This window comes from Burkholderia sp. SRS-W-2-2016 (assembly GCF_001931485.1).
In the GTDB taxonomy this organism is placed as follows: domain Bacteria; phylum Pseudomonadota; class Gammaproteobacteria; order Burkholderiales; family Burkholderiaceae; genus Paraburkholderia.
In genome coordinates this window covers 1-57,671 of record NZ_MSDV01000064.1, presented here as the reverse complement: position 1 = coordinate 57,671, position 57,671 = coordinate 1, and the positions used below count along the sequence as shown (strand labels likewise).

At 63.8% G+C, this 57,671-nt stretch carries 48 protein-coding genes (1 of these 48 running past the window's edge); 29 read left to right on the top strand and 19 right to left on the bottom strand.

Annotated elements, in window-relative coordinates; genetic code table 11:
• Nucleotides 1-251: the final stretch of an alpha/beta fold hydrolase gene (locus BTH42_RS27950; protein ID WP_075304419.1), read on the top strand. The gene continues 538 nt to the left of window position 1, outside the view; the window shows 251 of its 789 coding nt (coding positions 539-789); its start codon lies off the left edge, out of view; the stop codon is at nt 249-251.
• Nucleotides 252-261: 10 nt separating this feature from the next.
• On the opposite strand, the gene BTH42_RS27945 is transcribed toward BTH42_RS27950, so the two are convergent.
• Entirely contained in the window at nt 262-663 is a 402-nt protein-coding gene (locus tag BTH42_RS27945) for a hypothetical protein (RefSeq protein WP_075304418.1), read from the bottom strand.
• A 441-nt stretch (nt 664-1,104) separates the two neighbouring features.
• On the opposite strand from BTH42_RS27945, the gene gltA reads away from it, so the two are divergent.
• The 5 genes from gltA to BTH42_RS27920 all read left to right on the top strand — a co-directional run bounded on the left by gltA (nt 1,105) and on the right by BTH42_RS27920 (nt 15,420).
• On the top strand, nt 1,105-2,403 hold the full coding sequence (gene gltA, locus BTH42_RS27940) for a citrate synthase (protein WP_075304417.1): 1,299 nt from the start codon (nt 1,105-1,107) through the stop codon (nt 2,401-2,403).
• 361 nt (nt 2,404-2,764) lie between these two features.
• Entirely contained in the window at nt 2,765-5,050 is a 2,286-nt protein-coding gene (locus tag BTH42_RS27935) for an amylo-alpha-1,6-glucosidase (protein WP_075304416.1), read from the top strand.
• Nucleotides 5,051-5,157: 107 nt separating this feature from the next.
• On the top strand, nt 5,158-5,856 hold the full coding sequence (locus tag BTH42_RS27930) for a hypothetical protein (protein WP_075304415.1): 699 nt from the start codon (nt 5,158-5,160) through the stop codon (nt 5,854-5,856).
• 134 nt (nt 5,857-5,990) lie between these two features.
• Nucleotides 5,991-7,934 (top strand): sensor domain-containing diguanylate cyclase, encoded by a 1,944-nt coding sequence (locus BTH42_RS27925; RefSeq protein ID WP_075304414.1) that lies wholly within the window; start codon nt 5,991-5,993, stop codon nt 7,932-7,934.
• 892 nt (nt 7,935-8,826) lie between these two features.
• Entirely contained in the window at nt 8,827-15,420 is a 6,594-nt protein-coding gene (locus tag BTH42_RS27920) for a DUF3320 domain-containing protein (RefSeq protein WP_075304413.1), read from the top strand.
• 86 nt (nt 15,421-15,506) lie between these two features.
• Here BTH42_RS27920 and BTH42_RS27915 read toward each other — a convergent pair whose 3' ends face one another.
• The 4 genes from BTH42_RS27915 to lhpI form a co-directional block, all read right to left on the bottom strand.
• Nucleotides 15,507-15,728 (bottom strand): DUF2945 domain-containing protein, encoded by a 222-nt coding sequence (locus tag BTH42_RS27915; protein WP_075304412.1) that lies wholly within the window; start codon nt 15,726-15,728, stop codon nt 15,507-15,509.
• A gap of 153 nt (nt 15,729-15,881) precedes the next feature.
• The gene (gene lhpH / locus BTH42_RS27910) at nt 15,882-16,889 is read right to left on the bottom strand and encodes a trans-3-hydroxy-L-proline dehydratase (protein ID WP_075304411.1); all 1,008 of its coding nucleotides are present in this window, start codon (nt 16,887-16,889) and stop codon (nt 15,882-15,884) included.
• Nucleotides 16,890-16,916: 27 nt separating this feature from the next.
• Nucleotides 16,917-18,038 carry a branched-chain amino acid ABC transporter substrate-binding protein gene (locus BTH42_RS27905; protein ID WP_075304410.1) on the bottom strand — a complete coding sequence of 374 codons (1,122 nt, stop codon included), beginning with the start codon at nt 18,036-18,038 and terminating at the stop codon, nt 16,917-16,919.
• Between the two features lie 110 nt (nt 18,039-18,148).
• On the bottom strand, nt 18,149-19,066 hold the full coding sequence (lhpI, locus tag BTH42_RS27900; RefSeq protein ID WP_075304409.1) for a bifunctional Delta(1)-pyrroline-2-carboxylate/Delta(1)-piperideine-2-carboxylate reductase: 918 nt from the start codon (nt 19,064-19,066) through the stop codon (nt 18,149-18,151).
• A gap of 338 nt (nt 19,067-19,404) precedes the next feature.
• Between lhpI and BTH42_RS27895 the strand changes: the two genes are divergently transcribed.
• From BTH42_RS27895 to BTH42_RS27870, 6 genes are all read left to right on the top strand, one after another.
• Nucleotides 19,405-20,148, top strand: a complete 744-nt coding sequence (locus tag BTH42_RS27895) for a FadR/GntR family transcriptional regulator (RefSeq protein ID WP_075304454.1) — start codon at nt 19,405-19,407, stop codon at nt 20,146-20,148.
• Between the two features lie 32 nt (nt 20,149-20,180).
• Complete coding sequence (locus BTH42_RS27890; protein WP_075304408.1) at nt 20,181-20,915, top strand: haloacid dehalogenase type II; 735 nt, start codon at nt 20,181-20,183, stop codon at nt 20,913-20,915.
• A gap of 85 nt (nt 20,916-21,000) precedes the next feature.
• Nucleotides 21,001-21,855: a MurR/RpiR family transcriptional regulator gene (locus tag BTH42_RS27885; protein WP_075304407.1), complete on the top strand. Its 855-nt coding sequence runs from the start codon at nt 21,001-21,003 to the stop codon at nt 21,853-21,855.
• 217 nt (nt 21,856-22,072) lie between these two features.
• Complete coding sequence (locus tag BTH42_RS27880; protein ID WP_256702340.1) at nt 22,073-23,167, top strand: C45 family peptidase; 1,095 nt, start codon at nt 22,073-22,075, stop codon at nt 23,165-23,167.
• Between the two features lie 5 nt (nt 23,168-23,172).
• Nucleotides 23,173-24,501 (top strand): aspartate aminotransferase family protein, encoded by a 1,329-nt coding sequence (locus BTH42_RS27875; RefSeq protein ID WP_075304405.1) that lies wholly within the window; start codon nt 23,173-23,175, stop codon nt 24,499-24,501.
• 34 nt (nt 24,502-24,535) lie between these two features.
• Entirely contained in the window at nt 24,536-25,090 is a 555-nt protein-coding gene (locus BTH42_RS27870) for a carboxymuconolactone decarboxylase family protein (protein WP_075304404.1), read from the top strand.
• A 189-nt stretch (nt 25,091-25,279) separates the two neighbouring features.
• Here the strand turns inward: BTH42_RS27870 and BTH42_RS27865 are convergent, their stop codons facing one another.
• Nucleotides 25,280-25,582 carry a DUF4148 domain-containing protein gene (locus BTH42_RS27865; protein ID WP_075304403.1) on the bottom strand — a complete coding sequence of 101 codons (303 nt, stop codon included), beginning with the start codon at nt 25,580-25,582 and terminating at the stop codon, nt 25,280-25,282.
• 358 nt (nt 25,583-25,940) lie between these two features.
• Here BTH42_RS27865 and BTH42_RS27860 point away from each other — a divergent pair, with 358 nt between their 5' ends.
• The 4 genes from BTH42_RS27860 (at nt 25,941) to BTH42_RS27845 (ending at nt 29,630) form a co-directional block, all read left to right on the top strand.
• On the top strand, nt 25,941-26,366 hold the full coding sequence (locus BTH42_RS27860) for an OsmC family protein (protein WP_075304402.1): 426 nt from the start codon (nt 25,941-25,943) through the stop codon (nt 26,364-26,366).
• A gap of 191 nt (nt 26,367-26,557) precedes the next feature.
• Nucleotides 26,558-27,187 carry a TetR/AcrR family transcriptional regulator gene (locus BTH42_RS27855; protein ID WP_075304401.1) on the top strand — a complete coding sequence of 210 codons (630 nt, stop codon included), beginning with the start codon at nt 26,558-26,560 and terminating at the stop codon, nt 27,185-27,187.
• Between the two features lie 78 nt (nt 27,188-27,265).
• Complete coding sequence (locus BTH42_RS27850; protein ID WP_075304400.1) at nt 27,266-28,876, top strand: MFS transporter; 1,611 nt, start codon at nt 27,266-27,268, stop codon at nt 28,874-28,876.
• A 484-nt stretch (nt 28,877-29,360) separates the two neighbouring features.
• Nucleotides 29,361-29,630, top strand: a complete 270-nt coding sequence (locus BTH42_RS27845) for a YodC family protein (protein ID WP_075304399.1) — start codon at nt 29,361-29,363, stop codon at nt 29,628-29,630.
• Nucleotides 29,631-29,836: 206 nt separating this feature from the next.
• Here BTH42_RS27845 and BTH42_RS27840 read toward each other — a convergent pair whose 3' ends face one another.
• Nucleotides 29,837-30,148 (bottom strand): superinfection immunity protein, encoded by a 312-nt coding sequence (locus tag BTH42_RS27840; RefSeq protein ID WP_075304398.1) that lies wholly within the window; start codon nt 30,146-30,148, stop codon nt 29,837-29,839.
• Between the two features lie 187 nt (nt 30,149-30,335).
• Between BTH42_RS27840 and BTH42_RS27835 the strand changes: the two genes are divergently transcribed.
• Both BTH42_RS27835 and BTH42_RS27830 read left to right on the top strand, forming a co-directional pair.
• On the top strand, nt 30,336-31,799 hold the full coding sequence (locus BTH42_RS27835; protein ID WP_075304397.1) for a M20 family metallopeptidase: 1,464 nt from the start codon (nt 30,336-30,338) through the stop codon (nt 31,797-31,799).
• A gap of 131 nt (nt 31,800-31,930) precedes the next feature.
• Nucleotides 31,931-33,034, top strand: a complete 1,104-nt coding sequence (locus BTH42_RS27830) for a malate/lactate/ureidoglycolate dehydrogenase (RefSeq protein WP_075304396.1) — start codon at nt 31,931-31,933, stop codon at nt 33,032-33,034.
• A gap of 37 nt (nt 33,035-33,071) precedes the next feature.
• Here BTH42_RS27830 and pdeR read toward each other — a convergent pair whose 3' ends face one another.
• Nucleotides 33,072-35,072, bottom strand: coding sequence for a cyclic di-GMP phosphodiesterase (gene pdeR / locus BTH42_RS27825; protein WP_075304395.1), 2,001 nt, complete (start codon nt 35,070-35,072; stop codon nt 33,072-33,074).
• Nucleotides 35,073-35,328: 256 nt separating this feature from the next.
• Nucleotides 35,329-40,083: a DEAD/DEAH box helicase gene (locus tag BTH42_RS27820; protein WP_075304394.1), complete on the bottom strand. Its 4,755-nt coding sequence runs from the start codon at nt 40,081-40,083 to the stop codon at nt 35,329-35,331.
• Nucleotides 40,084-40,422: 339 nt separating this feature from the next.
• Between BTH42_RS27820 and BTH42_RS27815 the strand changes: the two genes are divergently transcribed.
• A complete protein-coding gene (locus BTH42_RS27815) occupies nt 40,423-41,463 on the top strand; it encodes an aldo/keto reductase (protein WP_075304393.1) in 1,041 nt (346 codons plus the stop codon).
• A gap of 371 nt (nt 41,464-41,834) precedes the next feature.
• Here BTH42_RS27815 and BTH42_RS27810 read toward each other — a convergent pair whose 3' ends face one another.
• Entirely contained in the window at nt 41,835-42,182 is a 348-nt protein-coding gene (locus tag BTH42_RS27810) for a carboxymuconolactone decarboxylase family protein (RefSeq protein ID WP_075304392.1), read from the bottom strand.
• A 116-nt stretch (nt 42,183-42,298) separates the two neighbouring features.
• On the opposite strand from BTH42_RS27810, the gene BTH42_RS27805 reads away from it, so the two are divergent.
• Entirely contained in the window at nt 42,299-43,267 is a 969-nt protein-coding gene (locus tag BTH42_RS27805; RefSeq protein WP_075304391.1) for an AraC family transcriptional regulator, read from the top strand.
• 55 nt (nt 43,268-43,322) lie between these two features.
• Here the strand turns inward: BTH42_RS27805 and BTH42_RS27800 are convergent, their stop codons facing one another.
• The 3 genes from BTH42_RS27800 to BTH42_RS27790 form a co-directional block, all read right to left on the bottom strand.
• Nucleotides 43,323-43,895, bottom strand: coding sequence for an aromatic acid exporter family protein (locus BTH42_RS27800; RefSeq protein WP_075304390.1), 573 nt, complete (start codon nt 43,893-43,895; stop codon nt 43,323-43,325).
• A 155-nt stretch (nt 43,896-44,050) separates the two neighbouring features.
• Nucleotides 44,051-44,464: a DUF3175 domain-containing protein gene (locus BTH42_RS27795; RefSeq protein ID WP_075304389.1), complete on the bottom strand. Its 414-nt coding sequence runs from the start codon at nt 44,462-44,464 to the stop codon at nt 44,051-44,053.
• 27 nt (nt 44,465-44,491) lie between these two features.
• Nucleotides 44,492-44,992 (bottom strand): PRC-barrel domain-containing protein, encoded by a 501-nt coding sequence (locus tag BTH42_RS27790; RefSeq protein ID WP_075304388.1) that lies wholly within the window; start codon nt 44,990-44,992, stop codon nt 44,492-44,494.
• Between the two features lie 351 nt (nt 44,993-45,343).
• On the opposite strand from BTH42_RS27790, the gene BTH42_RS27785 reads away from it, so the two are divergent.
• Together BTH42_RS27785 and BTH42_RS27780 are read left to right on the top strand one after the other, a co-directional pair.
• Nucleotides 45,344-45,676 carry a hypothetical protein gene (locus BTH42_RS27785; protein ID WP_075304387.1) on the top strand — a complete coding sequence of 111 codons (333 nt, stop codon included), beginning with the start codon at nt 45,344-45,346 and terminating at the stop codon, nt 45,674-45,676.
• A 75-nt stretch (nt 45,677-45,751) separates the two neighbouring features.
• Nucleotides 45,752-46,048, top strand: coding sequence for a hypothetical protein (locus BTH42_RS27780; protein WP_075304453.1), 297 nt, complete (start codon nt 45,752-45,754; stop codon nt 46,046-46,048).
• A gap of 90 nt (nt 46,049-46,138) precedes the next feature.
• On the opposite strand, the gene BTH42_RS27775 is transcribed toward BTH42_RS27780, so the two are convergent.
• A complete protein-coding gene (locus BTH42_RS27775) occupies nt 46,139-47,422 on the bottom strand; it encodes a DNA topoisomerase IB (RefSeq protein WP_075304386.1) in 1,284 nt (427 codons plus the stop codon).
• 244 nt (nt 47,423-47,666) lie between these two features.
• On the opposite strand from BTH42_RS27775, the gene BTH42_RS27770 reads away from it, so the two are divergent.
• From BTH42_RS27770 to BTH42_RS27750, 5 genes are all read left to right on the top strand, one after another.
• Entirely contained in the window at nt 47,667-48,014 is a 348-nt protein-coding gene (locus tag BTH42_RS27770; RefSeq protein ID WP_075304385.1) for a chemotaxis protein, read from the top strand.
• Between the two features lie 252 nt (nt 48,015-48,266).
• Nucleotides 48,267-48,818 carry a type 1 glutamine amidotransferase domain-containing protein gene (locus tag BTH42_RS27765; protein WP_075304384.1) on the top strand — a complete coding sequence of 184 codons (552 nt, stop codon included), beginning with the start codon at nt 48,267-48,269 and terminating at the stop codon, nt 48,816-48,818.
• Nucleotides 48,819-48,902: 84 nt separating this feature from the next.
• Nucleotides 48,903-49,475, top strand: a complete 573-nt coding sequence (locus tag BTH42_RS27760) for a DUF4142 domain-containing protein (protein ID WP_075304383.1) — start codon at nt 48,903-48,905, stop codon at nt 49,473-49,475.
• On the top strand, nt 49,472-49,816 hold the full coding sequence (locus tag BTH42_RS27755; protein WP_075304382.1) for a DUF1488 domain-containing protein: 345 nt from the start codon (nt 49,472-49,474) through the stop codon (nt 49,814-49,816). Before BTH42_RS27760 ends, BTH42_RS27755 begins: the two co-directional genes overlap by 4 nt.
• Nucleotides 49,817-49,921: 105 nt before the next feature.
• On the top strand, nt 49,922-50,503 hold the full coding sequence (locus BTH42_RS27750; RefSeq protein ID WP_075304381.1) for a hypothetical protein: 582 nt from the start codon (nt 49,922-49,924) through the stop codon (nt 50,501-50,503).
• A gap of 135 nt (nt 50,504-50,638) precedes the next feature.
• Here the strand turns inward: BTH42_RS27750 and BTH42_RS27745 are convergent, their stop codons facing one another.
• Nucleotides 50,639-50,884 carry a hypothetical protein gene (locus BTH42_RS27745; protein WP_075304380.1) on the bottom strand — a complete coding sequence of 82 codons (246 nt, stop codon included), beginning with the start codon at nt 50,882-50,884 and terminating at the stop codon, nt 50,639-50,641.
• Nucleotides 50,885-51,291: 407 nt separating this feature from the next.
• Between BTH42_RS27745 and BTH42_RS27740 the strand changes: the two genes are divergently transcribed.
• Nucleotides 51,292-51,744, top strand: a complete 453-nt coding sequence (locus tag BTH42_RS27740; protein ID WP_075304379.1) for a PA2169 family four-helix-bundle protein — start codon at nt 51,292-51,294, stop codon at nt 51,742-51,744.
• 163 nt (nt 51,745-51,907) lie between these two features.
• On the opposite strand, the gene BTH42_RS27735 is transcribed toward BTH42_RS27740, so the two are convergent.
• The gene (locus BTH42_RS27735; protein WP_075304378.1) at nt 51,908-52,246 is read right to left on the bottom strand and encodes a BON domain-containing protein; all 339 of its coding nucleotides are present in this window, start codon (nt 52,244-52,246) and stop codon (nt 51,908-51,910) included.
• A gap of 521 nt (nt 52,247-52,767) precedes the next feature.
• On the opposite strand from BTH42_RS27735, the gene BTH42_RS27730 reads away from it, so the two are divergent.
• Entirely contained in the window at nt 52,768-54,249 is a 1,482-nt protein-coding gene (locus BTH42_RS27730; protein ID WP_075304377.1) for an RNA polymerase factor sigma-54, read from the top strand.
• Between the two features lie 130 nt (nt 54,250-54,379).
• Here the strand turns inward: BTH42_RS27730 and BTH42_RS27725 are convergent, their stop codons facing one another.
• From BTH42_RS27725 to BTH42_RS27715, 3 genes are all read right to left on the bottom strand, one after another.
• Complete coding sequence (locus BTH42_RS27725) at nt 54,380-55,240, bottom strand: PoNe immunity protein domain-containing protein (RefSeq protein WP_075304376.1); 861 nt, start codon at nt 55,238-55,240, stop codon at nt 54,380-54,382.
• 235 nt (nt 55,241-55,475) lie between these two features.
• Nucleotides 55,476-56,501 (bottom strand): PoNe immunity protein domain-containing protein, encoded by a 1,026-nt coding sequence (locus BTH42_RS27720; RefSeq protein ID WP_075304375.1) that lies wholly within the window; start codon nt 56,499-56,501, stop codon nt 55,476-55,478.
• Between the two features lie 9 nt (nt 56,502-56,510).
• A partial coding sequence (locus BTH42_RS27715; RefSeq protein WP_305954808.1) for a hypothetical protein occupies nt 56,511-57,671 on the bottom strand: 1,161 nt, incomplete at its 5' end.

Here is a 57,671-nt window from a genome sequence, read left to right as displayed (position 1 = left end):
CGCGGCAACTCCGCGATCCGTTGCCGGCCTACGTCCCGGAGGACGCGGCCGCTTTACGTTGCCCGGTGCTGTTGATCGACGGCGAGAAAAGCCCCGACATGTTCCGGCGCACGGTGACCGCGTTGCAGTCGTGGCTGCCGGATGCGCGCCGCGAAACGGTACGCGGCGCGTCGCACGGGATGAACCTCGCGCATCCGTCGGCGTTCAATCGCTACGTGGACGAATTCATTCAGGCGACGAACGCGCGTTAAAGCCGTAGCTTCAGGCCTTGCGATGCGCGTCCGCGTCGAGCGCACGCTCGGCCGCTTCGCCGACGAGTCCGTGATAGTACAGATGCACGCCGATCGCGAGCGAGTCGTTGCGGATCTCATGGAAAACCTTCCATGCCTTCACCGGATCCTTGAACAGCAGATAGTGCGCTTCCTGCGCGATCAGATCCGCGACTTCATGCAGCCCATGTCCGTGCAACACGTCCACGAGCGTATCGAGACTGCGATGCGTGCGCGCGTCGGTACGCGGATACAGCATGTGCAGCACCGCGACGTCCTGCGTCTTCAGCGCCGCCGACAACGCGACCACGATGTCCTGATGGTTGAGCGCGGTAACGGTAGTGTCTTCGCTGTGAAGATGATCCGGAAACAGCGTTTCGAGAGAGGCATTCATTTGTGTCGTTCCTGTTGTTCTGTTTGATCAAAAAGGCCCGCTTCGGGAAGCGGGCCACAAGCATCGATGCACGGAACCAGTATCGCAGATGCATAGCGGCTGGCTCAGTGTGCTGATCGCAAAACATTGTTGCGGCAACTGTCCCCGCTTTCAGGCGACTTTCAACGCGCAGAAGAGGGCGGCGCACGGGTTGGATAAATCGCTGAAACGCCGCGTAAATGCCCGGCAAACGCGCGAATGACAACAGGATTGCAACGAATGTTGCGCACGTCGAGATGGATTGTTGCAATCAATCGATCCAATCAGGCACACGTCGCGCCGTAGAATGCGCAGCGGAGCCGGCGCATGCCGTACCCGCTCGAGCGCGCCGCTAGCGCGCCTCGCGGTACGAGCCGCGTGCCTGCCGGCACAGGTGCGGTACCAAGCAAAAGGAAGATGTAGATGAACTCGAAGTCACATGCCACGCTGAGCTTCTCCGACAGCGACCAGACCATCGATCTGCCGATCTATCAGGGCACGCTGGGCCCCGACGTCATCGACATTCGCAAGCTTTACGGCCAGACCGGCAAATTCACGTACGACCCGGGCTTCATGTCGACGGCGTCGTGCAACTCGGAAATCACGTATATCGACGGCGACAAGGGCGAACTGCTGTACCGCGGTTATCCGATCGACAACCTCGCGCAGAACGCCGACTTCCTCGAGACCTGCTATCTGCTGCTAAAGGGCGAGCTGCCGAACGCGCAGCAAAAGGCCGAGTTCGAACACACGGTCACGCAGCACACGATGGTGCACGAGCAGATGCACTTCTTCTTCCGGGGCTTTCGCCGCGACGCGCATCCGATGGCGATTCTGGTCGCCGCGGTCGGCGCATTGTCGGCGTTCTATCACGACTCGCTCGACATCACGAACCAGCAGCATCGCGACGTGTCCGCAGTGCGGATGATCGCCAAGCTGCCGACACTCGTTGCGATGGCGTACAAGTACACGGTCGGCCAGCCGTTCGTGTATCCGAAGAACGACCTGTCGTACAGCGCGAACTTCATGCACATGATGTTCTCGAACCCGGCCGAAGAGTACAAGGTCAACGACGTGCTGGTGCGCGCGCTCGACCGTATTCTCATCCTGCACGCGGACCACGAGCAGAACGCGTCGACCTCGACCGTGCGTCTGGCCGGTTCGTCGGGTGCCAATCCGTTCGCGTGTATCGCTGCCGGTATCGCATGTCTGTGGGGCCCGGCGCACGGCGGTGCGAACGAAGCCGCGCTGAACATGCTGGAAGAAATCGGCTCGGTCGACAACATTCCTGAGTTCATCAAGCAGGTGAAGGACAAGAACTCGGGCGTGAAGCTGATGGGCTTCGGTCATCGCGTGTACAAGAACTACGACCCGCGTGCGAAGCTGATGCGCGAAACCTGCCACGAAGTACTCGAAGAGCTGGGTCTGCACGACGACCCGCTGTTCAAGCTCGCAATGGCACTCGAAAAGATCGCGCTAGAAGACGAGTACTTCGTGTCGCGCAAGCTGTACCCGAACGTCGACTTCTACTCGGGTATCGTGCAGCGCGCACTGGGCATTCCGACCGCGATGTTCACGTGTATCTTCGCGATGGCACGTACGGTCGGCTGGATTGCGCAGTGGAACGAAATGATCGCTGATCCCGAACAGAAGATTGGCCGTCCGCGTCAGCTGTTCATCGGCGAAACGGCGCGCGAAGCGAAGCCGCTCGCCAAGCGTTAAAGCGTTAAAGCACTAACGCGTCAATGCGTTAGCGTGTTTCAACTCACGGCCGCTTCGCGGCCGTGAGTGTCGTCTCTCCGCGCTGTTCACGCGGTACTTCTTCCGGCCGGCGGCAACAAAGCTCGACCCCTCCACAGCCAGCCACGAAGTACCGCGCCAAACCCTGCACGTCCTGTGCCACCGTAAATCACCGTCGTGTCACAGTAACAATCGCTCGCAAAAAAAGCCGAAACTCCACGGCGATAAGTTCGTCTCACGCGCACAGAGCCTCTACAATCGGAAGCGACCGCCAGCCGGCCGCGAGCCCGAGGCGAGAGCCGACCGTGCAACCGAACGCAGCAGCGAATCCATAGGAGCGACCTTGACACAGCAGCAGCCAGAAGCCCTCGGCGGACTGAGCCATTCGGGCGGCGTCGATCATCGCGAAGCCGACCAGGACGGCGTGTTCATCCCGACGGAAAATCTCAACGTCGCGAGCGCTACACAACACGTGCTCAAATCGGGCGACACGTTCATCGTCAACGATCCCCTCGGCGATATCACCGGTCACGACGACGGCCTGTTCGTCAACGATACCCGCGTGCTGTCGCAACTGCGTCTGACCTTCGGCGGCCGCGCGCCGTCGCTGCTGTCGGGCAGTGTCAGCAGCGACAACACGTCGTTTACCGCGCATCTGACCAACCGGCCGTTGCCGCCGCTCGGCGGCAGCAGCACGCCCGAAGGCGTGATCCACGTCGAGCGCGTGCGGGTGCTGTCGGGCACCGTACTGAACGAGGCGATCGAGCTAACCAACTATGGCACCAGCGACGCCACCGTGCCGCTGTCCATTTCGTTTGCCAGCGACTTCCGCGACATGTTCGAAGTGCGCGGTCTGAAGCGCGACAAGCAGGGCCGCGTCGAACCGGCGCGGATCGAAAATCAGGAAGTGCTGCTCGGCTATCTCGGCCTCGACGATGTCGCGCGCAACGTGCAGATCGCGTTCTCGCCGCAGCCGGACAAGCTGTTCGCCGACCGCGCCGATTACACGGTCAAGCTGCCGGCGCAGGCATGCGTGTCGATCTATCTGTCGGTCGCGGTGCACGTGGTGCCGATGGCCGGCAAACCCGGTGCCGACGTCTCGCAGCCGGTGCATGCGATGAGCGAAGCGCATCTGTCGCAGATCGACGCGGAGCGTCCGCGTGTCGGCCGCACCGCGGTGCGAGCCGCGCTCGTCGATGCGCACCTCGTGATGCGCGAGCGGCGCCGCGCGAGCGCGCGGATGCGCACCAGCAATCCGCTGTTCAACGCATGGATCGACCGCTCGTTCGCGGACCTGAGCCTGCTGACCACCGACCTCGCGACCGGCCCGTATCCGTACGCCGGCATCCCGTGGTTCTCGACGCCGTTCGGCCGCGATGCGGTGATCACGTCGCTGCAGACGCTGTGGCTGCAACCGCATCTGGCGGCCGGCGTGCTGCGTTTTCTGGCCGACCATCAGGCGCGCGAGAATTCGCCGTTCCGCGACGCCGCGCCCGGCAAGATCATGCACGAGATGCGCAAGGGCGAAATGGCGGCGGCCGGCGAAGTGCCGTTCGCGCTGTATTACGGCGGGGTCGACACGACGCCGCTCTTCATCGTGCTGGCCGGCGCGTACGTGAATCGCACCGGCGACATCGCGCTGATCGACGAACTGTGGCCGGCGCTCGAACGCGCCGCGCAATGGGTCGCCGGCGTGTGCGACAAGAACCGCTACGGCCTGCTCGACTATCAGCGCGAGTCGGACGGCGGTCTCGCGAACCAGGGCTGGAAAGATAGTCACGACTCGGTGTTCCACGCCGACGGCCGTTTCCCCGATGGCCCGATCGCGCTCGTCGAAGTGCAGGCGTATGCGAGCGCGGCGTTCGACACGATGGCGCATTTCGCGCGACTGCGAGGCTTGCGCGACGCCGCCGCGCAATACGGCGAGCGCGCGAAGAAAATCCGCCGCTGCGTCGAAGAGAAGTACTGGATGGAAGAGGCCGGCTTCTACGGGATCGCGCTCGACGGGCACGGCGAACTGTGTCGCGTGATGGCCTCGAACGCGGGCCATCTGCTGGCCTTTGGACTGCCGACCCGCGAGCGCGGCGAAGCGGTGGTGCGCGCGCTCGACTCGACGCTGTTCCACACCGGCTGGGGCGTGCGTACGCTGGCCGCGAGCCAGGCGCGCTTCAATCCGATGGCCTATCACAACGGTTCGGTCTGGCCGCACGACAACGCGCTGTGCGCGCGCGGGCTGTCGCGCTACGGCGGCAAGGCGTCGGCGGTGCGGCTGTTGCAGGCGCTGTTTCAGGCCGCGGTCAATTTCGACATGCGGCTGCCCGAGCTGTTCTGCGGCTTCCCGCGGCGGCGCGGCGAACCGCCGACCGCGTATCCGGTCGCGTGTCTGCCGCAGGCGTGGGCGGCCGGCTCGCCGTTCATGATGCTCGAAGCGTGTCTGGGCATCATGATCGATGCGGAGCGGCGCGAGGTGCTGATCGAGCAGCCGATGCTGCCCGAAGGTATCGACTGGCTCGAGATCAGCGATCTGCGGGTCGGCGATGCGTCGGTGTCCATTACATTCCGGCGGATCGGCGACAAGGTGGTCGCGTCGGCCGAGCAGGGCGATGTGAGGGTGGTGGCGCTGCTGTGATCGTATGAGCGGGCACGATCGATGCTACGCAAATGCTCAAGGTCCGCGAGTTCGATAGCCGGTGACGGCCGCTCGCGGATCACTCAAATCATCTTTTAGGAGGACGAGTGCATCCAGCACGAATTGCCGGGGTCTTTCTGCTCGCAACGGCAGCATGGGCGTCCGGCGATGCATGGGCGAACGACATTCAGTGCGCGACCACGCGCCAGCCCGCCGAGCGTGTCATCTGCGACCACGCGATTCTGAACAATCAGTACGACGACATTTTTGCGCAGCAACAGGCGCTCGTGAGCAGCGGACGGCTGGCGCCCGCGCAGTTGGCGGCGTGGCGGCAGGCGCGCAACGCGTGCGTCGACGTGCACTGCGTGGATGGCGTGTTCGCGCAATGGAAGTCGATTGCCGGCTCGCTCGAAGGCGTTGCGCAGGCGATCCCCCCGGTGGCTGCCGCGTCGGGCACCGCGCTCGCGCCGGTCGGTCCCAATCCGGATGCGCCGCCGCAGATCGCGGCGTCCGAGCCGGCCGCGGCGGTGGCCGTGCCGACGTCGGAAGCGTCGCTGGTCCGGCAGGGCAGCGCGGCCGGCGTCGCGCTGCCGCAACCGGTCGTGCAGGACGCGTCGGCGCCGCTCGCGGCGTCCGCCGCGTCCGCGCCATCCGCCGCCGATGATTCCCGCCGCACGACCGGCATGAGCGTGGGCCTGATGCTCGCACTGGCGGTCGCCGTCTTCGGGACGGCCTTTGCGCGCCGCAGAAAGAGCGCGGCCCGCAGCGGCAACGCGTCGACGAACACCCGCAAGGATCCGCGCTAACCGCGCTGCCGCACGCCGCTCGACCAGCATTCCCACCTCTTCTTTCAGAACCGGACTCAAGTTCCGCGATCCCAGGCCGTTATCCCGAACATCTGCAAGACCCGCAATCAGAAAGAAAATGCAAGGTGGCTCGGATGGGGGATGTAGGCGCAGGTGTGTTCGCCAGAAAGTCCTGTAAGACTCGACTGGCGTTTGCAATCGGCAGCGTGCGGCGCGTGTTCGCGCACGCCGGATGGTGGCGGAACACGCGCTTCGGGCTCGTGGGACTGGTCGCGGCGTTCCTGCTGCTGGTCGTCAGCGGCCAGCTGAAGACGATGGCCGGCGAACTCGTCGCGATCTGGATCACCGACGGCTATCTGCTCGGGCACATGATGCTGCTCAGGCGGCGCGACAAGCCCAGCTTTCTGGCCGGCGCGTTCGCCGGCCTGCTGCTCGCGAACCTGATAGGCGACGAGTCCTTTTACGTGGCGTTCTCGTTCACGCTGGCGGGCATCGTCGAAATCTGCGCGGCGGCGCTGATGCTGCCGGCGGTCAAGTCGGCCAGAGAACTCGTGCAGCCGAAGGTGTTCGTGCGCTTCGTCGTGGGCGCCTGCGTGATCGCGCCGATGCTCTCGGGGATGGTCGCGGTACTGCTGCTGCAAGGCATCTTCACCAGTCACCCGTTTTCGTCGCTGTCGAACTGGGTGATTTCGGATGCGCTCGGCTTTCTGATCTTCACGCCGGTGACCCTCGTGATTCTTTCGGGCGAGTGGCGCACGCTGCTCGAGCGGGGCAACCGCGTCAAGTCCGCGTTGATCCTCGCGCTGATCGGCGTCGCGGCCGCGATCGTCTTTTCGCAGACCTCGTACGGCGACCTCTACTGGATGCTGCCGCCGCTCGCGTTGCTGGCGTTTCACGCGGAGTTGTCGACCGTGCTGCTGGGGATTTTGCTGTTCATCTGCATCGCGGTGCCGCTGACGATTCATGGCACGGGCCCGCTATGGCTTTCGCCGTTTGCGACGATGCAGGACCGGATTCTCGCGCTGCAACTGTTCACGGTGGCGGCGCTGTCGATCGTGCTGCCGATTACCGTGTTGCAGACGCAGCGTAATGCGCTGCTGTCCGCGCTGTCGGACGGCCAGCGGCGCTTCCGTAATCTGGCCGAGCGGTCGGAAGAGGTGGTGATGGAGCTGTCCGCCGATGGCCGGTTCCAGTACGTGTCGCCGCGCGCCAACGCGGTGCTCGGTTATGAGCCGGAGCTGCTGGTGGGCACCTCGGTGCTGGGTCTCGCGCATCAGGACGACCGCGGCGAGTTGCAGCGGCTGCTCGTGCACGCGGGCTCGACGAGCGCCGAGCAGTCTTTCCAGTACCGGGTTCGTCGCGCGGACGGCACGCATATCTGGGTGCGCAGCTTTATCGCGGCGATGCCGTCCGGCGTGCCGGGAGAGCGCGCCGCGCTCGCGTTCACGATGCGCGACGTGGACGTGCTGGTCGTGGCCGAGCAGAAACGGCTGGCCGACGAACAGCATCTGCGGGACATCGCGTTCGTCGATAGTCTCACTGGTCTTCACAACCGTCGTTATCTGGACGACAAGGTGCAGGAGCTGCTGCGCGCGCCCGCGCGGGGCACGGCGCCGCGGCCAGTCGCGATCCTGTTCGCCGACGTCGACTACTTCAAGAATTACAACGACGAGTACGGGCATCAGGCCGGCGACGAGTGTCTGAAGACTGTCGGCCAGTGCATCGCGACGACGATCCGCAGCCGCGATTCGCTGGCGCGTTACGGCGGCGAGGAGTTTGTGGTGCTGCTCGAAGACTGCGATCACGCGGAGGCGGTTGCGACTGCCGAGTTGATCAGAGGCGCTGTCGAGGCGTTGGGACTGGACCACCAGGGCAGCCCGCTTGGCGTGGTGACGCTTAGCATCGGCGTCGCGCAGGCGGAGATTTGCCGCGCGGTCGATGCCGCGCAGCTGTTCGAACTGGCGGATTCGGGGTTGTATGCGGCGAAGCGGCTGGGCAAGAACCGGGTGGGGCGGGTGCAGGATGGGGTGGTGGCCGAAAACCGAAGCACGTCCCATACGCACGGCCTAAATATTTGATTAAAAATAGATTTATATTGGGCCGGGCGAGGGGAATTCGATCGACTCGAAGCTTCAGCAATACGAATTCGAAAATGCGAACGACCTTGGTAAAGCGAGTCACTCGAAAGCTGGCTAGCCTTCAAATGCGTGATGAGACGCGATTGCTATATATTCTTATAGGCGTTTTTAAAAATATTCGATACGTAAAAGGTATCGAAAACTGACGGCGCGGGTCTTGTGTCATCGCCAAAACGGAGATTTGATACCGTAGTAGTGGCCGATAAGAGGTTATCCTCTAAATTCAGTTTATTTTCCGCTGCATGGCCAGCTGAGTGCAAATATCAATCCCAGGAATTTGCGGCGGTAATCGCGCTTCCTGAGCGCGCGGTTTCCCGAACATTATTTGGTTTTGTTCTGTATCGTCGGATAAGTCGCTGCGCAACATTGCGTGAATACACTATCGAAATTCTTTATGGAGCCATCGCCAGGCGTTGGCCAGGAGCGTCCTTCGGCCTGACACGCCTGCTCCATGGACATTCTGTGCTTGCGCCTTATACGAGAATGCTGATCGCATATTTTTAGTTAAGTTGCTGAACGGTCAAGATTGCGCAAACGTTGCCATGACGACGGTGCCTATACTCGAAGTATTAACCGTAAGCGTCAGCGCCGAACGTTCGCGGATTTTTCGTTGTATTTTGAGCGCAAGGTTTGCCGAATGCGTGATACGATTTTCCGCGATCAGGAGCGTGGCTTAGGATTTTCGCCGGTCGGTCCGGATTTATTTAGGTGATTGCGTGCAACGCAAGTCGCCGAAAAGCCAATATTCCCACTGTCGTTCGCCCGTGACGGCGGAGCGGCAGCGGCACAATGAAATTAACAGAACACTCAAAATAGAAGGTCTGGGGGCCAGATGGATGAAACTATTGTAGAACCGGCAACACTGCCGGAGGAACCGCGTTGCGTGCGAATTCAGTCCACGCTTGCCGGCAAAGTTAATCTGGCCGACTTCCAGAACGCGATACCGGTCATTCGTGAATTATCTATTACGAATGATACTCACGCCGACATCAAGGACCTGAGACTAACCGTCTCGTCAGAACCGTCCTTTTTCAAGATAAAGAGCTGGCACATCGACGACGTCGGCGCCGGAAGGGACGCACGCATCACGGACCTCGACCTTGCGCTTGACGGACCACTGCTTGGCCGTCTGACCGAAGCAGAGAAAGCGGGCATCACTTTCAGGCTCACTGCCGGGCTCAAGACGCCGACGGAACTTGCTTCTTTCGAGTCGACCATCGAGTTGTTGCCGAGGAACCAGTGGGGAGGTCTGGCCGCGGTGCCGGACATGGTCGCGGCGTTTGTGCAGCCGAACGAGCCATCGATTGAGCGCGTTCTGAAGAAGGCCGCCGAAGTACTTCACAAGGCGGGCAAATCCGGGGCCATCAACGGCTATCAGGAAGGCTCGCGTCGGGCGTGGGAGCTTGCCTCCGCGATCTGGAGCGCGATTGGCTCGATGGGCATCGACTACGCGCTACCGCCCGCGAGCTTCGAACTGTCTGGCCAGAAGGTTCGCAGTCCGGGGCAGATTGCCGATTCGGGACTCGGGACCTGTCTGGACCTTGCGCTCTTCGTATGCGCGGCAATGGAGCAGGCCGGCCTCAATCCGTTGCTGGTGTTTACAGAAGGGCATGCGTTTCCGGGTGTCTGGTTGAAACCTGAGGAATTTTCGACGTCGGTCGTCGATGACGTCACCGCCCTGCGCAAACGTGTGAAATTGAAAGAGATGGTGCTGCTCGAGTCGACGCTGCTCACTCAGCGGCCGTGTCCCGCATTCAGTTTTGCCATCGCCAATGGCGAGGAGCAAATCTCGGAAGAAGGGGATAAGGCCTTTCTGCTGGCAGTGGACATCCGTCGTTCGCGCCTTCAGCGAATCAAGCCCCTCGCGAGCGAGCAGGCAATCGCGCTTGGCAGCGTCGGGACCGAATCTGTCAACAACGAATCCGCGTTCGAAGTCGCTCCGGACCTGCCGGAGGAACTGGACCACAATGAAGCGGAACGGCCAGTCGAGCGTCCGGAGGATCGGCTTACACGCTGGCAGCGCAAACTGTTAGATCTGTCGTTGCGCAACAATCTGCTCAGCTTCAAGGGTGGCAAGAAGTCTCTGAAACTGGATGCACCCGACCCCGGCCAGCTCGAGGACATTCTCGCCGAAGGTCATGCGGTCAAGCTGCTGACCCGTCCGGACCTGATGGACGGCAACGACCCGCGCAATCAGGCAATCCATGAGAGTCGCGAGCGCGAGAATATCCGCCGCGCTCATGCGCTGGATGCGCTGAAGCGAAAAGAGGTTTTCGTCGGTCTGTCGGAAGACGAGATGGATACGCGGCTCGTCGAACTGTTCCGGTCGTCGCGGACTTCGCTACAGGAGGGCGGCTCCAATACGTTGTTCCTTGCGCTCGGTTTCCTTTCGTGGACGCGCGAATCGAAAGACGACAAAAAGTATCGGGCGCCGCTCATCCTGGTGCCTGTCTCGCTTGAACGCCGTAGCGCGCGGTCCGGGTTCAGCCTGAAACTTCACGACGACGAGCCTCGATTCAATCCGACGCTAATCGAGATGCTGCGTCAGGACTTCGAGCTCGAGCTGGGCGTACAGGACACGGAGCTGCCGAAAGACGAGTCGGGTCTCGATGTCGCCGGAATCTGGAACACCGTGTCCAGCGCGATCAAGGACATCAAAGGTTGGGAAGTCGTCGAGGAGGTTGTCCTCTCGACGTTCTCGTTCGCCAAATATCTGATGTGGAAGGACCTGACCGAACGTACCGAGCAGCTCAAGCAGAACGCTGTGGTTCGCCACCTCATCGACAAGCCTCGCGATTCCTACGAGAGTACCGTCGAGTTTCCCGATGCAAGGAAGCTCGATGCCGAACTCGAGGTCAAGAATACGTTCTGTCCGTTGCCGGCGGATTCGTCGCAGCTTTCAGCCGTGGTCGCCGGAAGCAAAGGCAAGGATTTCGTCCTGATCGGCCCGCCGGGGACCGGCAAGAGCCAAACCATCTCGAACCTCATCGCGCAGTGCCTGGCCGAACGCAAGCGTGTGCTTTTCGTGTCGGAAAAGATGGCGGCGCTGGATGTCGTGTACCGGCGCCTTGCGGACGTGGGGCTCGGCAACTTCTGCCTCGAGTTGCATTCAAGCAAGGCTCGCAAGACGGAAGTCCTTCAACAGCTCCGTGCATCGTGGGACGCGTCGACGGCAATGGCGCCGGACGAATGGCACGCGCAGGCCGCTCGCCTCGAGGCAATCCGCTCTCAACTTAACGGCTATGTCGAACGCCTGCACGTTCGATACCCCAACGGCCTGAGCGTGTACGAGGCGATCGGCAAGGTGGTCGCAGGGAGCGACCTCCCGGTGTTGCAACTCGCGTGGCCTACTGCACGACAGCACGATTCGATCGCAATGCGTCAACTGCGCGAGACAGCCGACCTGCTCGACGTGCATGCCAAAGTCATGGGCGAGGGGCAGCTCACATCGAATCCTCTCGCACACATCGCTCAGACCGAATGGTCACCGCTTTGGCAAGCGGAGCTCCTTGAGGCGGCGCGTGCAATGGGCGCGGTAGTGAGCGGGTTCGAGTCGGCAGCCCAGGCGCTTATCGCGGCGATAGGTCTGCCCACGCTTGCACTTGATTCAAGAGTCCGGGACGGGCTCAGGCTCCTTGCCGCGACGCTGCCCGCGGCGTCTGGTCACGACTGGCGTTTCGTCTTGCGTCCCGATGCCAAGACCATCGCAGAAGGTTTGCGTCTGGCCAAACCCAAGGTGGAGCGCCGGCGCGGCGTCCACGCTTCGCTATCCACGCCGCGCGGCCACCAGGTGCAGGAGGACCTTCGCGTTGGCATCGCGCAGCTCACCCGCTATCACGAACTGCAGTCGCAGCTGGGACAGCCGTGGAATGAGACGCTGCGCGCGCGGCTGGCCTCGGGCATCGAGCTTCTGCGGCAGCGCCAGGATCTGCTCGGTCAGCTAACGCTTCAATATCGAGAGGGCATCCCTTCGACAACCGTCCAGCAGTTGCAGCAGGAGTGCCGGGAACTCGAGGCTTCGTCCTGGCCGATGAGCATGCTGCGTCGGCGCAGCCTTGCCAAAAAGCTCAACGAGTTGGCATCTGGCGGGGGCGAACCCGACATCGCCGGCGATATTGACCGGCTTGCCAGGATCGACGGACTGTTGACTGAACTCAAGACGCTCGATGATCTGTCATTGCCCACTTCGAATGCGTGGGCGGGGCTGAAGACAGATCTGGACGTCGCACGCGCGTCGCTCGGCTTTCAAAATGCGCTGGAACAGGCTCGGGTGAGGGCTGCGTGGGAAGACGTCGGTTTGGACCCGGTCGGTCGTGGTCAGTGTGGCGATGCTGCGCGAGACGACCTGCTTCGCATGCGGGAGCTACGCCAGATTGACCAGGTGCTCAGCCGGCTTTCGTCGCTTGGGGCGGAAACGGATGGCGTCTGGGCTGCTTATCAAACCGATCTTGCTGTCGCGAAGGCGTATGTGATCTTCCAGTCCGCGCTCGCCGCGTCCGCGTCCGAACGTAGTTGGGACGATGAGGGGTTGGGCGCCATCGAGCGTGGTCAGGCGGGGGCGACTGCCGCGCAGGATCTGAAAAAAATGCGCGAGATGGTCGAACTCGACGCTCAGCTCAAGGAATTCGACGACCTGTCCGCCAAAACGAACGGCCTCTGGTCTGGTTTGCAGACCAAGATTGACGCCATCGACCCTGCACTCGGTTTCTTCGAGGCACTGTCCGCGGCTCTGGCAATCATTGCCAATTCGCCGGAAACACTGGCGGCCGTGAAGACGCCGATCGGGCTTTTGCTTGGCGACAGCAACGTTCTGCTGGAGCCGAGCGGCACGATTGCCGGCGCGGGCCGTCTGTATGCGCAGGCATTGCAGGGACTCGACGAGGCGATTGCGCGGTTTATCGCGGCGAGCGGGCTTGAGGCGTCGGACAATGCCACGCTAGGTGCGCTACTGCCGGTCGAGTTGGTCGAGCGTGCAAATGCCGTCCTCAATACGTCGAACCGGCTAAACGCGTGGTGTGCGTGGCGTAAATCCCGGGCACAGGCGCTCGATCTGGGCCTCGCACCCGTGGTTCAGGGGCTTGAGCAAGGAGCGATCAGGGTTGGCAGGGTCAAGGAGACGTTCGAGACCGACTACTGCCGCTGGTGGTTGAATGCAGTCGTCGATACCGACGAAGTACTGCGCACGTTCGTTTCGGCTGAACACGAAAAGCGCATCAGGGATTTCCGCGAGCTCGACGAGCGCTTTATTCGCCTGACTCAAGCGTGGGTGCGCTCCCAGTTGTCGGCGGAACATCCGTCGCCCGATCGCGTCGCGCGTGGCTCCGAATGGGGCTTGCTGCGTTTCGAGATGCAGAAGAAAACGCGTCATTTGCCGCTCAGAGAGCTGATGTCGCAGGCGTCGGGCGCGGTGATGCGGCTCACGCCATGTCTGCTGATGAGCCCGCTCTCAATTGCGCAGTACCTTCCCGCGGAGACCGCGAATTTCGACGTGGTCATCTTCGATGAGGCGTCGCAGATTCCGGTATGGGATGCGATTGGGGCGATGGCTCGCGCGAAACAGGTCATCATGGTGGGCGACCCGAAGCAGTTGCCGCCGACGAGTTTCTTCGACCGCGCGGAATCGGATATCGACGACATCGATGTCGAAACGGAACTCGAAAGCATTCTGGAAGAGTGCATCGGTGCCAACCTGCCGACAATGAAATTGTCCTGGCACTATCGCAGCCGGCACGAAAGCCTGATTGCATTTTCGAATCACCGCTACTACGACGGGGATCTGGTCACGTTCCCCAGTCCCGTCACCAACGACCGCGCTGTGAGTTTCAAACACGTTGCGGACGGCCAGTACGAACGTGGCGGCGCGCGGAGCAACAAGCCCGAGGCGAAAGCGCTCGTCGCGGATCTGGTTGCGCGCCTGAAGTCGCCCGGTTTCAAAGATAGCGGTCTGACGATTGGCGTCGTTACGTTCAACTCCGAGCAGCAGTCACTCATTGAAGATCTGTTGGACGAGGAGCGTCGCAAAGACCCATCGATTGAACCGTTCTTCCTGGAGACCCAGCTCGAACCTGTGTTCGTGAAGAATCTCGAGAGTGTGCAAGGTGACGAACGCGACATCATGTACTTCTCCATTACGTACGGACCGGGTGTCGATGGCACGATGCCGATGAACTTCGGCCCGATGAACCAGCAGGGCGGCGAGCGTCGCCTGAACGTCGCGATTACGCGCGCCCGGCAGGAACTTCGTGTGTTCTGCAGCTTCCGGCCGGAACAGATGGATCTGGCGAGAACGCAAGCGCTGGGTGTGCGTGACCTGAAGCACTTCCTGGAGTTTGCTGACCGGGGCGCTCGCGCACTCGGAGAAGCCGTGTCCGGAAGCATCGGTGACTTCGAAAGCCCATTCGAGAAATCCGTGTCGAGAGCGCTTACCGAAAAGGGCTGGACTTTGCATCCTCAGGTGGGCGTCTCGGCATTCCGGATCGACCTCGGCGTCGTTGACCCCGACGCGCCGGGGCGCTATCTGGCCGGCATCGAATGCGACGGCGCGACTTACCATCGTTCAGCCACGGCGCGTGACCGGGACAAACTTCGCGAGCAGGTGCTCCGGGGCCTGGGTTGGGAAATCGTCCGTATCTGGTCGACCGACTGGTGGATCGATATGCCGGGAACGGTTGAAAAAATCCATCTGCAACTTGAGGCACTCGTGTCGGCACAGCGAGCACAGCTCACGGCAGCGCAGGACGAGGCAGCCTCGCTCGCGCGTGCAGCTATCGCTGAGCCCAGTGAAGGAGCGCCGGCCGGTGTCCCGCGTCCCGCACCGGAACCCGCGGATCACGAGTCAATTACCGCAACGGCAACATTTACGAGTAATGCGGCGGCCGTTTCCGAGCCGGCAGCGACAGACGGGCGCTTCATGGAAGTCGACCTGGCTGTTGCGGGTTACGAGGTCGATAACAATGTGTTCTTCGACGATGCGTACAACCCGACCCTGTTGCGCATGATTGACCACGTCGTGAAGGTCGAGGGGCCAGTGCGCGATGAGGTACTCTCCCGCCGCATCGCTCGCGTGCACGGCTGGGGCAGGACTGGATCGAAAATTCAGGACCGCGTCACGCGTCTTGCATCGCAGCATTACCGAAGCGTCGCGGAGGATGTTGGCATCTTCTTTTGGCCGCAGAACGAGGTTGCCGATGAACCTGTACTGTTCCGACGACCTTCGGACGGCAGCGCCCGTTCCGTCGACGAGATCTCGCTGACGGAGCTGAAAGCGCTCGCGATAGAAATGTTCCGGGCGGGACATGACAAGGAGTCCGGTCTTACCGCAATGGCTCGTGAGATCGGCCTTCGCAAGCTCAGTTCAGCGAGCAGGACGCGCCTGGAACTGGCATGGCCAAAGCCGGTCGACGAGTCGAGTTCTGACCACGCTTGAGTTCGATGCGTCGTCCCCGTGGTTGGCACGGGGACGATAAGCGAGAGGCACGAACATCGCGACGTGCCTCGGACATTCCGCGCCGGTCAGTGCTTATGCACCTTCTCCAACCCCTCCGCGCGATGCACCGCGTGCTGACCGCTTTTCTCGCTTTCGACCTCATAACGCGGGTCGTCCTTCGACGCGGCGATCGTCTGCCCGTCGTCCAGCTCCGTATCCCTGACGATCCTGCGAACGACCGTCCCCGTCGTCATCCCTTGCGGCGTGTTCCACGTCACGCGATCGCCGATTTTCAGTCGATGGGACATGGTGGTGTGCTCCAGTGGTTGCAACCCTATCTGTGCAGCACGGTCCGTTCCCGCGACAGCAGGCTGCCGCTGATTTCGACCTGTAAACGTACGAAAAAAAACGCGGAGGCTGGGTCACAGCTTTCCGCGCCAACCGGTACTGCAAGGAGCCGTTTAGCGAACGAGGAACCCGTACGTTAGCGGGTCGCGCTCATCGATAATCCATTGTCCGAAGCCGCAGATATACGCATTGCCTTCCACCTCGGGAATCACCGCGTCGAATTCGCCAACTGTCGTTTCGCTGAGCACGCGTCCCTTGAACACGGTCCCGATGATGGACTCGTTCACGAGCGTCTCGTCCTTGCCCAGTTCGCCGCGCAGATACAGTTGAGCGACACGGCCGCCGGTGCCCGAACCGGTAGGAGAACGATCCACTTCGCGGTCGGCAAACACGCAGCAGTTCGCTTGCGTCGAACCTGCATGCCGCGGCTTGTTGGCGATGATGGTGCCGTAGATGTGATTGATCTCCGGAATGTCCGGATGCTCGACCGGGAAAGCCTTGTTTGCCGCCTGCTTGACCTCGGCGCCGAAGCGGATCAGCTCTTCGACCGAAGACTCGCGAACTTCCAGGTGGTGAGGCGCGCCGTCGGTATAGAAATAGAACGCGCCGCCAAACGCGATATCGCCCGTGACCGTTCCGAATGATGGCGTCTCGACCGAGACATCACGCTTCCAGATAAACGACGGAACGTTCACGAAACGAACGTTACCCGCATGTTCGCCATCCCACTGCACGAACGCTTCGATGAAGCCGCACGGCGCGTCGATACCGACCCGTGTTTCCGGAACCTGTCGCTGAACCCAGCCCAGTTCGACCGCCGCGGTGGACAGCGCGATAACGCCGTGTCCGCAATGGTCGCTATAGCCTTCGTTGTGCAGAAAGATGATGCCGAAGTCGGCGCCCGGCGTGACCGGCTCCGTCAGATAGCCGCCGTACATGTCCGCATGCCCGCGCGGCTCGAACATCAGTGCTTTGCGGATATCGTCGGCGTTCTCTTTCAACCACGCGCGGCGTTTGACGATGGTGTCGCCGGGCAGGCGAGGTAGTCCGCTCGTCACGATACGGAATGCCTCGCCGCCGGTATGAACTTCGATGGTCGAAATGGTGCGAGTGATTTTCATGTGTGCTTCGTGGTTGGGAGGTAGACGTCACTGACCGTACGGCACCGGCAAACCGTTCTTGATGATGTAGACGGTGGTCGGCGCGCCCTTCAGGTCGCCGTTTTCATCGAAGGAGTAGGTGCCTGCCACGCCTTTATAGTTGGTCTTCGCCAACTGGGCAGTGAGCTTGGCTTTATCGGTCGTGGTGCCGGCTTTCACCATCGCATCCGCGAGCAGTTTCACGCCGTCGTAATAGCTGACGCCATAGACCTGGGTGTCGGTGTTGTAGGCGGCTTTGTACTTCTGCAGGAACTCTCGACCCGCGGGTGTTTTGTCGAGCGAAATACCGCCTTGTGCGCAGTACACGATCGATGCGGCATCACCCGCAACCTTACCCATGTCGGCCGAGCAGATCCCGTCGCCGCCGAGCAGTTTCGCGCGCAGCCCGCGTGCGCGCATCTGCTTGGCCATTGGAGCGCCTTGAGCGGCATAGCCGCCGAAGAAAATGACGTCCGGATTTTTCGACTTGATGCTGGTGAGAATGCCCAGGAAGTCAGTCGCCGACGAGGTCGTGAATTGCTGGTCGACGATCTGGATGCCGTTCGCTTTGGCCTCCTTGATGAACTGCTCGGCCACGCCTTGTCCGTATGCCGTGCGGTCATCGATCACCGCGGCGGTTTTTGCCTTCAGCGTCTTCGCGGCGAATTGGCCCATCGTCCCGCCCAACTGCTCGTCGCTCGCGCCGATCCGGAAGATGTTCTTGAAGCCTTGTTTGGTCAGCGCCGGGTTCGACGCGACCGGCAACATCGGAACGCCGCCCGTGTTGTACACGCGCGAGGCCGGAATCGCGACGCCCGAGTTGTACGGGCCCATCACTGCGACGACACCGCTATCGACCAGTTTCTGCGCGACCTGAACGCCGACCTTCGGGTCAGCCTGGTCGTCTTCCGAATCCAGTTTGAAGGTCACCTTTTTGCCATCGACCGTCACGCCGCTCTTGTTCAGCTCGTCGATGGCGAGGCGCGCGCCATTCTCGTTGTCTTTGCCGTTCGGTGCCTGTGGGCCCGTCAGCGGCGCCGAGTGGCCGATGATGACGACCGTCTGGGCATGGGCTGCCAGGGCGAAGCCGGCGGCCGTCAGGGCGGCCAGGGTGGTGACGATGCGGCGCATGATGTCTCCAGAGAATTGGATTGTTGAGCAACCACGATATCCGTATTTTGGTCTGAATTCAACCTATTAAACCGATGAAAACCCTTATATTGGTTCATATTAAACCAATGTCATGGCAGAGCATCGCGAGCGACCCGGCATGCCGCGAGGTCCCATGCCGCGCAGCCGACGCTCTTGAAAAGAATAGGCTTCGTCGCGTGGAAATTCCCGGCGATGGCCTGCGCTAGCGGCGCCACGGCGTTCCAGTCCACCCCGGCCTGAATCAGGTCGCCCGCTTCGTGCTTTGCGCCGAGCGGGTCGTCGACCACCAGAGAGCTGCCGTCGACGGTTTGCCTGGAAATTTCCGCCGCGTCGGCGGTAAACGCGCCCACGCCCACCACAAGGCGACCGGGGCGAGCAGCTTCCGAATACACAGGCGTTTTGCTGGTGGTCAGCGTGACGACCACGTCGGCGGTCGGAGGAATGGAGTCGTCGGGCAGCGCCGTCAGATTCGGTGCTACCGCACGGATTCGTGCAACGAAGTCGTCCGCGTCGGCTTTCGAGCGGCTTTTAACCCGCAACCGCGCGTCGGGGAAGATGGTCGCGAGCGCTTCCGCGTGATTTGCGGCCTGTTTGCCGGTTCCGATGATGACGATTTCTTGCGGCGGCTGACGATGGAGCGTCTGAATTCCCAAGGCCGTCACCGCGGCGGTGCGACGCCCCGTAACGGTCGGCCCGTCGAGCACGAACAGCATTTCTCCCGTGATCGCATCGCATGCGACGACCTGACCGTGAATGGTCGGCAAGCCGCGCCCGGCGTTGGTCGGGCAGACATTCACCAGCTTGTGAATGGCGATGTCGGGCGCGCTCGCCGGCATCGACAGCATCAAACCGCCTTCCTGCATCGGAATGGCCAGGCGCTCGGGGCTCACGACCTTTCCTTCGCTGTACTCGACCATCGTTTCGGCGAGCGCGCGCACGAGGCGGCGATAGTCGAGCAGGGAAGCCGTCGCGGCCGCGTCGAAATTACGGAGGTGGGGTGACGTCATTGGCATGCCTTGAGGTTCGGGTTTCGGGAAGCCGGCGCGGATGGCCTGCGGCGCCAATAGTCGGAGTCTGGCTCCGATGCGCCCAATTTCGCGGGGCTGGATGTGGAACGAATCTAAACCACAAGTGGGCTATACGCAAGCCAATTTGTAACGTGAGTTGATTTGTTTGGGCGCCGTTTGGTCCAGTATTCAGTGCGACATCAAAGTGAGACAGAAAATTGGTTCAGTTGTGTCTTAATTCTTTGGGTGCTTTAACGTATGCCGGCGGACGGAACGGCAACCCCTTCCGTCCAAGTGGTATATTGAAGAACCACCTCATCGCGCTCCGAGAACTCAAGATGGCATCCGCTCGCTTCGAACTGGAAAGCAACTTCCGGCCACTGCAGATTTACGAACAGGTGTCGGAGAAAATCAGGGCCGAAATCCGCAGCGGCCGCTATCTGCCTGATGCCCGGCTGCCTTCCGAGCGAGAACTGGCGACGCTGTTCGGCGTCGGGCGCCCGGCCGTGCGCGAAGCGATCGGTGCGTTGCAGAACGAAGGCCTCGTCGTCACGAAGCGCAACTCGGGCACTTACGTTGCGCCGGCCGCCAACGAGATTCTCGCGGCGGCGTCGAGCGTCGAAGCCGGGGGCGGCGAGTCCACGTCGGACTTCAGTCCGTCCGCCACGCTCGACGTGCGGCTGATTCTCGAGCCGGCAATCGCACGGCGAGCGGCGGCGCGCAAACAACGGGACCCGCTGGCGGAGCACTACCTGGACCAGATGGAGACGTTGACCGATGTCGCGACACCCGAAGAGCGCGCGCTGTGGAACAACAGCGACCGGCTTTTTCATCGTCAACTGGCTGTGATGACGGGCGATGTGTTGCTGGCGAAGCTCGCGGAAGAAATCGCGTCGACGATGGATCAGTCGTTGTGGAAGCGGCTCAAGGACGACGGGATTTACGACACGGCTCGCATTCGCCTGTACGTCGCGGAGCATCGGCTGATTTACGAAGCCATTGTTTGCGGAGATGCCGATGCCGCGGCGTTTTATGTCGAGCAGCATATCCACCGGGTGCAGAGGGATATCACCCCGCAGTAGTTCCCGTTTCGTTCCCGTTTCGAGGAGTAAGCGTGAAACTGACCGACTTCGACACTCTGACATTCGACTGTTACGGCACCTTGATCGACTGGGAGAGCGGCATCTTCGACGGGCTGAAGCATTTGCTCGAACGAGCCGCGACGCCGCTCACGCGCGACCGGGTGCTGGAAGCGCATGCGCGCCACGAATCGTCGCAGCAGAAATACACGCCGGCGAAGCGCTACCAGGAACTGCTGCCCATCGTCTACAAACGCCTCGCCGAAGAGTGGGGGCTGCGGTTCACTCACGAAGAATGCGTCGCGTACGGTCGGTCGGTGCAAAACTGGCCGGCGTTCGACGACAGCGCCGACGCGCTGCAGTATCTGAAGAAGCATTACCGGCTCGTGATTCTGTCGAACATCGACAACGAAAGCTTCACCTACAGCAACGCGAAACTGAAGGTCGAGTTCGACGCGATCATCACGGCCGAAGACGTGGGCTCGTACAAGCCGGCCCCGCGCAACTTCGAATACATGCTGGAAAAGCTCGGCGAGCGCGGCATCGGGAAAGAACAGATCCTGCACACCGCGGAAAGCCTTTTCCACGATCACAAGCCCGCCAACGAATTCGGTCTCGCGTCGTGCTGGATTTATCGCCGGCACTCGCAGCCGGGCTTCGGGGCGACGATGAATCCCGGTTTGCAACCGGATATCGACTTCCGTTTCAACAGCATGGCGGAACTGGCCGATGCACATCGGCAAGAGATGGCAGCGGGCGCGCGAGGTTGACCATGCTGAAGGGGCGATCAAGCCCAATCGCCCGCCCACCCGGTGGTAACATTTGTTGTCATCCTCACCGCCGCCGCTCCATTCCATGCCAGACAGCTTCGATCAGCTCGTCGCCCTGATCCGGGCGCGCTTCTCCGAACTGAGCCCGCAATTTCAGATGGGCGCGGGCTTCCTGCTCGATCATCCCGACGAAGTCGCGGTGTCGTCGATGCGCAAGGTGGCCGAGCGCGCGCAGGTGCAGCCCGCTTCGCTGGTGCGGCTGTCGCAGCAGCTCGGTTTCCCCGGCTGGAACGAGTTACGCAACCTCTTCGTCGCGCGCGTGCGCACGCGCCCCGAGCCGCTGACGAGCCGCGCGCGCTCGCTGGTCAAATCGAAAGACGCGCTCGCCAACGATCTGCTGGTCGCCCAGCAGCACAATCTCGATGCGACCGCCGCGCATAACCATCGCGTGATCGTCGAGGCTGCGCGCGTGCTGCGGCGCGCGCCGCACGTTCATGTTGCGGGCTTTCGCTCGTGTTACTCGGTCGCGTTCGGGCTGGTGTACGGCTACCGGCTGTTCCGGCCGTCGGTGTCGCTGCTCAACGGCGAGGCCGGCACGCTCGAAATGCAGTTGCGCACGATCGAGCGCGACAGCGCGACCATCGTGATCAGCTTCGCGCCGTATTCGGTCGAGGCGGCGCGCGTCGCCGAGGCCGCGCTGGAGAAGGGCAGCAAGCTGATCGCGATCACCGACAGCGCGGTGTCGCCGATCGCGCTGAACGCCGAAAAAGTGCTGATCTTCTCGCACGAGAGCCCGTCGTTCTTCCCGTCGCTGGTGGCCGCCACCGCGATCGCCGAGGCGCTGGTCGCGCATCTGCTCGCGCTCGAAGGCGCGGACGCGGTCGAGCAGCTCGCGCAGGCCGAGCAATCGCTGCACGCGAAGGGCGCGTACGTGCCTTGAGGGGTTCGCGGCCGCTGGCGTAGCCACTGCCTGCCGCCGCAGCAGCAGCCGCAGCAGCCGCAACAGCCACTGCTGCGGATTTCCCACCGCTAAACCAACCACGCATAACGCGAACGGCTTTCCGCCGTTCTCCATCTGATGTCCGCCCGCTCTATTTGACAACAAATGTTGTATTGACGTATAAATACGTACCGATTGTTGAGAATGGATGCGACCCGTGGCGTCGACGCAGGAATTGAAGGTTTTTCAGGTGAGTGGCGAGCCGTACGAGATCGGCTTCCGGCTGGGCGAAATCGGCCGCCCGGTGTTCGCCGACTATATGGCGCAAAGCGCCGCGTGGCAGGCGGTGCGGCGCTGGCGTGGCACGCCGTACGTGCAGACGCTGCGCGATGCGGCGCGCGCACATTTCCCGGCGCTGCTGGCCGAACTCGACGGAATCGCGGCCGGCCTCGGCTGGGCTGCCGAAGACGTGTTCCTGTGGAACTGCCGCGGCGAGCTGATCCACAACGCGCCGGACGGTTGCACGACGCTCGCGGCACTCGTCGGTGATACGCGCCTGATCGCCCACAACGAAGACGGCGACCCGTTTCTGCGCGAGCGCTGCGCGGTGGTCGAAGTCCAGCCGGCCGGCCAGCCCGGCTTCATCAGCTTCTACTATCCCGGCTCGCTGCCGGGCCATACGTTCGCGGCCAACCGCGCGGGGCTCGCGCAGGCGATCAACAACCTGCGCATCCGGACTCCCGCGGCCGGCGTGCCGCGCATGATCCTCGCGCGCGCGGTGCTCGATGCGACTTCGCTCGACGCCGCGTTGCAGATCCTGCGCAACGTGCGCTCGGCCAGCGGTTTTCATCACACGCTCGGCTGCGCGGGCGACGCGCGGCTCTTGAGCGTCGAAGCGAGCGCCGCGCGCTGCTCGGTCCAGCAAGTGAACCAGCTTTCCGGCCACGCGAATCACATGATTCATCCGGGCTGCGAAGCCGAGCCGCAGATCGTCACCGAATCGTCGCGCGACCGGCAATCGCGGCTGGGCGAGTTGCTGCCCGCGCTCGGCCGCAGTGGCCCAGTGCAGGCCGCTGCCTTGCTCGACGTACTCCACGACCGCGCGCCGTCGGGTTTGCCGATCTATCGCGACGACCCGCACGATCCCGACGACGAAAACACGCTCGCCACCGCGCTATTCGAAATCGGCGCTGCCGGTGTATCGATGAAAGCCTATCGGCACGGTCAATGCGCGTTCGACACCTTCATTGCCCGCGCGACCACCGCCGCGCCGGCCCCCGTTTCCGCACCCGCTGCATCCACCAGGAACTGAATCTCATGTCCACCGTTTTCCATCGTTCTCCGAAGCAAACGCTGCCGGTGGCCGTCGCGGGCGACGGCATCGAAATCATCGACTCGACCGGCAAGCGCTATATCGACGCATCGGGCGGCGCCGCCGTCTCGTGTCTCGGCCACAGCAATCAGCGCGTGATCGACGCGATCAAGCGACAGGCGCAGCAACTGCCGTACGCGCATACGTCGTTCTTCACGACCGCGGCGGCAGAGGAGCTGGCCGAACGCCTCGTCAACAGCGCGCCGGCCGGGCTCGAACACGTGTACTTCGTGTCGGGCGGCTCGGAGGCGATCGAGGCCGCGCTGAAACTCGCGCGCCAGTATTTCGTCGAGAAGGGCGAGCCGCAGCGCCGTCATTTCATCGCGCGGCGGCAGAGCTATCACGGCAACACGCTCGGCGCGCTGGCGATCGGCGGCAACGCGTGGCGTCGCGAGCCGTTCCTGCCGATCCTGATCGAAGCGCATCACGTGAGCCCGTGCTACGCGTATCGCGAGCAGCGCGCCGACGAAACCGAGGAAGCGTTCGCGCAACGTCTCGCGGACGAACTCGAACAGAAGATCCTCGAACTCGGCCCGGACACGGTCGCCGCGTTCGTCGCGGAAACGGTGGTCGGCGCGACCGCCGGCGCGGTGCCGCCGGTGCGCGAGTATTTCCGCAAGATCCGCGCGGTCTGCGATCGTTACGGGGTCCTCTTGATTCTCGACGAGATCATGTCGGGGATGGGCCGCACCGGTCATCTGTTCGCGTGCGACGAAGACGGCGTCGCGCCGGACATCCTGACGATCGCGAAAGGGCTCGGCGCCGGCTATCAGCCGATCGGCGCGACGCTCGTTAGTGACCGCATCTATCAGACGATCGTCGGCGGGTCGGGCTTCTTTCAGCATGGCCATACCTATATCGGTCACGCGACCGCCTGCGCGGCGGCGCTCGAAGTGCAGCGCGTGATCGCCGAAGAGCGGCTGCTGGATAACGTGCAGGCGCGCGGCGAGCAGTTGCGCGGCCGGCTGCGCGAGCACTATGCGCAGCATCCGCATATCGGCGACGTGCGCGGGCGCGGGCTGTTCGTCGGTGTCGAGCTGGTGAAGGACCGCGCGAGCAAGGACCCGTTCGATCCGAAGCTGAAGCTGCACGCGGCGATCAAGCGCGAAGCGTTCGCACGCGGGCTGATGGTGTATCCGATGGGCGGTACCGTTGACGGCCAGCGCGGCGATCACGTGCTGCTCGCGCCGCCGTTCATCTGCACCGAACGCGATATCGACGACATCGTGAGCCGGCTGACCGATGCGATCGGCGCGTCGCTCGCGAGCGTTTAAGCTATCCGACCCAACGCTTTTTGCGAGAACGACGATGACCAAGCGTTTGCCACACTTCGAGATGTCCAGCGCCACGCCGGAGCAGAAAACGGTGCTCGACGAAATCCTGTCCGGCCCGCGCGGCAATCTGAACGGGCCGTTTCTCGGCTGGATTCATAGCCCGGAGCTGGCTCAGCACGCGCAGCGTCTGGGCGCGTTCTGCCGCTATCAGACCGGCTTGCCGCTGCGTCTGTCTGAACTGGCGATTCTGGTGACCGCGACGCGCTGGCGCGCGCAGGCCGAGTGGCACATCCACTATCCGATCGCGCTGCAGGCGGGCGTCGACGAAGCGGACGCGGAAACCATCCGCCAGGGACACCGCCCCGATTTCGCGGCCGCCGACGATGCGCTGATCTACGACTTCGCGAGCGAGCTGTACGACACGAAGCGGGTGTCGGACGCAACGTATGCGAAGGCGGTCGAGCGTTTCGGGCATCAGGTGGTGATCAACCTGGTCGGCCTGCTCGGCTATTACGCGCTGGTCGCGATGACGCTGAACGTGTTCGACATGCGCGCGCTCGGGCAGGAGACGCTGCCGTTCGCCGAATGAGATCCGGCATGCGGATGCTGCGGGCAAAGTAACGCCCACGCCCAAACCTCAAGCCCACGAAAAAGCCCCGGTTGCGAACTACTTCGCAACCGGGGCTTTTTTTACTTCGTGCAGCAACAACTTCTACATCGACTGCCTTCTACTGCCGAGGCCGCCAACCCGGTGGCCTCGCAACCAACCGGCAAAAACTTAGTTGCCGCGATACGTCGAGAAGATGCGTTGTTCAACCGACTGCCGGCCGCCGGCATCCGACGCATTGGCCTTCACGCCGCCGAAGTCTTTAGCACTGTCGGCCGAAGCGACTACGGTCGCCGAGTTTTGCGGCACTGCTTTCGGGTACTCGGTGTCGTTCTGATACACGAGGCCCGCTTTTTGCGCGGCCACCAGTTCGGCGCGAACCTGAGCGCGCGTCACCGGCGCCTGCTGCGCGAACGACATAGCCGGAACGATCAGAGCGGATGCGACGACGACTGCGGAAAGAAGCGATTTCATGATAAACCTCCAATTTCGATTGTTGAGTGGATCGGTGTGAATCTCGTTTCCCGGTCCGTTGAAAACAGTCTATTTCTTGCGAGGTCCGCAAAAAAGTCGCTTTTCTCGAAAATATTGTTTCATTTGTTGTAAATATAGGCGGGCGACTTTTGCGCTGACTGTGACGCGCGTCGCGGCGCGCCTTAACGACAGCGTTCTCCGGAAGCGCCTATGATGAAATCCGGTCCACGCCCGCGCCCACAGCCGCGCGGCGTCGGCGACCGATGCTCGCGCGCGGACTGATCCGGGCGGGACCGCCGCGGCGGGCATCGATGATGGTCGAGCGACGCAGGCGGCACGGCATCAACAGGAGAGAGCGATGAAGCGCAAGGCATCGGCAGTCTGGCAAGGCGGCCTGCAAAACGGCAAAGGTTCGATTTCCACCGACAGCGGCGTCCTCAAGGACACGCAGTATTCGTTTTCCACGCGCTTCGCGGACGGCATCGGCACCAATCCGGAAGAACTGATCGCGGCCGCCCATGCGGGATGTTTCTCGATGGCGCTGTCGGCGGAACTGGGCAAGGCCGGCATCACGCCGGAGCGGATCGGCACCACGGCGACCGTCACGCTCGACAAGGACGGCGGCGGCTTTGCGATCACCGCGGTGCATCTGGACGTGAACGTGAAGATCCCGGGCGGCGACAAGGCCGCGTTCGACAAGGCGACCGCCGACGCCAAGGCGGGCTGCCCGGTGTCGAAGGTGCTGAACGCGACGATCACGATGGATGCGAAGCTGGAAACCTGAGGTAGCGGCGGCGGCACAGCGCTGTAACGACGAGGCCGGCGGGGCATAAGACGCTCCGCCGGCTTTTTTCATACCGGCGCCATATCGAGACAAAGACCCTACCCACGATACGACTACCCACACGCTTGCTTGAATTATTGAACGCCTAGTCATAATATCCAGCAACCAGGCAAAACCCAGGATCACCGCAATTGAGTCATTCAAGGCAAACCGCGAAGAAAGCCGGCGACGTCTGCGTACGCGGCCGTCCTCGCGAATTCGACACCAACACCGTACTGACCAGCGCGAGTCAGCAGTTCTGGGATCACGGCTACCACGCGACGTCGATCGACGATCTGTGCAAGGCGACCGGCGTGCTGCGCGGCAGTCTGTACGGCGTGTTCGGCGACAAGCACGGGATCATGCTCGCGGCACTCGATCACTACGCGGAAGGCGCGGTCGCGCGCCTCGCGCAGCGGCTGAGCGCGACCGCGGAACCGGAACAGGCGCTGCGCGACGCGCTGCTGCATTACGCGCGGGTGTCGTGCGCGCTGAGCGGCCGGCGCAGTTGCTTCATCACCAACACGACGCTGGAGATGCAGCCCGACGACGAGCAGCTGCGCGCGCGCGTCGCGTCGATCCAGCGACGCATGGCGACGCTGCTCGCGGCGGCGGTGATTCGCGGCCAGGCGAGCGGCGCATTCGATTCGAAGCTCGACGAACAGGCGGTCGGCGATTTTCTGCTGTGCGTGATGCAAGGTCTGCGGGTGATGGGACGGGTCGCGCACACGGAAGACGCGCTGACCGGCATCGTGGATGTGGCGATGCGGGCGCTGGCGTAACGCCGGGATAACGTCGGGATGACACCGGCGCAGCCCGCGCCGGCGCAATTTTTTTAACTAATTTTTGAACGATCAGTCATGAAAAGCGAAGCAAGCAAGTCCGCCGCGGCGGCATTGGTTGGCTCCGGCTCCAGTGGAGGTTCGGCGGCGGCAGGCTGCGCGGCCGGCGTGGCCGGCGTGGCTGGCGTGGTTGGCGCGGCGGCCTGCCCGAGCCCGGCGTTGGCCTCGCTGGCGACGCCGCGCGCGCAAACCGGCGCGTCGTCCGCGCCGCGCTCCAACGAGCGTCAAGGGCTCGCGCTCGCCGTGCTGTTCGTCGGCGCGTTTCTCGCGCCGCTCGACTACTTCATCGTCAATCTCGCGCTGCCGTCGATTCACACCGGCCTGAACGCGTCCGATGCGCAATTGCAGCTCGTCGTGTCCGCCTACGCATCGGCGTACGCGGTGTTGCTGATCACCGGCGGCCGGCTCGGCGATCTGTACGGCCGCCGCCGCATGTTCATGACCGGGATGGCGGGCTTCGTGATCGCGTCGGCGCTGTGCGGCTTCGCGACCAGCGGCCAGATGCTGGTGATCGCGCGGATCGTGCAGGGCATCGCCGCCGCGGTGATGGCGCCGCAGGTGCTCGCGACGATCCGCGCGGTCGTGCCGCTGCATCGGCAGACGCGCGTGATGAGCCTGTATGGCTTCGTGTTCGGGCTGTCATCGATCGTCGGGCAACTGGGCGGCGGCGCGCTGATCACCTATCACCCGTTCGGGCTCGACTGGCGCGTGATCTTCCTGATCAACATTCCGATCGGCATCGCCGCGTTTATCGGCACGTGGAAGTTCGTGCCGGAAAACCAGCCGGATACGCGCACCGGCATCGACCTGAAGGGCGTCGCGCTGCTATCGGCGGTGCTGCTGCTGGTCATCTATCCGATGACGCATGGCCGCGAAGCCGGCTGGCCCGCATGGACCTTCGCGATGTTCGCGGCCGCGGTGCCGGTGTTCCTGTGGTTCGTCTCAACCGAACGGCGGGTCGAGCGCGGCGGCGGTCATCCGCTCGTCGATCTGCAACTGTTCCGCAACCGCGCGTTCGCGCTCGGTCTCGTGCTCGCGTTCCTGTTCTATTGCAACAGCGCATTCTTCCTGACCTACGGAATTTATCTGCAGGCCGGTCTGCACTGGACGCCGCTCGCGTCGGGCATCGCGATCATGCCGTTCGCGCTCGGCTTCGTGATCGGGCCGCTGACCTCGCCGGCAGTGGTCAAGCGAATCGGCGCGCACGTGCTGACACTGGGCTTTTCGATGATGACGCTCGGCTTCACGGTGACCGGCTGGGCGGCGACCCAAACCGCGACGCCCGACCTGCCGTTCTACTGCGGCCTCGTGATCGCGGGCGTCGGGCACGGGCTGCTGTTGCCGTCGATCATGCGCATCGTGTTGCAGGAGGCGGTGCCGGAGAAGGCGGGGCTTGCGTCGGGCGTGGTGTCGTCGACGTTGCAGATCGGCTCGGCATTCGGCACTGCCGCGATCAGCGGCGCGTTTTTCGGCGCGCTGGGCGGCAGCGCGGCGCCCGCGTCTTATGCGCACGCGTTCCAGCTGAGCCTCGCGATCAACGCGCTTCTGATGTTCGTTTGCATCGGGCTGAGCGTAATGCTCGTGCGTCATCAGCAGTCGGTTCAGCGCAAGCTTGCGCAGGCGCTTTGAAAATCCGTCGTTGGGAAATCGTTTTCAAAGGCTGATTGACAGTAAAAATCATGCGTTTTGAAAGAGGCACTGAATACCTGCCGCTTTATTTGCCGATGACTCGCGCGTTCACTGGTAATTCTGATTTAGATCAAATTCGCGGCTGGGAATAAAGCTTATGTGGCGGCGCGTCATGCTTTCTGCTCTGACTAATGGCGGCAGAATTTTCTACCGGGCCGCCCAGTGGCCCGCCAGCTAAAGGTGGGTTTGTGCGCTAGCGAACACAGCGCGGCCCGGTTGGTATTGACGGTTTTACGTGGTTTTGTTGGGGAACTAAAGCGGGTATCGGTGAATTCCCTTGGAGTGAAAACGGTATCAATAAAAATCACTTGCCGCGTTTAAATTCAATTGTTAATCTGTCTTAAACTTTTAGAGTGTTCCTTCAGTAGGTCGCTGTCGATAAAGGCCGCTCAATGACTTAATAACGCAACATGGGGGATTCAGTATGCTGTCCAACGCCATCGACGCTTTCGAGACACCGCCCGCCGCGTTCGTAATCGGCGACGTCGTCACGTTGAAGGACGGGGGCCCGCGCATGACCGTCACGTATGCCGGTACGGTCGCGCTCAATCCCGGTGACTGGTTGATCTGCGAGTGGTTCGACGAACACGGCGAACTGCGTCACGAAATGTTCACACCGCAAAGCGTCCGGGTCGAACCGCGTTCGATTCCGGCCGGCTCCGTGCAGTGGAATCGTATTGGCCGCGCTGCGTGAATCGGCAGTGCGCGCGCCTTCTGAGTTCTGAATTTCCGAAAATCCGCTCGCGCGATTTACGCGTGAGATGCGATTGCAGCGTTTGACTTACGCAGCACAGGCCCGCTGAACAGGCATCGTTCTCGCCCTGAGTGCGCCGCCCGGCGGCTACGCCGGATCACCTGCCTGACCGTATCTGAATCCGCTCCTGCGTGGCCCGTTTCGGGTCAGTGCTTCGGCTCGTCGTGTGTCTGTTCGCGTCGCTGCACGCGCAGCATCAGCGCGGAGGAAAACGCTCGCATGGTCAGCAGCTTGCGTTTGCTGACCACGTTGGTCGCGAGGTCGGCGGGCGGATTCGGCTGCAACGCCCAGTACAACGCGAGCAGCCAACCGATGCCGGTCCAGCCGAGGCATGCGTTGAACAGCGCGAGGACCAGCAGGTCGCGGCGCTGGCGGCGGTCCGCGATGATCGCCGGCAGAAAGTACAGCGCTAACGCCACCACTGCGGCGACCGCCTGCACGGCGATGTTATTCAGCATGAACGGCTCCCTGATACAGCGTCCATGATTCGCGACGCATGTAAGGATTGTCGCGCGAATGTCGGCTGCGTGTCAGGCGCGCCGTGCGGCCGCTCCCAATAGCTGCGCCGCGTCCGAAGGGGTTCAGCCCGGCCCGCATCGGGTCTATCATGATCGTTTATTCAGATAGCCCGCCACGGACCCCATCATGAGCACCGACGATACGACCCTGCAGACCCAACGCCTGAACCCGGACACGCTGCGCGAATTCGTCGAGCGCAAATGGAACGACGAGATCGTGCCCGCGCTGACCGACTACATCGCGGTGCCGGCCAAGAGCCCCGCGTTCGATCCCGACTGGGCGCGCCACGGCTATCTGGAACGCGTGATTACCGACGCCGCGCAATGGGCCGAACAGCAACCGGTGCGCGGTCTGAAGCTCGAAGTGATCCGTCTGCCGGGCCGCACGCCGGTGATCTTCTTCGAAACCGCCGCGACCCGTTCGGGCAGCGACGAAACCATCGTGCTGTACGGCCACCTCGACAAGCAGCCGGAGTTCGACGGCTGGCGCAAGGACCTCGGCCCGTGGACCCCGAAGCTTGAGGACGGCAAGCTGTACGGCCGCGGCGGCGCGGACGACGGCTATGCGATCTACGCGAGCCTGACCGCGCTGGCCGCGCTCGATGCGCAAGGCGTCGAGCGGCCGCGCTGTGTCGGCCTGATCGAAACCTGCGAGGAGTCGGGCAGCTACGACTTGCTGCCGTACGTCGATGCGTTGCGCGAGCGGCTCGGCAATGTCGGCCTCGTCGTCTGTCTCGACTCGGGCGCGGGCAACTACGATCAGCTGTGGCTGACCACGTCGCTGCGTGGCCTCGTCGGCGGCGATCTGGAAGTGCAGGTGCTCGACGAAGGGATTCACTCGGGCGTGTACGGCGGCATCGTGCCGTCGAGCTTCCGCATCATGCGGCAACTGTTCGACCGGCTCGAAGACGCGGCGAACGGCACGCTGCTGCCGAAGGGCTTCCATTGCCCGATCCCGGCCGACCGCCTGCGCGAAGCGGAAGCGGCCGCGCAGATTCTCGGCGACGATGTGTGGAAGAAGATGCCGTGGTCGTGCGGCCAGGACGGCCGCCAGGTGCTGCCGACCACCACCGATCCGCGCGAGGCGCTGCTCAATTCGACGTGGCGGCCGTCGCTGTCGGTGACCGGCGCGGCCGGCTTGCCGGCGCTTGCCGACGCCGGCAACGTGCTGCGCCCGCGCACCGCGTTCAAGCTGTCGCTGCGTCTGCCGCCGACGATCGAAGCGGACAAGGCGGTCGCCGAGCTGAAGGCGCTGCTCGAACTCGATCCGCCGTACAACGCGAAGGTGACGTTCAAGCCGGACGCGGGTGCGGCGAGCGGCTGGAATGCGCCGGAAGTCGCGCCGTGGCTCGCCAGCGCGCTGAACGACGCGTCGCGCCAGCACTTCGGCGCCGACGCCGCCTATATGGGCCTCGGCGGCACGATCCCGCTGATGAACGTGCTGAAGGCGGGCTTCCCGAAGTCGCAGTTCATGGTGTGCGGCGTGCTCGGACCGAAGTCGAACGCGCATGGGCCGAACGAATTCCTGCACGTGCCGTACGGCAAGAAGCTGACGGCGGCGGTCGCCGAAGTGATCGCGTCCGCGCCCTGAGTTTTTCCCGCGCCTGAGCGGGGCCGGCGTTGGCCGGGCCCGCTGTCTCTCTCGTTGCCGCGGTGGCCGATTGCCGGCCGCCGCCGGCTCGCCGTTTCATTCCCTCCGTTCGAACCACACCGATACGCTGAATGACCGACCAACAGACTGTCCCGTCCCCGACGCCCCGGATTCCGGCCGATCAACTGCATGCCTACGTGAGGGCGATCTGGGAGCGCGCGGGCAGTACGCCGCGCGAAGCCGAGCTGGTCGCCGATCACCTCGTCGCCGCGAATCTGACCGGCCACGACTCGCACGGCGTCGGCATGATCCCGCGTTATGTCGAGTCGCTCGCCGATAAGCAACTGCAACTGAACCGCCACGCCGACGTGGTGAAGGACGCGGGCGCGGTGCTGACCGTCGAAGGCGGCAAGGGCTTCGGCCAGGTGATCGCGTTCGAGGCGATGGAGCGCGGTATCGAGCGCGCACGGCAGATCGGCATCTGCGCGGTCGGTTTGCGCGGCGCGCATCATATCGGCCGCATCGGACATTGGGCCGAGCAGTGCGCACGGGCCGGGCTGGTGTCGTTTCACTTCGTCAACGTCGCCGGCGATCCGCTGGTCGCGCCGTACGGCGGCGCGGACCGGCGCATCGGCACCAATCCGTTTTGCGCCGCCTATCCGCGGCCCGGCAAGCCGCCGCTGGTGCTCGATTTCGCGACCAGCACGATCGCGTACGGCAAGACCCGGGTCGCGTATAACCAGGGCAAGCACACGCCGCCCGGCGCGCTGATCGATCACGAAGGAATGCCGACGCTCGAACCGAAGGTGATGCACGAAGCGCCGTTCGGCTCGCTGACGCCGTTCGGCGGCTACAAGGGTTTCGGGCTCGCGGCGATGTGCGAGATTTTCGGCGGCGCGCTGTCGGGCGGCTTCACCACCCATGCGGATACCGTTGGCACCACGCACGCGATCATCAACTGCATGCTGTCGGTGATCATCGATCCGGCCGCGTTCGACGCCCCCGACGCGCAAGCCGAAGCCGACGCGTTCCTCGCGTGGGTCAAGGCCTCGCCGCTCGCGGCGGGCAGCGGCCAGATCTACGAGCCGGGCGAGCCGGAGCGGGTCACGCGCGCGCAGCGCGAAGCCGCCGGCATCCCGGTCGACCCGGCCACGTGGACGCAGATCCACCACGCGGCGCGCACGGTCGGCATTCGTGAAGCAGAGGTGGAGGAGTGGGCGGCGCGGCTGCGCTGAACCCGCGTGGAGCGGGCGCGCTTGCTGAGCGACAAGCTCAGGCGATCAGCCTGAGCTTGCGCCGGTCGAGCAGCCAGCGCTCGAACTCGGCGGCGGGCATCGGCCGGCCGTACAGGAAACCCTGCACGTAGTCGACGCCGAGCCCCTTCATGAAGGCCTCTTCGGCCTCGGTCTCGATCCCTTCGGCGACCACCTGGAAATCGAGCTCCTGGGCGACCGCGACCATCGAACGCACGAGCGCCTGCGCTTTCATGTCCGCGTGAATCGAGCGCACGAAGCTGCGGTCGAGTTTGATCACGTCGAGCGGAATCCGGCCCAGTTGCGACAGCGACGAATAGCCTGTGCCGAAGTCGTCCAGATGCACCTGCGCGCCGAGCTGGCGGAACTGCTTGATCAGCTCGATCGCCGCCGCTTCGTTTTCGATCAGGCAGCTCTCGGTCAATTCGAGGTCGACGAGGCACGGATCGAGGCTCGCGTGTTGCAACGCCTCGGTGAAGTGGCGGACCACCGCGGTATCGGTGAGCTGGCGCGCGGACACGTTGATCGCGATGCGCAGATCGTAGCCAGCCGCCTTCCAGCGGGCCGCCTGTTTCGCGGCGGTCTCCATCACCCAGCGGCCGAGCACGCCGATCAGTCCGGATTCCTCAGCATAACGGATGAATTCGGCCGGCATGATCTGCCCGCGCTCGGGCGAATTCCAGCGCACCAGCGCCTCCGCGCCTTGCACCGCCCCGGTCGCGAGGTTCAGCTTCGGTTGGTAGTGCAAAGCAAGCTGGCCTTCTTCGAGACCGCGGCGCAGGTTGGTGTCGAGCCACATGAATTCGGCGACGCGCCGGTTCATGTCGGGCGAGAACACCCGGTGCGTGCGCTTGCCTTCGTCTTTGGCGACGTACATCGCGGTATCGGCCGAGCGGATCAGCGATTCGAGACTGTCGCCGTGTTCCGGCGAACGGGCGATGCCGATCGAGCAGCCCGTATAGACCTCGACAAGCCCGACCGCGAACGGCATGCGCATCCGGTCGAGAATCCGTTGCGCGGTGTGTTCGAGTTCGTGCGCGGTGCCGCGCGCGGCGAGCACGATGAATTCGTCGCCGCCGAGCCGCGCGAGCGAGTCGCCCGGATTCAGGCAGTTGCGGATCGCGTCCGACACGTCGCAGATCAGCCGGTCGCCGAACACGTGGCCGTAGTGATCGTTGACCTTCTTGAAGTTGTCGAGATCGAGAAACAGCACGCCGACGGTTTCGCCGGGCGCGGCCTGTTCGATCGCGATCTGGATGCGCTCCTGGATCGCGTTGCGATTCGCGAGGCCGGTGAGCGGGTCGGTGGTGGCCTGCTCGATCAGCCGGTCCTGCGCGAGGCGCTGTTCGGTGATGTCGGTACCCGAGCAGATCAGGAACTGGTCTTCGATGCCGCTGCCGCTGCGCACGAACTTGTTGCGGAACAGGAACAGCCGCTCGCCGTGCACCGTTTTGATGCGCCGTTCGATCTCGTACGATTCGCCGCGATTGAAGAAGCCCGCGCTGGTCTGACTGGGCGCCGCGTCGCCCTCGGACGACATGAACAGCGTCCACACGCTGCGGCCGATGATGTCTTCTTCCTTCAGGCCGGTCAGTTCCTCGGCGAGCCGGTTAAAGCGCTGGATCCGCCCATGCCGGTCGACGATCACGACGACCGAGTTCACTTCGGAGACCACCTGTTCGGCGAACGACAGACCGAGCCGCAGCGCGCGGGCGACCGATTCGGTGTCGCCGTGGGCCGACGCGGTACCGCCCCAGTGATGCCGGTCGAGTTTTTTGCCGACCAGATGCAGGCGCAGCGGCGCGCCGTCGAACTGTACGTCGAGCACCTCATGCGAGGTGATGCCGCCCAGTTGGCGGACCTGTGCGGCCTGTTCGGGAGAAAGAGGAAGCGTGACGCTGGCGACCTGGCCTCGCGCGGCGGCGAGTTCGAGCGTGTCGCTGCCCGCCGACAAATGCCAGCATGGACTGCTCGTGCCGAACCGTGCGTGAAGCACCTGGTCGTGTTGCTGGTCGCTCATGAAGTCCCCGGGCAGTGTGCCGGCAATCCGTTTCGTGGCGGGCGGCGGCAGACAGTCTTCCTCATACAAAATTGGATTTGCCTCATTGTATCGAAGCGGCACAGTTCGGCGAAAGAAACATTAATGCGGTTTAACGGCTGGCAGCGCCGGGTTCTGAAGGGTATACCCGCTCCGGCGTCGGCCGCTACCGTGACTTAGGCGCGCCGCGTCCCGACTGGCCGCAACCGCCGGCGTTGGCAGCGCCGGCGCCGCGCGCCTAGAAGCGGCGCGCCAGCAATGCGCGGGCCTTCTCCCGTTCGGCCGGAGCGGCGTCGAGCGTCGCGTCGAAGCTGAATTTGCCGGCCACCAGCGTCGCCGCGACCACGCCGTCGCGATACAGCACGCGGTTGCCCGCGACGGCCGGTACTTTATCTCCAGTGAGCAACGTGCCCGCGAGATTCAACGGATCGGTGCCGGCGACGCAGATCAACGCGCCGTCGTGCGGATGGCGGCGCACCTCGCGCAGCAGCGGAATCGCCTCGGGCAGCGCGAACTGCTCGCCGGCCAGACCGTTGATGAAGCGCCCGCCGCGAATCACGCCGCGCGCTTCGAGCCGTTGCAGCACGCGCAGTAGATCGCGCCACGGCGGCAGCCATTGCGCCTCGCGTTCGAGTACGCGCCAGAACACCACGCCGTAGCGGCGCAGCAACGTCATCGCGATGTGTTCGAGCACTTCGGGCGGTAACTGGTGGCGCGCGGGCATGTTTTCCGCGGCGGTGACGGCGGTCGCGGCGGGGCGGCTCACGAGGGCCCAGCGGCCGGCGTCGTCCATCCCGCCGATCAGTGCGCTGGAACGCGCGCGCCGGTTGCCGCCGCCGAACGCATTGCGTTTGGCGACCGGCTTGAGCAGCGCGCGCAGGCCCGCGAAGCTGTCGGAGTTCGCGAGCCCGGCGGCGACGAGTTCGCCGAGCGCGTTTTCGAGTTCCATCCGCAATACGCGGACTTCGGCGAGCAGTTCATCGAAGAACATCGCGCCGTGTTGCGCGAGCGTGTCGTACACGCTTTGCGCGAGCGCGGACAACTCGATCTGTCGCGCCGGATCGAGCAGCGCGCGCCACGCGCGTAACTGCGCGCGCGGCAGCAGCACGATCGGCGTGCTGCGGATCGGGCCGGCGGCGCCGCGGTTGCGCTCGCTCAGGCGGGTCCAGACGATCTTGCCGGCGCGGCATAGTTCGTCGAGCGAACTATTTGCATAGGCGCGCACGCGGGCCGGCAGGATGTCTTCCTCCCACGCGCCGGCCGCGGCCTGGAAGCCTTCGAGCTGGTCCAGCGCGGCGGCGAGCGCGTCGCGGCCTTCGGCGCGCGTGGCGGGCGTCAGATGCTGCCACTCGAACAGGAAGCGCATGAAGTCGTGTCGTTCGACCGGCTCGATCTCGCGCCGCAGCCGCTTGACCGTGTAACGGTGGATGCGGGCGAGCAGGTGACGCTCGCACCATTGCTCGGTGTCGGCGTGCGGCGTGAAGCGGCCGCGCAGCAGATAGCCTTCGGTTTCGAGGCGGATCAGCGCGCGTTCGACCTGGCCGGCGGGCAGCGCGAGCGGGCGCGCGATTGCGTCGACCGTGAGCGGGCCGAAGCCGGTCAGGCGCGCGCGCAGGATGTCGATGAGGGCGTCGTCGGCGGTCCAGCTGTCGGTGTAGCCCTTCGGGGCGGTGAGGCGCGGGGTGTAGCGGGTGCGTGGGAACGAGGGGTAGAGCGCTTCGAAGCTGGTCAGGCGTTCGGCGGGCAGCCAGAGGGCGGTGGCGGCTTCGGGACTGCTATCAGCGTCCATCGCCGCAGTGGTTTCGGCGACGGCACCGGTACTCGCTGCGGTAGTAGCACCGGGCGCAGCACTAGCGCGAGCCCCGGCATTGGCATTGGCTCCGCCGCCCAGCGTCAGCCGCGTCGCGCGCCCGCTTTGCGCGAGCGCCGCCAGCAGCGCCGGCCAGTCCTCGTGCGCACTCGCCTCGGCGTCGCTGATGCACGCGAGGCCGGTCAGCGCTTCATGCATCTCGTCGGCGTTGCGCGCCTGCGGCCACGCTTCGTCGCGCACGCTGTCGATCGCGGCGGCATCGAGCGCGCCGAGATCGTCGGCGCTCGCCGGATCGGTCCAGCGACGGTTCAGCACCGCCTGGGTACGGCGCTCCTCGATCGGCGCGTCGTCGAGATACGCGTACGGCTTCGCGGTGAGGATTTCGGCGGCCAGCGGCGACGGCGCCGGCAGATCGCGCGCGACCAGCCGCACGCCGCCCTGTTCGATCCGGCGCAGCAGCGCGAGCCAGCGTTCGCTGTCCATCGCGTCGTGCAGGCAGTCGTCGACGGTTTGGTCAACTAATGGATGATGCGGGACCTCGCGTTCGCCGACCACGTTCTCCAGGCACGCCGCCTGTTCCGGAAACACATGCGCGAGCAGATCTTCGCTGCGCATCCGTTGCAGTTGCGGCGCGGTCTTGCGCCCCCCGGTGTAGCGCGGCAGGCCGAGCGAGGTGGTCGCGTTCCAGCGCCAGCGCACGCCGAACAGCGGCGCGTCGAGCAGCGCCTGGATCAGCAGATGCTCGGCGCTGTTCGAGTGCAGATAGCGCCATACGTCGTCGAGCACGAACGAATGGCTGCCGGTCAGTGACAGCACGATCGCGTCCTCGGTCGCGGCCGCCTGCAGTTCGAAGTTGAAGCTGCGGCAGAAGCGCTTGCGCAGCGCGAGACCCCAAGCGCGGTTCACGCGGCTGCCGAACGGCGAGTGGATCACCAGCTGGGTGCCGCCGGATTCGTCGAAGAAGCGCTCCATCACCAGCGTGTTCTGCGTCGGCAGCACGCCGAGCGCCGCGCGGGCGCGCGCGAGATATTCGACGATCTGGCGCGCGGCGGCTTCGTCGAGCGCAAGGTGTTCGACGAGCCAGCCGATCGCGTGGTCCAGGCGCGGGGCGGCGGGTGCGGTTCCGTTCGCGACAGACGGGGTAATCGCGGTTGCAGACTCCGCCACGGTTTGCGTGTTGTCTGCGGTAACAGCCGCCTTCGCTTTATTGCGGCCTCTGCGCACGGGCGGTTGTGCCGCCGGCGTCACTTGCCCGGACCCCGGCTCCACCAGCAACGCCTCCACCTGCTCGCGCAGCCGCGCGACCGCGAACGACAACTCATCGCTGCGCCCCGGCGCCTCGCCGAGCCAGAACGGAATATTCGGCGGCTGCCCCTGCGCATCCTCGACCCGCACGCGGCCGCTCTCGATCCGCAGAATCCGGTACGACGCGTTGCCGAGCTGGAACACGTCGCCGGCCAGACTCTCGACCGCGAAGTCCTCGTTGACGGTGCCGATGTTGAGCGCCTGCGGTTCGAGCACAACGGCGTAGTCGGCGTTCTCGGGAATCGTGCCGCCCGAGGTCACGGCCACCAGCTTGCCGCCGCGCCGGCCGCGCAGCGTGCCGCTGACCGCGTCGCGATGCACGTACGCGGCGCGCGGACCCTGGCGGCTGGTGTAGCCCTCGGCGAGCATCCGCAGCACCGCGTCGTACTGCTCGCGGGTCAATTCCGCATACGGCGCCGCGCGCCGCAGCATCGCGAACAGCGCGTCCTCGCTCCATTCGGCGCTCGACACCTCGGCGACGATCTGCTGCGCGAGCACGTCGAGCGGCGCGCGCGGGATGCGCAGCGCGTCGAGTTCGCCGCGCCGCACGCAGTCGAGCAGCGCCGCGCATTCGAGCAGATCGTCGCGCGAGGCCGGAAACAGCCGCCCCTTCGGCAGCCCGCCGACCTGGTGCCCGGAGCGGCCGACGCGCTGCAAAAACGGCGCGATCGCGCGCGGCGAACCCATCTGGCAGACCAGATCGACGTCGCCGATATCGATGCCCAGTTCCAGCGACGCGGTCGCAATCAGCACCCGCAACTCGCCGCGCTTCAGGCGCTGTTCGGCGTCGAAGCGATGTTCTTTCGCGAGGCTGCCGTGATGCGCGGCGACCGCCTCCTTGCCGAGCCGCTCGGTCAGATGACGCGCGGCGCGCTCGGCCATACGCCGCGTGTTGACGAAGATCAGCGTGGTGCGATGCTGCGCGACCAGTTCGGCGAGGCGGTCGTACACGCGCTCCCAGACCTCGTTGGCCATTACCGCTTCGAGCGGCACCGGCGGGATTTCGAGCGCGAGATCGCGCGCGCGGACGTGGCCGACGTCGATTACCGCGCAGTCGGCCGGCTCGCCGCTGTCGATGCTGGCGCCGCCGACCAGAAAGCGCGCGACCGCGCTGACCGGCTTTTGCGTCGCCGACAAACCGATGCGCGGCAGCGGCCGCCCGCACAACGCATCGAGCCGTTCGAGGCTGAGCGCGAGGTGACTGCCGCGCTTGCCGCCCGCGAGCGCATGGATTTCATCGACGATCACCGTGCGCACCGTCGCCAGCATGCGCCGGCCCGAGTCCGAGCCGAGCAGCACATATAGCGATTCGGGCGTCGTCACGAGAATGTGCGGCGCGCGCTTTTTCAGCGCGTTGCGTTCCTGCTGGGTGGTGTCGCCGGTTCGCACGGCGGTGCGGATGTCGAGCGGCGGCAGGCCGAGCGCGTCGAGTTCGGCGGCGATTCCTTGCAGCGGGAGTTGCAGGTTCAGGCGGATGTCGTTGGACAGCGCCTTGAGCGGCGACACATAGACCATCAGCGTTTCGTCCGGCAGCGCGCCGCCGTTCGCGAGGCCTTGCAAGACGAGATCGTTCAGCGCGGACAGGAACGCGGTCAGCGTCTTGCCGGAGCCGGTCGGCGCGGCGACCAGCGTCGAGCGGCCGCGGCGGATTTCGGGCCATGCGGCGGTTTGTGCGTCGGTCGGGGCGGGGAAGGTCTTCAGGAACCAGCCGGCGACCGCGGGGTGGAAGCCGTCGAGTGCGTGGGTTTGGGGCGGTTGCAGCCGTTGAGGCGATTGCAGCGCCGGCGCGGCGGCGCGCACCGCGCGCGTGGTCGAGCGCGCTTTGCGCGGGCGGGGCGCCGCGTCGAGGGCGGCGGAGGTCTTCTTGGCCGAAGTCATGCTCGTCTAAATGGGGGCGCCGCCTGTCATATCCAGAGACGCGCGGCCGCTCGGAACGCGATGGTCGGTTCCGTTTCGAGCGACGCGCGATAGTGGCTCAGTCTCGCAGGTTTTCGCCATGTTCGCGCGTCGCGTTTTGCCTGGCATTCCTGCGGGATTACTGCGGGAATTCGTAGTTTTTACGGGGCTGCTGGAAAGGGCCCGGCACGCGGCGGCAATTTTTGCCATGCGTCGAGCGGTATGCGCCGAAGCTGGCAAGCGGCGCGCTGCCGGACTTCGTCGATTGCAGTACGCTTGGCGATTCTGTTCACTGACTTCACCCACGATGGAGCGTCGACGATGCGATACAACCAGTTGGGCAGTACGGGCGTGTTTGTTTCAGAGCTTTGTTTAGGCACGATGACCTTCGGCGGCGGCGAAGGCATCTGGCGGCAGATCGGCGATCTGCAGCAGAACGACGCCGAGCGGCTGGTCGGCCGGGCGCTCGACGCGGGCATCAACTTCATCGATACCGCCGACGTCTACGCGGGCGGCCTGTCCGAGCAGATCACCGGCCAGGCGCTGAAAAACCTCAAGGTGCCGCGCGACAAGGTCGTGGTCGCGACCAAGGTGTTCGGCCAGACCGGCGAGTTCGCGAATGCGCGCGGCGCGTCGCGCTACCACATCCTCGACGGCATCAAGGCGAGTCTGAAGCGTCTGCAACTCGATCACGTCGACCTGTACCAGATCCACGGCTTCGATCCGGCCACGCCGATCGAGGAAACCGTCCGCGCGCTCGATACGCTCGTGCAGCACGGCCACGTGCGCTACGTCGGGGTATCGAACTGGGCCGCGTGGCAGATCGTCAAGGCGCTTGGGATCGCCGAGCGTTTGGGCACCGCGCGTTTCGAAACGCTGCAGGCGTATTACACGCTGGCCGGCCGCGATCTCGAACGCGAACTGGTGCCGATGCTGCAAAGCGAAGGGCTTGGGCTGATGGTGTGGAGTCCGCTCGCGGGCGGTTTGCTGAGCGGCAAGTACGGGCGCGAGCAGCAGGCCGAGGCGGGCGCGCGGCGCACCAGCTTCGATTTTCCGCCGGTCGAGCGCGAGCGCGCGTACGACTGCATCGACGCGATGCGCGAGATCGCCGATGCGAAGAAGGTATCGGTCGCGCAGATCGCGTTGGCGTGGCTGCTGCATCAGCGCGTGGTCAGTTCGGTGATCGTGGGCGCGAAGAAGGTCGAGCAGCTCGACGACAATATCGCCGCGACCGAGGTCGTGCTTGGCGATGCCGAACTCGCGAAGCTCGCCGAAGTCAGCAAGCTGCCGTCCGAGTATCCTGGATGGATGCTGGAGCGGCAGGGCGAGCAGCGGCGGCAGCAGCTTGCGGACGCGCGGTAGAGCGCGCATCGGTAGTGTGTGCAAAGAGCCGCTCGCGCGGCTCCTTTCCGCGAGATAGTCGCCGCAGGTCCGCTCCTTCGCCGCTAACTCGCCCAAGCCGGGTTGGCGCGCATCAATACCGGCCGGCATTGCGCAGCCGGATAATCCGTCGCTGCGTATCGGCAACGAAGCAGTGCTCGGCTTGCGCACGACTTTTCAGTTCTAAGGCCTGAGCGCGGTGACGTCGCGATTGATACGTGATCCTGATGAAAGATGCGCCGCGCCGTATCGCCGAATCTGAAACCCGGCGATACGGCGCGGCAGTTCGAACTCAAACCATCAGCTTGCCGCAGCCGGATTTCAAAGTTTCAAAGCGGCTCAGCATCCATCGTTCAGGCGACGGCCTGCGTATGCGCGGCGACCGCATCGAGCGTCCGCGCCGAATACACCAGCGTCGCGCCCGCGTTGATCGCCATCGCGACGCCGAGCGCTTCGGCGATTTCCTCGCGGCTCGCGCCGTGCTTCAGCGCCTCGGCGGTGTGCACGGTGATACAGCCGTCACAACGCAGACTGACCGCGACCGCGAGCGCGATCAACTCGCGGGTCTTCGCGCCGAGCAGGTCGGTCTTCTGACCGGCGGTCGACATCGCCTGATACGCCTTCACGCTGTCCGGCGCGAGTTTCGACATCTCGCCGATCCGGCCGAACAGTTCCTTGCGGTAATCGATCCAGTTCAACATCGCAGTGCTCCTTGGTCCGTTGCGCGCCGGCGGGTGCCGGCGTCGTGAAGCGAGTATTGCGCGCGGCGGCGATATCCTGAATACTCGGCCGACTCAACTTCTAGCGCGAGCGTCTCATGGACACACTCAGTCGTTTGATCGACCTCGCTCGCCCGCAAGCGAGCCTCGATCTGCGCTGCCTGCTGTCGGGCGGCTTCGATATCGATCACGCGCCGATGGAGGCGGGCGTCGCGCCGTTTCACCTGGTGCTCGACGGCGCGTGCGTGATCGAGACGGTCGACGGCGCGCAGCGGGAAATGCGGGCGGGCGACTTCGTGCTGTTTCCGCGCGGCGCCGCGCATCGGGTGCGCGACATCGAGCGCTCGGCGGGCGGCGCCCCGGTGACGGGCGCGCATGACGGGATGCTGCCGCTCAGGCGTAACGACGCTGCCGGCGCGAATGGCGCGAATGGCGACTCAGCGATCCACGCGGACGTCGATCTGCTGTGCGGCCGCTTCGTCTACGCGCCCGGTTCGTCCGCGCTGCTGCTCGACGCGCTGCCCGATCCACTACAGGTGTCGCTCGGCGGCGCGCATGCGCTCGATGCGTTGCAGACGCTGATCGCGTTGATGCGCGGCGAAGCGGAGCGGCGTCAGCCGGGCGCGCTGGCGATCGTCACCGCGTTGAGCCATGCGCTGTTCGCGATGGCGTTGCGCGTGCACGGCGAACGCAACGCGAACAGCGCCGGGGTGCTCGCGCTCTTGACCGACGCGCGGCTCGGCGCGTCGGTGCAGGCGATGCTCGATGCGCCCGAACGCGCGTGGACAATCGCCGAACTCGGCGAGCGCGCGGCGATGTCGCGCGCGACCTACGCGCGTCACTTCAACGAGCGCGCGGGCGTGACCGTGATGGACTTTCTCACGCGGATCCGGATGACGATCGCCTGCGATCTGCTGTTGCGCACGCAGCGCAGCGTGGCCGAGATCGGCGAGACGGTCGGTTATCAATCGGAGGCGGCGTTCGGCAAGGCGTTCGCGCAAAGCGTCGGCGTGACGCCGGGGCGTTACCGGCGACGCACACCCGCGCAGGATGGTTCGGATAGCTGAGTGAAATGGCGGGGCACGCGTATCCGGCTGGCGTGCAGGGTGCCGCCGCTCAAACCTATTTGGACTGCTCCGGCTTGCTGAACGCGCGCCGCTCGATCGACGCCATCAGCCGCGCGATCAACAACGCGCAAACGGTGCCGAGCGTGACTTCGGCGAGCCGCAAAAACGCCTTGTCCCACGCCGGCCCGATGCCCGGCACCAGCAGCATGATCGTCGCGGTGATGCCGCCCAGGCGCGCCGCGCTGCCGACATTGACGACCCAGCAGATCATGATCGCGATCGCCACCGTCGCCGCATAGGCGGCGAAATGGCCGCCGCCCGCGAGCGTGCCGATCAGCCCGCAGATGCCGCCGACCATCGCGCCGATGAACTGATCGCGCGACAGCTTGCGGGTGTCGACATAGCTGTGCTGGCTGACCGCGATCGCGGTGATCGCGGCCCAGAACGCCTGCTCGGTGTGCAGCGCGCGGCCGATGCCGAACGCGAGGCTCGCGCCCGCGACCGCCTGCACGGCCATGAAACCGCCCTCGATCAGCCGGTCGCCGAGCGGCAGCGATTTGAGGAACGCAAATAGCGCATCGGCGGCGCGGGTGCGGGAGGCGGGGCGTGAATCGTCGGACGGCGTCATCGGATCGGGCCTCTCGCGGCGGCAGGGATGCGCCGTATTCTAGCGGCTCCGCTCGGGCTTGCGCACGCGTGGCAGCCGGTTTCGGCCGGCCGGGATTCGGTGGGCAAGCGGGCCACGCGGCGCGGCCGCGAATCACGGGAGCGCGGTTCGATGCGCTAACGCGGTTCGCGCCCGAACGCTTCGCGCAGTTTGCGCTTGGCCTTCTGCAACGTATCGCGACGCTCCTTCGGCAGATTTCTGCCCGCGCGATTGATATAGAAATTCAGCATCGACATCGCCGATTGAAACGGCGTGCCCTTGCGACGCCGGCTCGCCGTCGACGAATGTTTCAACGATTGCGCGATCGCTTCCGCGCTGCCGGTTTTGAAAACATCTTTCTGGATATCCATCGCATCGCTGGTTTCCATCACGTGATGCGACCATTTCTTTGTGCTGTGAGCGCCGTTGGCCTTCGCGGTTTTCGCGCGATGCGCGGCATGCGCGTGCGCATGCCGCTGGCGCGGTGGGCGTCCCGACTTGCGGCCCGGCACCGGGCGTTTCGTTTTGCTGCTGCTTTTGCGGGACGCCATCGCGCTTCTCCTGAGTGGTTAGAGCGGTTAAAGCTTCACGCCACCGGCTTCCGGCGCATCGGACGGCGGAATCGTGCCGACGCCGAGATCGTTGCGCTCGGTGTAGACGCTACCGCCCCAGTACGGTTCGCTGCCGTAGTACTGGTGCACGGAGGTGGCCCACGTCTGGTCGGCCATCGCTGGCCAGTGGTCCTTATCGAATCCCGGCGCGTTCTTCACGCGCTCGGCGGTCATGCCTAGCACGAAGCATTTTTCCTCGGTATCGAGCGTCAGCGCGTGCCAGGGAATCGCGAGCAGCTTGTCGCCGATGCCGAGAAAGCCGCCGCTCGACAACACCGCGTAGGCGACCCGGCCCGAGCGCACGTCGAGCATGATGTCCTTGATCTTGCCGATGTCCTCGCCGTCGCTGCTAATAACCTTGTTGCCATCGAGCGTCGCGGCGGCCATCACATCCGGGCCGGGGCCTTCCGCGGTCGCCGCGCCTTTGCCGACGATGCTGGCGCCTTGCGTCTGGGTCTGGTTGATCATGATCGGACTCCTTGTGAAGGGTTGGTGTATCGACGCTTCAGCAACGGCCGTTCCATCGACCGTCGCCGGTCGGCGCGACGATAGCGGCGCATGTGCGTGATGCACGGATGCGCGCAGGCTCGCGTAAAGGATGCGAGCGGGTTTGAAATTATTTCGCTCGCGCATTTCGCCCTTGTATGGAGGAGCGATTCCACGAGCGTCGCGCGATCGATGCGATCGATGCGAAGCGTCGACACTCGCGATCCACCAGACGCGGGGCATAACCCTTGCTCGATCGAAAGTGACCGCGGCACCGGCGCGAACAGCATCGCCCGGAGCTATCCGATCCCCCTCACTTCACGGAGCGCATCGATGAATACCTATCCGAAAGCATGGCTGGTCGCGGCGTGTGTCGCGATGTCCGGCGCGGCCTTCGCGCAGGCGGGCGGCGGCAACGGCAACAGCGGCACGGGCGGCGGCAACGCGCACGGCGCCGCCACCGCCGCGCCGACCGCCGGCAACGAACCCGCGTCGAATGCGACCGGCGCGACGAGCGCGACGGGTCCCACGACCGGCGCCGCCGGTTCGAAGACGATGAAGCAGCACCCGCATCAGATGTCGAATTCGAAGTCGAAAAGCAAGCCGATGACCGATTCGACGAATACGCCCGGTGCTAATGCAAGCAGCGATACGAAAGGGCAGTGACGCTGGGCGGTAACGCAGCTTCGAAGCAGGCGCGCAATACCGGCGGTGGCGCGCGCCTGCGTCGGGAGAATCATCGTGGCTAAGAAGATTCACTATCAGGCGAACATCTGCGGCGGCGACTTCGCGCACGTGCGCGAATGCTTCAGTAGCTGGAAGGCCGAGACGCTCGTGTATCGCCGGCAACAACCGATGTTCGAAGGCAAGCAGGAAGTGCGGCCGCTATCGGAACGTGTATTCGACAACGGCGAGATCGCGCGTCATGCGCTCGCGCGCGTATGCTCGCCGGGCGATCCGTATGCGCTGGCGGCCGAGATTCGCGACGGCGAGCGCGACGTGTGGCTCGTGATGGCCGCGTTCGAGGAAGAGGCTTGAGAGCGGGTCAATAGCTGTTGGCTCTCCTTCGCGTGGGTGTGCGTGACCTGAGCGGCGCATTTTCGTCGCGTTTTCGCCGCATTTTCGTCATCACTGTGCGGCGCGCTTCACTTCTGCCGATCCTTCCTTAAGCGCTCGTCGCGCACGCACGTCGCTGTCCCGGCGCACATTGCGCGCAGCGGTTTTCTCCTGCGCCGCGCCGACGTTCTTGCGTACCGCACGCGACTTCTTCAACAAATCCGTCAGCGAGCGATCGATGCTGTCGCCGGCCGGCGGTTTGCGCACTTTGCCGCGAGCGTCGCGGGCGAGTCGAGCCGCGCGTTTCTGCGCCTGCGCGAGCAGCATCGCCAACGCGACTTCATCCACCTTCAGGCCGCGGCGCGACTGCCCCGGTATCAGGCTCTGCAATTGATCGGCTTCGAACGCGCTGATGATCTCCGGATGGATGTAGCAACGCCGGCACACCGCCGGCGTATTGCGCAGCAGCGTCGCGACGTCCTTCACGGTCGCGACGATATGGCGGCGCGCGTCGGCCGCGCTTTCGCACACGAGCTTGCGCAAGGCCGCGAGCGCGAACACGCTGCCGGCCCACGTCCGGTAGTCCTTCGCGGTGAAGTCCGCGCCGCTCGCGCGGCGCAGGTACTCGTTGATGTCGGCCGAGCCGACCGTGTGACGCGCGCCGTCTTCGTCGAGATACTGGAACAGGTCGTGGCCCGGCAGTTCCGCGCAGCGCTGCACGATGCGTTTGATGCGCGGATTGTCGACGGTCACGTCGTGCTCGATGCCGCTCTTGCCGCGAAACCTGAAGCGCAATTGGCCGGCTTCGATCTTCAGGTGTTTCTTGCGCAGCGTGGTTAATCCGTACGACTGATTTTCGCGCGCGTATTCGACACTGCCGATCCGCACCTGGGTCGTGTCGAGCAATTGCACGACCGCGGCGATCACCTTGTCGCCCGGCATCCCCGGCAATTTCAGATCACGGGCGACGCTCGCGCGAATCCTCGGCAGCGCGCGGCCGAACTCGGCAAGGCGCTCGTATTTGTCGGCGTCGCGCGTTTCGCGCCATTGCGGGTGATAGCGATACTGCTTGCGGCGCCGCGCATCGCGACCGGTCGCCTGAACGTGGCCGCGCGCGTCGGGGCAGATCCAGACCTGTTCGTAGGCCGGTGGAATCGCCAGCGAATTGATCCGTTGGATCACGTCCTTGTCGACGATGCGCTTGCCGTTCGTGTCGTAATAGACGAAGCCGTTGCGTTCGCGCTTGCGCGTGTAGCCCGGTTTGCTGTCGTCGGCGTGACGCAGGCCGGGCGGCATCGGTGTGTCGGCGGCGGCGCCGTTCACGGCGGCGGATGGGGTGCGAGTCGCGGTAGCCATCGTTGCGGATGAAGTTTCTAACGTGGTTCGGGGCGCGCCGGCGTGGAGCGGTGTGCGTTCGATGATGGATCGGCACGAAGCAAGGGCGATGCCCAGCACATCCGGTGAGCCCCGCGAGCGCGGTGCGGCGATGCAAGCGCAACCAGGTGGAAGCAGGTGGAACCAGGCGGAACGGTCCTTGCGCCATCTTCGGCGTAACGAACCGGTAACCAACCGCTAACCAACCGACCAGGGAGGCGACTCCATGAGCAGCACCTTGAATCCCGATGAAGAGCCGCAACAGACCGTCAAGCAAACCTCCGGCACGACCGGCACGCTGGGTCCGAGCGATTCGTCCGATAGCGGCAGCGACGTCGCGGGCGCGAAGCGTCACGAGTTCGACATCGATACCGAACTCGACAACCACGCGCTCGAAACCGGCGACAGCGAACTCGGCAGCGACACCGATCGCAGCGGCACCGGCGAGCGCGCCGCGGCCGATGGCGATTCGACGCTGGACCCCGATCGCGACATCGACACGGACCGCGTGATCGATCCGCAGCTACCGCCCGACGAAGAAGAGCGTGCGGGCGAGGACGAAACGGACATCTGACGGCTGCTTTTACCGGCACGTCGAAACGTGCACGCGGCACGCTCGCGTAATCGTCAGGGATCCCAGGCGCTTCGCGATCAGCCGCCGCTCGATCCAGCGCGGTCCGGCTCGGCATAGCCGTTCGCCATCGAACCCGTGCAAAAGACGGGCACGGGTTTTGCGTATCCACGCTTTATCGACAGCGCTGTACGACGCGCATTTCAAGGCCAACGGCTAATGCGCAGTGTCGGCGCCGTCCTCAGGAGAACATGCATGACAGACGCACTGAAGGGCTACAAGGTAGCGGTACTCGCGGTTGACGGCTTCGAGCAGGCGGAGCTGGTCGAGCCGCAACGCGCACTCGCCGACGCGGGCGCGACGGTCCATGTGATTTCAGCGAAGCCCGGCAAGATTCAGGGCTTCAAACACGTCGACAAAGGCGACGCGGTGAACGTCGATGCGACCTTCGACAACGCTAAACCCGACGACTACGACGCGGTGGTGCTGCCGGGCGGCGTGGTGAACGGCGACGCGATCCGGCTGCTGCCGCAGGCGCAGGCCTTCGTCAAAGCAGCGGACAGCGCGAAAAAGCCGATCGCGGTGATCTGTCATGGCACGTGGCTGCCGGTGTCGGCGGGCATTATCAGCGGCCGCACGGTGACGAGCTGGCCGAGTTTGCAGGACGACATTCGCAACGCGGGCGGCACGTGGGTGGATCGCGAAGTGGTCGAGGACGGCAATCTGATTTCGAGCCGCAAGCCCGACGATTTGCCCGCGTTCAACCGGACGTTGATCGCGCAACTGTCGAAACGCAAGGCGGCTTGATCCGCCCAAATCGCGTTCGGTGAACGGGCACGCAGCACGCTTTGGAAGCGCCGCGGAGCCGCTGGATTCATAGGGAGAAAATGCATGAAATTCCGGTATTCCCTACAAGTGTTGACGGCTGCGCTGGCCGCATTTGGCAGCAGCGCGGCATGGGTCGACACCGCCCACGCGCAGGCGAGCGATGCGCCCGCGAGCGCCGCGCCGGTCAGCGGCACGCAGTTGTCGCCGGCCGATCAGCAGTTCGTGCTCGAAGCGTCGAAGTCCGACGCGACCGAGATCGCCGCCGGCAAGATCGCGCTGAAAAATTCGCGCGATCCGCACGTGAAAAAGTTCGCGCAACAGATGATCGCCGACCACACGAAGCTATCGCACGAGATGGCCGCGCTGGTCGCGAAGAAGGGCTTCAAACCGACACCGGCGGAGGATTCCGCGCTGGTCGGCAAGCTTCAGGGATTGAAGGGCACCGCGTTCGATCAGGCCTATGTCGAGCAGCTCGGCGTGGAAGCGCATCAGCGCGCGGTCGATCTGTTCCAGCAGCAAAGCCAGAGCGGCACCGATTCGCAACTGAAGGCCGCCGCGCAAAAGGCGCTGCCGACCATCAAGCATCACCTGGAGATGGCGCAGCAGCTTGCCGGCACGATGAAGGGCTCGTCATGAACGCGATCCTGCCACGGCCGGCCTATGAGGACTCCCTTATGCAGATCAATTTCCCCGACGACAAACCGGACTTCGACGGCGCCAATCTGACCGTGCGCTTCCTCGCGCGGGTCGACGGCGCGGCGGTGGTCTGCGCAATCACCGCCGAGGCGCTGGAAGATCATTTCGGCGCGGATTCCGCGCTCGAACCGGAGTTGCTGGCCGCGTTCGACAAAGGCCGCCAGCGCATCCGTTCGGTCTGCGCGGAAGCGCTCGACCAGAACAACGGAGAAGGCGTAGTGTTGCATAGCGGACTGTTCAGAGTGGAAGGCATGGAACCGGATCGCGGCGCTACGGCGTAGCGCCGCCACGTGTTTGGGGCGGGTTGCGTGCGGTGTGATTTTGCGGCCGCGCGACCGGCGCCGGCATGCTCCGCGAACGCCATCGACAAACGATAAGGAGGCCTTATGTCACTCATCGTCGCAGCACGCTTCACCACTTTCCCGGCTGCGGAAACCGCGGCGCAGAAGCTGTTCAACGCAGGATTCGTCGAAGAGGACGTCACGCTGTTTTTCGTCAATCCGCGTGGCCAGCATGCGCGTTATCCGATCGGCGGCGACACCGGCACCGACCCGGCCGCGCGCAAGGCGCCCAAAGGGGCGGGGCTCGGCGTGACGATCGGCGCGGTGATCGGCGCGATCGTCGGGGTCGGGATTTTCGCGGCGTTCGCGGCGCCGCTGCTGGTGTCGATCATCGCGGCCGGGGTCGGCGCGTATGTCGGCTCGCTGGTCGGCGCGATGGCCGGCACGCGCGAGCGGGAGCAAGGCGCACACCATTCGCCGTTTCATCAGGAGACGCGCGATTCCGGGGTGTTGGTGGCCGTGCACGTCGAGCCCGACAATCAGCTCGACGCCGCACGGGTGTTGCGCGAAGCGGGCGGCGTGTCGATCGAAAAGGCGACGGGACGCTGGCAGCAGGGACGCTGGGCGGACTTCGATCCGTTGAGGACGCCGCAGCCGCTCAATGAGTTTGCGGAGAAGCGCGCGTGACGGATAGCGCAGAGCGCGGAACATACGCTCGCGGATAAATAGCAATTGAATAGCAAACGGCCCGATTTCGATCGGGCCGTTTGCTATTCGCGGGTCTGCGTATTCGCCTCGATAGCGCGCACTGGCGCGCTGCGGCTACACCCAGATGTGCCGCTCGTTGTGCGCCGGCTTCCGTTGTTCGACCGGTTGCCGGTCATCGCGTAGCCGCTCGCAGGCGGCCGGTGTGAAGCCGCCGTGCGTGCCTGTGCAGCCGGACATCGAATTGGATTCACCGGCCCGCACGGTGTCGGGCGGCGCGACGTGCTCGCGGATCTGCATCACCGTGGCCGAGGTCACGATGGCGATCATCGCGAGAAATTTCATGCTGGCGGTTTTTTTCATGGCGATTCTCCCTGTCGTTATTGCCTGCCGATCGTGGTTCGATCGTGTTTATTTCGTGGTCGGTTTCGCGGCGCGCGCCTAATGCGCGGCGAGCCGGACAAGACGAGTAGGGAAAGCAATCGCTATGCCATTGACATCGATCCAGCAGCCACGGGGTTTTCCGCTGCTGCTACGGATCAACGCGCGTGTCGCGCCAGCGCGCATTGACACGGTCGTTGAAAGAACATCCGCTCCACAGGTAGCGATCAGGGCGATTCGATGCAGTACCACGGCACAAATGCACGGCAGGCACGCGTCATGCGGAGCAGTTGAGGAACCCCGCCGCGAATGAGAGCTTTTTCATCGCGCAGGACTAACCCGGCCTCGTGCGGCGGATTCCGCGATGAACGAACCCTTGGAGGTATTGAATGGCTACCAACGTTGTTTCCGTATTGAACGATCTGGTCGAAACGTCGAAGGATGGCGAGAAGGGCTTTCTCAAGGCAGCCGAGGACGCGCACGACGCACAGTTGAAGACGATGTTCCGCAGTAATGCCGAAGACTGCTCGCGCGGCGCGCGTGAACTGCAGGACGCGGTGCAGGCGTTGGGCGGCAAACCCGAAACGGGCGGCAGTATGACCGGCGCGCTGCATCGCGGCTGGGTCGATGTGAAGTCGGCGGTGACGGATCGCAGCGATCACGAGATTCTCGCCGAGTGCGAGAAGGGCGAGGACGTCGCGAAGAAGCGCTATCACGACGCGCTCGAAAAAGATCTGCCGGCCGACGTGCGGGCGATCGTCGAGCGGCAATATCACGGCGTGCTGCAAACCCATGACCGGGTGCGCGATCTGCGCGACCAGTACGCGGCGATGAAGCGTTAAGCAGCGCAACGGGCCGCGTCGCGCGAGGCGCGGCCTCTTTAACGCAAGCACGCAGCATAAAAAAAGAGCCGGCATTGTATGCCAGCTCTTTTTTCTTCATCGGATCGGACCGGCGTGAACCGGTCGCATGAAGCTATCGTGTTGAGCTAAGCGCTGAGCTAATTTACTCGGCGCTGACCTTCAGATGATTCTTCACGCTGTCGACGCCCTTCACGTTCTGCACGACTTCTTCCGCCGCGCTCCTATCTTCGGCCGAAGGCACCGAACCGGTGAGCGACACCACGCCCTTGCGGGTCTTCACATGGATATGCGTCGACTTGACGTTCTTCGCGGCGAGCAGGTCCGCCTTCACCTTGGTCGTGATCGTGCCGTCGTCGATATGCTGGCCGACGCTTTCCGATGCCGACGACGGTGCCTGCGTCGTGGTCTGCGCGTTAGCGTTCAGAGCGAATGCAACGACAGCGATGCTGCCCGCGGTCTTCAGAAGCTGGATGGTCTTCATGGTTTCTCCTTCGGGTGTTGATAAAAATGGCGGTCTTGTTACCGGTGGCCGATCGCGGCCGGAACCGCTGATGACGCACGTGGGGTCGTTGCCGCTACGGTACCGTCAGGGGCCCGTTTCTCGACATCGGATGTCGGCCCGGCAGCGCACAGAAGACTCGCGGAGTCTGCGTTACGCTGTGTCCGGGCCGGCATCCGTCCACACAGCGTGATCCCGCAAGCATCGTGCCCGGCGCTCTCGCGGGATGGCCGCCGCTGGGCGGAGCCCCGGTTGCGTGGGGCTTTTGAACTGATGAATAGCGCACTGCGAGGGGTACGCGGTGACGGCTGCGAGGTGTGAAGAAAGGGACCGGATTTTGCGCATGATTTGTAAATTCGGGCCGCGAAAGCCTGCTCAATCAATGTGCGTCAAGTAACAAAGCTTAAATAAAACAGCACTTTGCGCGAGCTGGTACGACAGTTGCTCTGAAGAAAGAACTCGACTGATTCAGCCATCGGCTACTAACGAACGGGATCTACTTCATGCCTTCTATCGAACTACGCACAAGGCAGTCTCTTGCGCTCACGCCGCGTCTTCAGCAGTCGGTGCGCCTCCTGCAACTGTCGGCGCTCGAGTTTCAGCAGGAGTTGCGCACGGCGCTCGATACGAATCCGTTCCTCGAATACGATTCGTCGGAGACGGAGGACGTGGCGCTCGCCGGCACGTCGCCGACCGACGACACCGGCGCGCTGCCCGCCGCCGATACCCTCGCCGCGGGCGAAACCGATACGCTGCCGACGGAAACCTCGGCCAGCGATACGCTCGACAGCGGCGGCCCGGACGACATGCCGGCCGATTTCTCCGGCGACTACGGCGGCCGCAATTCGGCCCGCCAGAGCAGCGACGCGGACGGCAGCGATCCCGCCGAATGGGCGCGCTCGCAGCCGACCTTGCGCGAGCAGCTGCACGACTCGCTGCGTCTGTATCGACTCGACGACCGCGATCGCGCGGTCGCGCGCTTCATCATCGAAGCACTCGACGACGATGGTTATCTGCGTCAGTCGCTCGCCGATCTGGCGGACAGCGTCGATCTCGAACCCGCGTTGACTGAAGCGGAACTGCTGGTCGCGTTGCGGCTCGTGCAGTCGCTCGATCGTCCGGGACTCGGCGCGCGCTCTCTGTCCGAATGCCTCGCGCTGCAGATTCATGCGTTGCCCGACGACACGCCCGGACGCGACGTCGCGCTGCAGATCGCCGAGCATCATCTGGAGCGGCTCGCACGCCGCGAACAGGCTGAATTGCAGAAGCAGATCGGCTGTAGCGCGGAGGAATTGCGCGTGGCTTGCGCACTGGTGCGCAAGCTCGATCCGAAGCCGGGCAATTGCTATGGACGCACCGAGGACAACTACGTGGTGCCCGATGTAATCGTGCGCCAGGCGCGCAATAAATGGGTCGTGTCGATTAATCCGGCGGTGCAGCCACGCGCGCGGATTCATCGGATGTACGCGCAGCTATTCGCGCAGTCGGCCGGTGCGAGCCGCTCGCCGCTCGCGCAGCAGTTGCAGGAAGCGCGCTGGCTGATCCGCAATGCGCAGCAGCGCTTCGATACGATTCAGCGGGTGGCCGAATGCATCGTCGCTCATCAGAAGGCGTTCTTTCAGTACGGCGAAATTGCGCTGAAGCCGATGGTGTTGCGCGACGTCGCCGAAGAACTCGGGCTCCATGAATCGACGATCTCGCGCGCGACCGGCAACAAATATATGGCCACGCCGCGGGGGATTTTCGAGTTCAAGCATTTCTTCCCGCGCGAACTCGGGACCGAAAGCGGGGGCACCTGTTCGGCCGCCGCGGTGCGCGCGCTGCTGAAGGAAATGATCGCCGCGGAGAATACTCGCGATCCGCTGTCTGACGTGACGCTTGCGAAGATGCTGGCGGATCAGGGGGTGCTGGTTGCGCGGCGGACGGTGGCTAAATATCGGCATTTGATGAAGGTGCCGCCGGCGGAGTTGCGGCGGCAGTTGTAGGCCGCTTCAATCAAACTTCCCATACTTTCGACGTTGCTTTGGGGGCACGCCCGGTGATAAATCGGGCGTGCCCCTTTGTCGTTTTCAGGTGGCCGGGTGTGATGGGGGTGTCTGGCTCGCAGCGTGATATTTACGGGGGGCAACTCTCGCTGGTCATGGGCGAGATGTGTGGTTTTGGAGCGTCGGCGGCGTGGGCGGCGGCCTGCTGGCGCGCGTAGTTCACGAGGTCTTTGGGATACACGAGATTGTCGCGGTAGCTGCTGTCGTCAATGTCCCATAGCACCGTCACCAGAGCGGCTTCCAGGCACCAGTAACCGAAGTAGAGGCCATCAGTATGTGCACCATGCCAGTAGGCTGGCTTCATGCCCTTGTACCAGCCTTCGACAAACTCCTTCACCAGTGCGGGCCTCTCTTGTGGCGCCCTTACCGTCGCACTCGCGAGCGCGCGATACGGCACGGTATGAAGCACCACGCGCGGTGCTTCCACGTGCGTACCCGTCAGCGCGTGCACCACATTTTCAAACAGCCCATCGCGGCCCCGGTTGTACTTGTGGGTTTTGTCCACCCAACCGATCACTGTTGGAATGAATTCCGGAAGGCCCAGCAGCCGGCACAACGCCAGTAACCAGAACACGTACACGTAGGCATCGAGTTGGGTGATTTCCAGCGTGTCGGCCACGTTCTCGGGCGGGCTCTTGCTGCGAGGTGACACCTCATTGGCAATATAGACATCGTAGCGTTCAATGATTATCGGCAACTGCGCTTTCAGGTCCTCAATAGGCCGACCTGCCGTATAGTCAAGTAACAGAGCTTCAAGGCTATCAGACGCAATAGCCCACCGATGGCGCGAATCAGCATTAGGGGCCTTGGGCTTGTCCGACGCTAGCGATTCAAAACGCGACTGAATGCCGAATTTGTAGGCATCTTCCTCTTGAAGGTAATCTTTTTCACTTAGAAATTTTTGTCGCCGGGTCTTGTTAAAGTCTGTCACTCAAAGCTCTCTGAAGTATTGCTATCGGACTGCGACGGAGCGGCCTCAGAAGGCTTTTAAAGTTTCATTTCGGCCCCATCTGGATCGAAGCCGTTTGATTGTGCATTGCCTCGAACAGAACGAACAACGGATTGGCTATCCCCACGCGCCCTCTCGAACAGACACCTGGATTGGGTGGCGAAACACAAACGGCACCGCGTCCGGGTGCCGAAATTGACCTTAGAGAACCATCCGCTCACTCTTCGCGGGTCGGGCCGCCATCTTCGCGGGACATCACGATCCACGTCACAGGGCCTTCCTGACGGTCGCGGCCAATACCCTCCGGGAACACGTCGCCCTCCTTGAAGAAGCGCTCCTGGACGAACGCGCCCGGCGATTCGAGAACACCCCAGCGCCCAGCATGCGGGCATTGCTCGCCGGTTCGACGCGAGATGTGTGGTTTTGGAGCGTCGGCGGCGCGGGCGGCGGCTTGCTGCTGGCGCGCGTAGTCCACAAGGTCCTTTGGATACACGAGATTGTCGCGATAGCTGCTGTCGTCAATGTCCCATAGCACCGTCACCAGCGCGGCTTCCAGGCACCAGTAACCGAAGTAGAGGCCGTCCGTGTGCGCACCATGCCAGTAAGCCGGCTTCATACCTTTGTACCAGCCCTCGACAAACTCCTTGAGCAACGCGGGCCTCTCTTGTGGCGCTCTTACCGTCGCACTCGCGAGCGCGCGATACGGCATGGCATGAAGCACCACGCGCGGTGCTTCAACATGGGTACCGGTAAGTGCCTGCACCACGTTTTCGAACAGGCCATCACGTCCACGATTGAACTCGTAGGTTTTGTTCACCCAATTCATGACGGTCGGAATGAACTCTGGACGTCCCAGTAGCTTGCACAGCGCGAGCAGCCAGAACACATACACATAGGCGTCAAGCTGGGTGATTTCGAATGTATCCGCGACGTTCTCGGGTGGATTCTTGCTGCGCGGCGATAGCTCATGCGCAACATACACGTTGAAGCGCTCGATGACCTCGGGCAATTGCACTTTCAGTTCTTCGATGGGGCGGCCTGCAGTGTAGTTGAGCAACAGCAGTTGAAGACTCTTCGACGCTATCGCCCATCGAAGGCGTGAATCAGCGCCGGGGCCTTTGGGCTTGTCGGAGGCAAGAGATTCGTAACGCGATTGAATGCCATGTCTATAGGCGTATTCTTCTTCAACGTAATCTTTTTCACTTAGAAATTTTTGTCGCCGGGTATTGTTAAAGTCAGTCACTCAAAACTCCTAGAACGTGTTATCGCCGGGTTGTGACGGTGCAGGTTGTGAAGTCTTCTCAAGGTTCATTCCGGCCCCCACAACATCAATCAACACAAACAGCTTGGACGACGATCCAGTTGGGCCGGGTAAGCAGATGAAAATCCAGCGGGCATACCCACTAATTTCTATTTTCTGCTCTTTGCCATCCCGTTGTTGGCGAGTCATATCTCCATTCTTCACACTTCGATTCAACGCTTGCGGAATCCGTTCTTCGGTCCACGGCTCGCTCATCTGCGTGCCATCACAGGTTTCCCCCAGCCGCCGTTTTGTTTCTTTCTTGATGCCCTCAGTATCGCCGGGATCGAAGCCCTTCGATATGTGCTTTGCTTCGAACACCACGAACAGCGGATAGGCTACCGCGCTCGCCGCCTCCGGATTGAGCGCCCTGTATTGAGCCGTGGGCGGCTTCTTCTGCTCGGGAATGAACACCAGCTTGCCTCCGGGCGGCGGCTCGCTCACGATCTGCGGCATCGGGTTCGGCATGCTCATGTCGCCTTGCTTCTCGAACAGGCCATCGAGTCCGCGCCCCTTCGGCGGATCGACAAGCCGCTTGTAGCCGAGCGACTTCTCCATGAGGATATAGCCATCGTTCTCACATTTCGCCCCGTTCTGTTTGTTGATTTCCGTCTGCGGCTTGCACTCATTGGTGACCGTATTGACCAGGACGACGGTCTTTACCTGCGGAGCGGGAATCGCCAGCTTCTTTTGTTGCGCATAGATTTGCTGCTGCTCGCGGATTTTTTTCAGCGCCTCGTCTTCCCCGTCGTTCAACTTTGGAGAATAGGTCAGCAGCGTAATTCCGACAATGGACGGAAGCGATGTCAACTTCGTCAATAGCCGCGTCAGGACCGACTCGCTCATTTCTGCAGCTGCGGGCAGCACCGGCTTCGGTACGTCCGTGACAGAGGGCGCCTTCAGCCACGGCGAACTATCCGGAGCCACAAATGCAATCAGGGCTGCCGCTGCTCTAAGCTTGCTATCTTCTTCCCTCAGCGGCTTTAGCCACGCCTGGACTTCGGCCTGCACCTTCTTTCCGCTACCCGACCAGTTAAACGATTCGACGTACTGCTTCGCGTCACCGTAAGCCTGACTGTGCATGAAGGCCCGCACGTCCGGCCAGGTTCCACC

Coding starts and splice junctions, on each gene's coding strand:
- BTH42_RS27860 (WP_075304402.1), top strand. CDS start 25,941: ATGAAGCGCAAGGCATCGGCAGTCTGGCAAGGCGGCCTGCAAAACGGC.
- BTH42_RS27770 (WP_075304385.1), top strand. CDS start 47,667: ATGAGCAGCACCTTGAATCCCGATGAAGAGCCGCAACAGACCGTCAAG.
- BTH42_RS27745 (WP_075304380.1), bottom strand. CDS start 50,884: ATGAAAAAAACCGCCAGCATGAAATTTCTCGCGATGATCGCCATCGTG.
- BTH42_RS27735 (WP_075304378.1), bottom strand. CDS start 52,246: ATGAAGACCATCCAGCTTCTGAAGACCGCGGGCAGCATCGCTGTCGTT.
- BTH42_RS27755 (WP_075304382.1), top strand. CDS start 49,472: ATGAACGCGATCCTGCCACGGCCGGCCTATGAGGACTCCCTTATGCAG.
- lhpI (WP_075304409.1), bottom strand. CDS start 19,066: ATGACGTCACCCCACCTCCGTAATTTCGACGCGGCCGCGACGGCTTCC.
- BTH42_RS27810 (WP_075304392.1), bottom strand. CDS start 42,182: ATGTTGAACTGGATCGATTACCGCAAGGAACTGTTCGGCCGGATCGGC.
- BTH42_RS27850 (WP_075304400.1), top strand. CDS start 27,266: ATGAAAAGCGAAGCAAGCAAGTCCGCCGCGGCGGCATTGGTTGGCTCC.
- BTH42_RS27800 (WP_075304390.1), bottom strand. CDS start 43,895: ATGACGCCGTCCGACGATTCACGCCCCGCCTCCCGCACCCGCGCCGCC.
- BTH42_RS27835 (WP_075304397.1), top strand. CDS start 30,336: ATGAGCACCGACGATACGACCCTGCAGACCCAACGCCTGAACCCGGAC.
- BTH42_RS27815 (WP_075304393.1), top strand. CDS start 40,423: ATGCGATACAACCAGTTGGGCAGTACGGGCGTGTTTGTTTCAGAGCTT.
- BTH42_RS27775 (WP_075304386.1), bottom strand. CDS start 47,422: ATGGCTACCGCGACTCGCACCCCATCCGCCGCCGTGAACGGCGCCGCC.
- BTH42_RS27845 (WP_075304399.1), top strand. CDS start 29,361: ATGCTGTCCAACGCCATCGACGCTTTCGAGACACCGCCCGCCGCGTTC.
- BTH42_RS27875 (WP_075304405.1), top strand. CDS start 23,173: ATGTCCACCGTTTTCCATCGTTCTCCGAAGCAAACGCTGCCGGTGGCC.
- BTH42_RS27740 (WP_075304379.1), top strand. CDS start 51,292: ATGGCTACCAACGTTGTTTCCGTATTGAACGATCTGGTCGAAACGTCG.
- lhpH (WP_075304411.1), bottom strand. CDS start 16,889: ATGAAAATCACTCGCACCATTTCGACCATCGAAGTTCATACCGGCGGC.
- BTH42_RS27885 (WP_075304407.1), top strand. CDS start 21,001: ATGCCAGACAGCTTCGATCAGCTCGTCGCCCTGATCCGGGCGCGCTTC.
- BTH42_RS27830 (WP_075304396.1), top strand. CDS start 31,931: ATGACCGACCAACAGACTGTCCCGTCCCCGACGCCCCGGATTCCGGCC.
- BTH42_RS27945 (WP_075304418.1), bottom strand. CDS start 663: ATGAATGCCTCTCTCGAAACGCTGTTTCCGGATCATCTTCACAGCGAA.
- BTH42_RS27870 (WP_075304404.1), top strand. CDS start 24,536: ATGACCAAGCGTTTGCCACACTTCGAGATGTCCAGCGCCACGCCGGAG.
- BTH42_RS27790 (WP_075304388.1), bottom strand. CDS start 44,992: ATGATCAACCAGACCCAGACGCAAGGCGCCAGCATCGTCGGCAAAGGC.
- BTH42_RS27840 (WP_075304398.1), bottom strand. CDS start 30,148: ATGCTGAATAACATCGCCGTGCAGGCGGTCGCCGCAGTGGTGGCGTTA.
- BTH42_RS27865 (WP_075304403.1), bottom strand. CDS start 25,582: ATGAAATCGCTTCTTTCCGCAGTCGTCGTCGCATCCGCTCTGATCGTT.
- BTH42_RS27805 (WP_075304391.1), top strand. CDS start 42,299: ATGGACACACTCAGTCGTTTGATCGACCTCGCTCGCCCGCAAGCGAGC.
- gltA (WP_075304417.1), top strand. CDS start 1,105: ATGAACTCGAAGTCACATGCCACGCTGAGCTTCTCCGACAGCGACCAG.
- BTH42_RS27820 (WP_075304394.1), bottom strand. CDS start 40,083: ATGACTTCGGCCAAGAAGACCTCCGCCGCCCTCGACGCGGCGCCCCGC.
- BTH42_RS27760 (WP_075304383.1), top strand. CDS start 48,903: ATGAAATTCCGGTATTCCCTACAAGTGTTGACGGCTGCGCTGGCCGCA.
- BTH42_RS27795 (WP_075304389.1), bottom strand. CDS start 44,464: ATGGCGTCCCGCAAAAGCAGCAGCAAAACGAAACGCCCGGTGCCGGGC.
- BTH42_RS27785 (WP_075304387.1), top strand. CDS start 45,344: ATGAATACCTATCCGAAAGCATGGCTGGTCGCGGCGTGTGTCGCGATG.
- BTH42_RS27905 (WP_075304410.1), bottom strand. CDS start 18,038: ATGCGCCGCATCGTCACCACCCTGGCCGCCCTGACGGCCGCCGGCTTC.
- BTH42_RS27920 (WP_075304413.1), top strand. CDS start 8,827: ATGGATGAAACTATTGTAGAACCGGCAACACTGCCGGAGGAACCGCGT.
- BTH42_RS27750 (WP_075304381.1), top strand. CDS start 49,922: ATGTCACTCATCGTCGCAGCACGCTTCACCACTTTCCCGGCTGCGGAA.
- BTH42_RS27765 (WP_075304384.1), top strand. CDS start 48,267: ATGACAGACGCACTGAAGGGCTACAAGGTAGCGGTACTCGCGGTTGAC.
- BTH42_RS27925 (WP_075304414.1), top strand. CDS start 5,991: ATGGGGGATGTAGGCGCAGGTGTGTTCGCCAGAAAGTCCTGTAAGACT.
- pdeR (WP_075304395.1), bottom strand. CDS start 35,072: ATGAGCGACCAGCAACACGACCAGGTGCTTCACGCACGGTTCGGCACG.
- BTH42_RS27730 (WP_075304377.1), top strand. CDS start 52,768: ATGCCTTCTATCGAACTACGCACAAGGCAGTCTCTTGCGCTCACGCCG.
- BTH42_RS27915 (WP_075304412.1), bottom strand. CDS start 15,728: ATGTCCCATCGACTGAAAATCGGCGATCGCGTGACGTGGAACACGCCG.
- BTH42_RS27895 (WP_075304454.1), top strand. CDS start 19,405: ATGGCATCCGCTCGCTTCGAACTGGAAAGCAACTTCCGGCCACTGCAG.